Source organism: Synergistes jonesii (genome assembly GCF_000712295.1).
Lineage (GTDB): Bacteria > Synergistota > Synergistia > Synergistales > Synergistaceae > Synergistes > Synergistes jonesii.
Window position 1 is genome coordinate 1 of sequence record NZ_JMKI01000037.1, and the last position, 53,583, is coordinate 53,583.

General features: G+C 55.2%; 72 protein-coding genes, 1 tRNA gene and 1 other RNA gene (1 of these 74 only partly in view). 10 read left to right on the forward strand and 64 right to left on the reverse strand.

Annotated features, from left to right (window positions below):
* From gpJ to EH55_RS13900, 26 genes are all read right to left on the reverse strand, one after another.
* Positions 1–6,120 carry a TipJ family phage tail tip protein gene (gene gpJ / locus EH55_RS08905; protein WP_037976939.1) on the reverse strand — a complete coding sequence of 2,040 codons (6,120 nt, stop codon included), beginning with the start codon at positions 6,118–6,120 and terminating at the stop codon, positions 1–3.
* Positions 6,121–6,714, reverse strand: coding sequence for a tail assembly protein (locus EH55_RS08910; RefSeq protein ID WP_070110147.1), 594 nt, complete (start codon positions 6,712–6,714; stop codon positions 6,121–6,123). It abuts the gene before it with no gap.
* Positions 6,707–7,414 (reverse strand): NlpC/P60 family protein, encoded by a 708-nt coding sequence (locus EH55_RS08915; RefSeq protein ID WP_037976940.1) that lies wholly within the window; start codon positions 7,412–7,414, stop codon positions 6,707–6,709. Before EH55_RS08915 ends, EH55_RS08910 begins: the two co-directional genes overlap by 8 nt.
* Before the next feature lies 1 nt (position 7,415).
* Entirely contained in the window at positions 7,416–8,150 is a 735-nt protein-coding gene (locus EH55_RS08920; protein ID WP_037976943.1) for a phage minor tail protein L, read from the reverse strand.
* On the reverse strand, positions 8,147–8,485 hold the full coding sequence (locus EH55_RS08925) for a phage tail protein (protein WP_037976946.1): 339 nt from the start codon (positions 8,483–8,485) through the stop codon (positions 8,147–8,149). The genes EH55_RS08920 and EH55_RS08925 overlap by 4 nt, the downstream gene beginning before the upstream one ends.
* Positions 8,486–8,487: 2 nt before the next feature.
* Positions 8,488–11,580, reverse strand: a complete 3,093-nt coding sequence (locus tag EH55_RS08930; protein WP_037976947.1) for a hypothetical protein — start codon at positions 11,578–11,580, stop codon at positions 8,488–8,490.
* Positions 11,581–11,636: 56 nt separating this feature from the next.
* Positions 11,637–11,867 carry a hypothetical protein gene (locus EH55_RS08935; protein ID WP_141730529.1) on the reverse strand — a complete coding sequence of 77 codons (231 nt, stop codon included), beginning with the start codon at positions 11,865–11,867 and terminating at the stop codon, positions 11,637–11,639.
* Between the two features lie 8 nt (positions 11,868–11,875).
* The gene (locus EH55_RS08940; protein ID WP_037976951.1) at positions 11,876–12,172 is read right to left on the reverse strand and encodes a hypothetical protein; all 297 of its coding nucleotides are present in this window, start codon (positions 12,170–12,172) and stop codon (positions 11,876–11,878) included.
* Between the two features lie 6 nt (positions 12,173–12,178).
* Positions 12,179–12,736 (reverse strand): hypothetical protein, encoded by a 558-nt coding sequence (locus EH55_RS08945; protein ID WP_037976953.1) that lies wholly within the window; start codon positions 12,734–12,736, stop codon positions 12,179–12,181.
* Between the two features lie 2 nt (positions 12,737–12,738).
* Positions 12,739–13,110 (reverse strand): minor capsid protein, encoded by a 372-nt coding sequence (locus tag EH55_RS08950; protein WP_037976956.1) that lies wholly within the window; start codon positions 13,108–13,110, stop codon positions 12,739–12,741.
* Complete coding sequence (locus EH55_RS08955) at positions 13,107–13,676, reverse strand: hypothetical protein (protein WP_037976957.1); 570 nt, start codon at positions 13,674–13,676, stop codon at positions 13,107–13,109. Before EH55_RS08955 ends, EH55_RS08950 begins: the two co-directional genes overlap by 4 nt.
* Positions 13,669–14,019, reverse strand: coding sequence for a hypothetical protein (locus EH55_RS08960; RefSeq protein ID WP_037976959.1), 351 nt, complete (start codon positions 14,017–14,019; stop codon positions 13,669–13,671). The genes EH55_RS08955 and EH55_RS08960 overlap by 8 nt, the downstream gene beginning before the upstream one ends.
* Positions 14,007–14,372, reverse strand: coding sequence for a hypothetical protein (locus EH55_RS08965; protein ID WP_037976962.1), 366 nt, complete (start codon positions 14,370–14,372; stop codon positions 14,007–14,009). The genes EH55_RS08960 and EH55_RS08965 overlap by 13 nt, the downstream gene beginning before the upstream one ends.
* A gap of 192 nt (positions 14,373–14,564) precedes the next feature.
* Positions 14,565–15,614 carry a major capsid protein gene (locus tag EH55_RS08970; protein ID WP_037976964.1) on the reverse strand — a complete coding sequence of 350 codons (1,050 nt, stop codon included), beginning with the start codon at positions 15,612–15,614 and terminating at the stop codon, positions 14,565–14,567.
* A gap of 19 nt (positions 15,615–15,633) precedes the next feature.
* On the reverse strand, positions 15,634–16,035 hold the full coding sequence (locus EH55_RS08975; protein WP_037976966.1) for a hypothetical protein: 402 nt from the start codon (positions 16,033–16,035) through the stop codon (positions 15,634–15,636).
* A gap of 24 nt (positions 16,036–16,059) precedes the next feature.
* A complete protein-coding gene (locus EH55_RS13520) occupies positions 16,060–16,662 on the reverse strand; it encodes a capsid assembly scaffolding protein Gp46 family protein (protein WP_051682785.1) in 603 nt (200 codons plus the stop codon).
* A gap of 66 nt (positions 16,663–16,728) precedes the next feature.
* Positions 16,729–16,956 (reverse strand): hypothetical protein, encoded by a 228-nt coding sequence (locus tag EH55_RS08985; RefSeq protein WP_037976968.1) that lies wholly within the window; start codon positions 16,954–16,956, stop codon positions 16,729–16,731.
* A complete protein-coding gene (locus EH55_RS08990) occupies positions 16,953–17,345 on the reverse strand; it encodes a hypothetical protein (protein WP_141730530.1) in 393 nt (130 codons plus the stop codon). Before EH55_RS08990 ends, EH55_RS08985 begins: the two co-directional genes overlap by 4 nt.
* A 127-nt stretch (positions 17,346–17,472) precedes the next feature.
* Entirely contained in the window at positions 17,473–17,676 is a 204-nt protein-coding gene (locus EH55_RS08995) for a hypothetical protein (protein WP_037976973.1), read from the reverse strand.
* A 12-nt stretch (positions 17,677–17,688) separates the two neighbouring features.
* On the reverse strand, positions 17,689–19,125 hold the full coding sequence (locus EH55_RS14230) for a phage minor capsid protein (protein WP_051682786.1): 1,437 nt from the start codon (positions 19,123–19,125) through the stop codon (positions 17,689–17,691).
* Positions 19,126–19,127: 2 nt separating this feature from the next.
* Positions 19,128–20,534: a phage portal protein gene (locus EH55_RS09005; RefSeq protein WP_051682787.1), complete on the reverse strand. Its 1,407-nt coding sequence runs from the start codon at positions 20,532–20,534 to the stop codon at positions 19,128–19,130.
* Positions 20,535–20,551: 17 nt separating this feature from the next.
* Complete coding sequence (locus EH55_RS13530; protein WP_051682788.1) at positions 20,552–22,291, reverse strand: PBSX family phage terminase large subunit; 1,740 nt, start codon at positions 22,289–22,291, stop codon at positions 20,552–20,554.
* Between the two features lie 4 nt (positions 22,292–22,295).
* Positions 22,296–22,781, reverse strand: coding sequence for a hypothetical protein (locus EH55_RS09015; protein WP_037976975.1), 486 nt, complete (start codon positions 22,779–22,781; stop codon positions 22,296–22,298).
* A 16-nt stretch (positions 22,782–22,797) separates the two neighbouring features.
* A complete protein-coding gene (locus EH55_RS09020; RefSeq protein WP_141730531.1) occupies positions 22,798–23,673 on the reverse strand; it encodes a ParB N-terminal domain-containing protein in 876 nt (291 codons plus the stop codon).
* Positions 23,674–23,881: 208 nt separating this feature from the next.
* Positions 23,882–25,255, reverse strand: coding sequence for an SPL family radical SAM protein (locus EH55_RS09025; RefSeq protein ID WP_037976979.1), 1,374 nt, complete (start codon positions 25,253–25,255; stop codon positions 23,882–23,884).
* Between the two features lie 201 nt (positions 25,256–25,456).
* An RNA gene (locus EH55_RS13900) (hammerhead ribozyme type II) lies at positions 25,457–25,515 on the reverse strand.
* A gap of 477 nt (positions 25,516–25,992) precedes the next feature.
* Between EH55_RS13900 and EH55_RS09035 the strand changes: the two genes are divergently transcribed.
* Positions 25,993–26,427, forward strand: coding sequence for a hypothetical protein (locus EH55_RS09035; protein ID WP_037976984.1), 435 nt, complete (start codon positions 25,993–25,995; stop codon positions 26,425–26,427).
* Positions 26,428–26,432: 5 nt separating this feature from the next.
* On the opposite strand, the gene EH55_RS09040 is transcribed toward EH55_RS09035, so the two are convergent.
* The 25 genes from EH55_RS09040 to EH55_RS09155 form a co-directional block, all read right to left on the reverse strand.
* Positions 26,433–26,912, reverse strand: coding sequence for a hypothetical protein (locus EH55_RS09040; protein ID WP_141730611.1), 480 nt, complete (start codon positions 26,910–26,912; stop codon positions 26,433–26,435).
* A gap of 75 nt (positions 26,913–26,987) precedes the next feature.
* Entirely contained in the window at positions 26,988–27,365 is a 378-nt protein-coding gene (locus EH55_RS09045; protein ID WP_081839523.1) for a VRR-NUC domain-containing protein, read from the reverse strand.
* Positions 27,340–27,615 carry a hypothetical protein gene (locus EH55_RS09050; RefSeq protein WP_037976991.1) on the reverse strand — a complete coding sequence of 92 codons (276 nt, stop codon included), beginning with the start codon at positions 27,613–27,615 and terminating at the stop codon, positions 27,340–27,342. The genes EH55_RS09045 and EH55_RS09050 overlap by 26 nt, the downstream gene beginning before the upstream one ends.
* Positions 27,602–27,949, reverse strand: a complete 348-nt coding sequence (locus EH55_RS09055) for a DUF3850 domain-containing protein (RefSeq protein WP_037976994.1) — start codon at positions 27,947–27,949, stop codon at positions 27,602–27,604. Before EH55_RS09055 ends, EH55_RS09050 begins: the two co-directional genes overlap by 14 nt.
* Positions 27,924–28,100, reverse strand: coding sequence for a hypothetical protein (locus tag EH55_RS14445; protein ID WP_160170740.1), 177 nt, complete (start codon positions 28,098–28,100; stop codon positions 27,924–27,926). The genes EH55_RS09055 and EH55_RS14445 overlap by 26 nt, the downstream gene beginning before the upstream one ends.
* A complete protein-coding gene (locus EH55_RS09060) occupies positions 28,097–28,330 on the reverse strand; it encodes a hypothetical protein (protein WP_037976997.1) in 234 nt (77 codons plus the stop codon). The genes EH55_RS14445 and EH55_RS09060 overlap by 4 nt, the downstream gene beginning before the upstream one ends.
* Positions 28,327–28,794: a class I SAM-dependent methyltransferase gene (locus tag EH55_RS09065; protein WP_037977000.1), complete on the reverse strand. Its 468-nt coding sequence runs from the start codon at positions 28,792–28,794 to the stop codon at positions 28,327–28,329. Before EH55_RS09065 ends, EH55_RS09060 begins: the two co-directional genes overlap by 4 nt.
* A complete protein-coding gene (locus EH55_RS13535) occupies positions 28,787–29,902 on the reverse strand; it encodes a DNA cytosine methyltransferase (protein WP_051682789.1) in 1,116 nt (371 codons plus the stop codon). The genes EH55_RS09065 and EH55_RS13535 overlap by 8 nt, the downstream gene beginning before the upstream one ends.
* Positions 29,899–30,273 carry a hypothetical protein gene (locus EH55_RS09075; RefSeq protein ID WP_037977002.1) on the reverse strand — a complete coding sequence of 125 codons (375 nt, stop codon included), beginning with the start codon at positions 30,271–30,273 and terminating at the stop codon, positions 29,899–29,901. The genes EH55_RS13535 and EH55_RS09075 overlap by 4 nt, the downstream gene beginning before the upstream one ends.
* The gene (locus EH55_RS09080) at positions 30,270–30,488 is read right to left on the reverse strand and encodes a hypothetical protein (protein ID WP_037977004.1); all 219 of its coding nucleotides are present in this window, start codon (positions 30,486–30,488) and stop codon (positions 30,270–30,272) included. Before EH55_RS09080 ends, EH55_RS09075 begins: the two co-directional genes overlap by 4 nt.
* A 156-nt stretch (positions 30,489–30,644) precedes the next feature.
* Positions 30,645–31,046, reverse strand: a complete 402-nt coding sequence (locus EH55_RS09085; protein WP_037977006.1) for a DUF2188 domain-containing protein — start codon at positions 31,044–31,046, stop codon at positions 30,645–30,647.
* A 236-nt stretch (positions 31,047–31,282) separates the two neighbouring features.
* The gene (locus EH55_RS13540) at positions 31,283–31,726 is read right to left on the reverse strand and encodes a hypothetical protein (protein WP_051682790.1); all 444 of its coding nucleotides are present in this window, start codon (positions 31,724–31,726) and stop codon (positions 31,283–31,285) included.
* On the reverse strand, positions 31,723–32,157 hold the full coding sequence (locus EH55_RS13545) for a YopX family protein (protein ID WP_051682791.1): 435 nt from the start codon (positions 32,155–32,157) through the stop codon (positions 31,723–31,725). The genes EH55_RS13540 and EH55_RS13545 overlap by 4 nt, the downstream gene beginning before the upstream one ends.
* Before the next feature lie 61 nt (positions 32,158–32,218).
* A complete protein-coding gene (locus EH55_RS09105; RefSeq protein WP_037977013.1) occupies positions 32,219–32,491 on the reverse strand; it encodes a hypothetical protein in 273 nt (90 codons plus the stop codon).
* Between the two features lie 22 nt (positions 32,492–32,513).
* Complete coding sequence (locus EH55_RS09110) at positions 32,514–33,029, reverse strand: single-stranded DNA-binding protein (RefSeq protein ID WP_037977016.1); 516 nt, start codon at positions 33,027–33,029, stop codon at positions 32,514–32,516.
* Entirely contained in the window at positions 33,029–33,373 is a 345-nt protein-coding gene (locus EH55_RS09115; protein ID WP_037977017.1) for a hypothetical protein, read from the reverse strand. The genes EH55_RS09110 and EH55_RS09115 overlap by 1 nt, the downstream gene beginning before the upstream one ends.
* Complete coding sequence (locus EH55_RS13550) at positions 33,373–34,035, reverse strand: hypothetical protein (RefSeq protein ID WP_051682792.1); 663 nt, start codon at positions 34,033–34,035, stop codon at positions 33,373–33,375. The genes EH55_RS09115 and EH55_RS13550 overlap by 1 nt, the downstream gene beginning before the upstream one ends.
* The gene (locus tag EH55_RS13555) at positions 34,032–35,030 is read right to left on the reverse strand and encodes a hypothetical protein (RefSeq protein WP_141730532.1); all 999 of its coding nucleotides are present in this window, start codon (positions 35,028–35,030) and stop codon (positions 34,032–34,034) included. The genes EH55_RS13550 and EH55_RS13555 overlap by 4 nt, the downstream gene beginning before the upstream one ends.
* A 143-nt stretch (positions 35,031–35,173) precedes the next feature.
* Positions 35,174–36,091 carry a phage recombination protein Bet gene (gene bet / locus EH55_RS09130; RefSeq protein ID WP_051682794.1) on the reverse strand — a complete coding sequence of 306 codons (918 nt, stop codon included), beginning with the start codon at positions 36,089–36,091 and terminating at the stop codon, positions 35,174–35,176.
* Between the two features lies 1 nt (position 36,092).
* Positions 36,093–37,025, reverse strand: coding sequence for a YqaJ viral recombinase family nuclease (locus tag EH55_RS09135; RefSeq protein ID WP_051682795.1), 933 nt, complete (start codon positions 37,023–37,025; stop codon positions 36,093–36,095).
* Positions 37,022–37,303 (reverse strand): hypothetical protein, encoded by a 282-nt coding sequence (locus tag EH55_RS09140; RefSeq protein WP_037977020.1) that lies wholly within the window; start codon positions 37,301–37,303, stop codon positions 37,022–37,024. The genes EH55_RS09135 and EH55_RS09140 overlap by 4 nt, the downstream gene beginning before the upstream one ends.
* Positions 37,300–37,467, reverse strand: a complete 168-nt coding sequence (locus tag EH55_RS14450; RefSeq protein WP_160170741.1) for a hypothetical protein — start codon at positions 37,465–37,467, stop codon at positions 37,300–37,302. The genes EH55_RS09140 and EH55_RS14450 overlap by 4 nt, the downstream gene beginning before the upstream one ends.
* On the reverse strand, positions 37,464–37,691 hold the full coding sequence (locus EH55_RS09145; protein ID WP_037977023.1) for a hypothetical protein: 228 nt from the start codon (positions 37,689–37,691) through the stop codon (positions 37,464–37,466). Before EH55_RS09145 ends, EH55_RS14450 begins: the two co-directional genes overlap by 4 nt.
* Positions 37,688–37,891, reverse strand: a complete 204-nt coding sequence (locus EH55_RS09150; RefSeq protein WP_037977024.1) for a hypothetical protein — start codon at positions 37,889–37,891, stop codon at positions 37,688–37,690. The genes EH55_RS09145 and EH55_RS09150 overlap by 4 nt, the downstream gene beginning before the upstream one ends.
* 16 nt (positions 37,892–37,907) lie before the next feature.
* The gene (locus EH55_RS09155; protein WP_037977028.1) at positions 37,908–38,132 is read right to left on the reverse strand and encodes a helix-turn-helix domain-containing protein; all 225 of its coding nucleotides are present in this window, start codon (positions 38,130–38,132) and stop codon (positions 37,908–37,910) included.
* 92 nt (positions 38,133–38,224) lie between these two features.
* Between EH55_RS09155 and EH55_RS13905 the strand changes: the two genes are divergently transcribed.
* Positions 38,225–38,446, forward strand: coding sequence for a helix-turn-helix domain-containing protein (locus EH55_RS13905; RefSeq protein WP_037977029.1), 222 nt, complete (start codon positions 38,225–38,227; stop codon positions 38,444–38,446).
* Here the strand turns inward: EH55_RS13905 and EH55_RS13565 are convergent.
* The 5 genes from EH55_RS13565 to EH55_RS09185 all read right to left on the reverse strand — a co-directional run bounded on the left by EH55_RS13565 (position 38,443) and on the right by EH55_RS09185 (position 40,957).
* The gene (locus tag EH55_RS13565) at positions 38,443–38,985 is read right to left on the reverse strand and encodes a DUF7768 domain-containing protein (protein ID WP_051682797.1); all 543 of its coding nucleotides are present in this window, start codon (positions 38,983–38,985) and stop codon (positions 38,443–38,445) included. The genes EH55_RS13905 and EH55_RS13565 overlap by 4 nt on opposite strands.
* Positions 38,982–39,785, reverse strand: a complete 804-nt coding sequence (locus tag EH55_RS09170) for a hypothetical protein (protein ID WP_037977032.1) — start codon at positions 39,783–39,785, stop codon at positions 38,982–38,984. The genes EH55_RS13565 and EH55_RS09170 overlap by 4 nt, the downstream gene beginning before the upstream one ends.
* Positions 39,785–40,048: a hypothetical protein gene (locus EH55_RS09175; protein ID WP_037977034.1), complete on the reverse strand. Its 264-nt coding sequence runs from the start codon at positions 40,046–40,048 to the stop codon at positions 39,785–39,787. Before EH55_RS09175 ends, EH55_RS09170 begins: the two co-directional genes overlap by 1 nt.
* 234 nt (positions 40,049–40,282) lie before the next feature.
* Positions 40,283–40,492, reverse strand: a complete 210-nt coding sequence (locus EH55_RS09180) for a hypothetical protein (RefSeq protein WP_037977036.1) — start codon at positions 40,490–40,492, stop codon at positions 40,283–40,285.
* 222 nt (positions 40,493–40,714) lie between these two features.
* Complete coding sequence (locus tag EH55_RS09185) at positions 40,715–40,957, reverse strand: helix-turn-helix domain-containing protein (RefSeq protein ID WP_037977039.1); 243 nt, start codon at positions 40,955–40,957, stop codon at positions 40,715–40,717.
* Positions 40,958–41,135: 178 nt separating this feature from the next.
* Between EH55_RS09185 and EH55_RS13570 the strand changes: the two genes are divergently transcribed.
* From EH55_RS13570 to EH55_RS09215, 6 genes are all read left to right on the forward strand, one after another.
* Complete coding sequence (locus tag EH55_RS13570) at positions 41,136–41,894, forward strand: helix-turn-helix domain-containing protein (protein ID WP_051682798.1); 759 nt, start codon at positions 41,136–41,138, stop codon at positions 41,892–41,894.
* A gap of 31 nt (positions 41,895–41,925) precedes the next feature.
* A complete protein-coding gene (locus EH55_RS09195; protein WP_037977041.1) occupies positions 41,926–42,843 on the forward strand; it encodes a hypothetical protein in 918 nt (305 codons plus the stop codon).
* Between the two features lie 101 nt (positions 42,844–42,944).
* Entirely contained in the window at positions 42,945–43,808 is an 864-nt protein-coding gene (locus EH55_RS14235) for a zinc-ribbon domain-containing protein (protein WP_141730533.1), read from the forward strand.
* Positions 43,809–43,820: 12 nt separating this feature from the next.
* Positions 43,821–44,444: a zinc-ribbon domain-containing protein gene (locus EH55_RS14605; protein WP_037977047.1), complete on the forward strand. Its 624-nt coding sequence runs from the start codon at positions 43,821–43,823 to the stop codon at positions 44,442–44,444.
* A gap of 38 nt (positions 44,445–44,482) precedes the next feature.
* A complete protein-coding gene (locus EH55_RS09210; protein ID WP_141730534.1) occupies positions 44,483–44,695 on the forward strand; it encodes a hypothetical protein in 213 nt (70 codons plus the stop codon).
* Positions 44,688–45,389 (forward strand): double zinc ribbon domain-containing protein, encoded by a 702-nt coding sequence (locus EH55_RS09215; protein ID WP_037977052.1) that lies wholly within the window; start codon positions 44,688–44,690, stop codon positions 45,387–45,389. Before EH55_RS09210 ends, EH55_RS09215 begins: the two co-directional genes overlap by 8 nt.
* A gap of 339 nt (positions 45,390–45,728) precedes the next feature.
* Here EH55_RS09215 and EH55_RS09220 read toward each other — a convergent pair whose 3' ends face one another.
* Complete coding sequence (locus EH55_RS09220; RefSeq protein ID WP_051682799.1) at positions 45,729–46,925, reverse strand: tyrosine-type recombinase/integrase; 1,197 nt, start codon at positions 46,923–46,925, stop codon at positions 45,729–45,731.
* A 197-nt stretch (positions 46,926–47,122) separates the two neighbouring features.
* A tRNA-Leu gene (locus EH55_RS09225) sits at positions 47,123–47,208 on the reverse strand.
* Positions 47,209–47,347: 139 nt separating this feature from the next.
* Between EH55_RS09225 and EH55_RS09230 the strand changes: the two genes are divergently transcribed.
* Both EH55_RS09230 and EH55_RS09235 read left to right on the forward strand, forming a co-directional pair.
* The gene (locus EH55_RS09230) at positions 47,348–47,863 is read left to right on the forward strand and encodes a DUF2703 domain-containing protein (RefSeq protein WP_037977055.1); all 516 of its coding nucleotides are present in this window, start codon (positions 47,348–47,350) and stop codon (positions 47,861–47,863) included.
* 11 nt (positions 47,864–47,874) lie between these two features.
* Positions 47,875–48,381, forward strand: a complete 507-nt coding sequence (locus EH55_RS09235; protein ID WP_037977057.1) for a cob(I)yrinic acid a,c-diamide adenosyltransferase — start codon at positions 47,875–47,877, stop codon at positions 48,379–48,381.
* A gap of 79 nt (positions 48,382–48,460) precedes the next feature.
* On the opposite strand, the gene EH55_RS09240 is transcribed toward EH55_RS09235, so the two are convergent.
* The 6 genes from EH55_RS09240 to EH55_RS09265 form a co-directional block, all read right to left on the reverse strand.
* Positions 48,461–49,759 (reverse strand): replication-associated recombination protein A, encoded by a 1,299-nt coding sequence (locus EH55_RS09240; protein ID WP_037977375.1) that lies wholly within the window; start codon positions 49,757–49,759, stop codon positions 48,461–48,463.
* A 31-nt stretch (positions 49,760–49,790) separates the two neighbouring features.
* Positions 49,791–50,774, reverse strand: a complete 984-nt coding sequence (locus EH55_RS09245; protein ID WP_037977064.1) for an HAD family hydrolase — start codon at positions 50,772–50,774, stop codon at positions 49,791–49,793.
* Positions 50,775–51,167: 393 nt separating this feature from the next.
* Complete coding sequence (locus tag EH55_RS09250) at positions 51,168–52,316, reverse strand: NAD(P)/FAD-dependent oxidoreductase (RefSeq protein ID WP_037977066.1); 1,149 nt, start codon at positions 52,314–52,316, stop codon at positions 51,168–51,170.
* 13 nt (positions 52,317–52,329) lie between these two features.
* Complete coding sequence (locus EH55_RS09255) at positions 52,330–52,596, reverse strand: (2Fe-2S)-binding protein (RefSeq protein ID WP_037977070.1); 267 nt, start codon at positions 52,594–52,596, stop codon at positions 52,330–52,332.
* 15 nt (positions 52,597–52,611) lie between these two features.
* Entirely contained in the window at positions 52,612–53,118 is a 507-nt protein-coding gene (locus EH55_RS09260) for a 4Fe-4S dicluster domain-containing protein (protein ID WP_037977072.1), read from the reverse strand.
* Positions 53,119–53,120: 2 nt separating this feature from the next.
* Positions 53,121–53,583, reverse strand: the final stretch of a protein-coding gene (locus EH55_RS09265; RefSeq protein WP_037976515.1) for an NAD(P)/FAD-dependent oxidoreductase. It continues 638 nt past the right edge of the window; the window shows 463 of its 1,101 coding nt (coding positions 639–1,101); its start codon lies beyond the right edge, outside the window — the gene reads right to left on this strand; the stop codon is at positions 53,121–53,123.

Sequence of the window (53,583 nt, forward strand, 5' to 3'; positions counted from 1 at the left end):
TCATCTGCGCGTCTCCGAGTCGATGAAGACCGCTCCGTTGCCCATCTGGAATTTGGCTCCGCCGCCGGCGATGAACTCGCCGCCCGCGCCTAACTGTATCTTGCTGTGCGCGGCTATTTTGTCGCCGATTATCCAGCCGGTGGCATCGGCGTAGCCGCCGTTTTTCAGCGCCTGCACGAAAAAGTTGCCCTCGATGACTACTTTCGGGTCGTTCGGGTCGCTGGCGTCCACCGCGAAGGGCTGCACGAGCTCGCCGTTTTTGTCTTTCACGAGGTAGAATCTGTCGGCCAATATGACGAATTCCGAGCCGTTGCCGGCGGTAGCCAAAAGCCCGAGCCCCGCGACGACTTTTCTGCCGCCGCTCGATACCTGCGTTTTAAGCCACGTGGCGGCCGCCGCCTGCGCCTTGAAGTCTGTCAGCTCTTTGTCGGTGCACTTGACCCATGCGGCGCCGTTCCAGCGGCTTATCTCGTTGTTGGGGTTTATCCATAAGTCGCCCAATTTCAGCGGCTTGTCCACCGTGCCCGCCGGCGCGGTCGCCTGATTGTAGATGTCGGGCTTGCCGGCAGTGACTTCGGAGAGCGTCTGTATCGCGGCTTCGTTGCCGCCGGATTTGGCCTCTACGGTGCTCACTCGGCTCGCGAGTGCGTTGTCCGCGTTTACGCGCGCGGTGCGCTCGTCCTGTATCGCCGCCTTGCGTTCGGTCTCTTCCGTCGTCACCTTGGCCTGCACGGTGGTGATGGTGCTTGCCAGCGCGCCGTCCCTATCGGCCCGCACTATTTTCTCGGTCTCTATCGCCGCCTGCGCCGCCGCCAGTTTGGCCGCCATAAGTTCGCGCGCCTGCGCCTCCGAAAGCAGCCCCTGCTTGATGCGCGTGTCCAGCGTGTTGTAGTAGACCGCGAATTGTTCGGTCAGCTTCCGGCCGATGTCGTGGGCCAGCATCGCCGCGTAGAGCGCCGCTTCGCCCGCATCTTCGTCGCTCGCGGCTATCATCGCCGTGCCCAGCCGTCCGTACGCTTCGTCTTTGTCGGCCCGCGTCTGCGCCTCTTCGGTTATCGCGGACATCGCGCCGCCTACGTCTGAGACGAGCGTGTTTATGCGGCTCGACAATGCGTTGTCGCCGCTTACGCGCGCCTCCCGTTCTTCGCGGACGGCGGCTATACGCGCCGCGGCTTCGTTGTCTATCGCCTGTTGGCGGGCCGTGGCTTCCGTCTGTATGGCTGCGATGCGCGCGTTCTCTTCGGCCGTGAGGGCCGTACCGCGCGCGGCGGCCTCCGCCTCTATCGCCGCTATGCGCGCGTCAGCCTCGGACTGTATCGCGGCGGCAGCCTCGCTTTTATTGCTCCCGACGGTCGCGGTGAGCGTGTCCACTCTGCTCGCGGCGGCCGCGTCCGCGGAGGCCCGCGCTTCTTGTTCGGCGATTATCGCGGCATTGGCGTCGCCCACTTCGGCGAATAGAGTCTGTATGTCTTTGGCAAGCGCCTCGTTTTTGTCCGCCAGCACGTACTGTTCGCGCTTTATCGCCGCGATGTTGCCGTCCATCATCACTATCAGGGCTTCACGGTCTTCCGCTTGGGCGACCCCCAGCTCGTTCACGCGCGAGTCGAGGTATTCATAATGCGCGGCGAGGCGCCTCTTCTGCTCTTTGAGCGCGTTTTCGTTGCTGAGCAGCGCTTCCATCAGCGCTTCGCCGGCCGCCTCTTGGCTGTCGGCGATCTGGAAGGAGAGCAGCGTGCCGTAGCTTTCGAGCCCCTTGCTGTTGGCTTCGCGCACTTCCATTACGTCGGCCGTGCGCTGACGCCTTTCTTCGCCTACCGCTTCGTCTATCGCGGCAGACCTGTCGGCCGCCTCCTGCTGTATGGCTGCGATGCGCGCGTTCTCTTCGGCCGTGAGGGCCGTACCGCGCGCGGCGGCTTCCGCCTCTATAGCCGCGATGCGCGCCTGCGACTCGGCCGCTATCGCGTCGAGCAATTCCTGCTTGTCGATGGAGGAGCCGGCGCTTATGCCGCTGATCTGCGTGGCGAGCGCGCCGTATTGGTCGGCGCGGGCCTGCGCCTCTTCGGTTATAGCGGCTTTGGCGTCGCCTACTTCGACGAAGGCGTTGTCTATGCGCAGGGCGAGCGCTTCGTTTTCCGCCGCGCGGACGAGTTGTTCGGTTTCTATCAGCGCTTTGTTTTCGTTCATCTGGGCGACGAGGGCTTCGCGTTTCGTCGCTTCGGCGATTTCGTTTTCTTTTACGCGCGTATCAAGGTCGCTGTAAAATCCGGCCATCTGCCGGCGTATGGACTGCTCGCCCCTGAATCCGGATATGAGGGCGGCTAAATCCGCGTCGCCGGCCGAGTCGTCTACGCTCGCTATCATGGCGTTGTGCATTTTTCCATAGGCTTCGTCTCTGTCGGCCCGCAGCTCGGCTTCTTCGATTATCGCCGCGCGGTTTGAATCGACGTCGACTATCACGCGGTCTACGAGCGTGGCGATGGCTTCGTCCTCCCGCGCGCGCAGTTCTTTTTCGGAGATGAGCGAGGCGGCGGCGTTTTTTATCTGCGCTTCGAGTATGAGCCTCGACGCCGCTTCGGCTTCGAGTCGCCCGTCGACTATGTTGAGCCGCCCGATGAGTTCCTGTTTGGCGTAGGCGATGGCTTGTCTGGTCGCTTTGTCGTTCTCAAATTGGTTGGAGGCGTTCTGTATGACGCCTTCCGCGAGCGCGTCGAAGTCGTCCGCGTACTGCCCGACGAAGCCGCTTATGGTGCCGTTCTGCGCGTCTATTTTCACTTCGGCCGCCTCTATGCGCGCCACGGCCAGGTCGAGTTCGACGAGGGAGGCTTTGAGCGCTATGGCCGCGTCGAGCCCCTGCAGGTCGGCTTCCGCCTGCGCGATGCGCGCGGTGTGTTCCTGTACGATAACGCTCGACGCTTTGCTTTTGAGCTCGACTTTTTGTGCGTCCAGTTCCTGCGATACGTCGTCTATGCGCGCGTTGACGCCTTCGAGCAGCAGTTGTCCGACGTTGTCGAACGCCATGCCGGCGATGCGCTCGTCTACCTGCGCGAGTGTGACTTTCTGCGAGATTTTCGCGGCTTGCGCGTCGAGCATTATTTCGGCGTTGGAGATGCGCAGGTCTGTTTCTCGCCGCAGCACGTCGAGCCCGTAGATGCGCACTTCTCCGTTGTCCGGGTCTACGTATACGCCGGCGTCGGATAGACGGTCGCCCACGTCTTTGACCATGCTTAATGTGCCTATCACGGCTTCGGACAGCGCGTCGAGCTGTTCCATCATTTCGTCTGTGAGGTTCCTGGACTCGCCGCGCAGCAGCGCCTTCGCCGCTTCGACGTTCGCGGCCGCCTGTTGCGCCGCCGCGCTGATGTCGCCAGACAGACGGGATACGGCAGTATCCGTTGCGTCGGATAGGTCGCTCAGCTCCTGCGCCGTGGCGTCGGTTTTCTGCTCTACGAGCGCGATGTCGCCCTGCAAGCCCTCTTTTATCGTGTTTACGTCGCTTCTTATCCGCGCCTCGCGCGCAGCCACGTCGTCTACTATCTCCGATATGTCTACCTCGATGTCGGGGATTTTCGCTATCTCCGTCTGCAACGCCGACGCAAGATGCGACTCCTGTATCGTGCCGTCGGGAAGGTCGGAGGCTTGCAGCGCGTTCGTCGTGGCCGATACGGGACCTACTGTGTCGCTGTATATCCCGTTGTCCGCGTAGGATACGGAACGTACCCAAAACCAGCGTGTATCGAGCACGCCGAGCCCGTAGACGTCGAAGCTCGCGCCGTATATCTTGCCTACGACGGCGGCATCAGCGACGTCTTCGCTCGATGCCATCAGCACCTCGAAGTAGCCGATGAGCGGGTCGTCGGGCATGTCCCATGCGACCGTCGCGCAACGGAAGCCGCCCGTCGCCCTGAGATTTACCGGAGCCTTCGGGATAAGCGCTATCCCGCCGAGCGTATAGCTTTTTTCGGCCCACTCCGAATAGCGCCCGTCCAACGAACAGGCGCGCACGCGGAAAAGCCATTCTCCGGGCACGGCGGCCGGAATGTCTACCGACGACGTCCGCTGCGCCGCAAAATTGTTCCACGAGCCGGACGGGGTCTTGTAACACGCTTCGTACAGCGCGGCGTCCGAATCGCCGGAAGCCGACCATGAGAAAGTTAGCCGCTGCCTCGGCGTGCCGTTGTCGAAATAGGTGTTGGCATATACTTCCAGCCCCGTAGGAGCCGCAATATAGCCGTGCGGGCTCTTTATGCGCACCGGCGGGCGCTTGAGTACTATCCCGCTTTCAAGCTGGAGATACTTGCCGGAATTGACCTCGCGCAGCGAGACCTCGACGCGTCCGTCCTGCTTTTCCTTGAGCGAGCGCACCGCGAATTCACGCGGGGCCGCGTCCGTGCCGCTGATGCTCCACGCCGGATTGTCGGAGAACGTCTTCGAAAAGGGCGCGGAAACGTTGACGACGTTGGAAGTCCCGCGGCTCGTTATCTCCCGCGACTCCTCCGTGCCGTCGTCGGCCACGATGTACAGCGTGTACGTTTCGCCGACTGTAAGGCTCACCGGCGCGTCGAGCGTAACGGAATCCACTCCGATGTTCACGGCCCGACCGGAGTAGCGGATACCCATTATGTTCGGGTCGGCGATTTTTATCACCGTGCCCGGCATCAGGTCATAGCCTTCGAGCCCCTGCTCAAGCGTGCACTGCCACTGTTCGTCTTCCGTCAGCAGCGTCCACAGCCCGTGGCGGTACGCCTGCCCGCGGCTGTAGCAGCCGTAGGCGGTGACCTTGACCTCGCTCTTGCCGTAACGCTGGTATTTGTCCCAATCGACGACGGTCTCAATAGTCGCTTCGCCGTAGTTGTCGGGGTCGTACCACGTGACCAACGCGACGCTGTGTATCTCCCGCGCGCTGCCGGTGGAATAGGACAACGTACCGTCGTTTATCGTGCTCTGGTTGAGCGTCCGCAGCGGGTCGGTAGGATAGTCGCACGTCGCGTACATCAGCGCGCTCCCCCAATAGGTCATACCGTGGAATACGGAGGCGATAGACTGCACGACCTCGCGCGCCTCGCCGGCGCCCATTATCTGTCCGTTGAAAGTGTAACGCGGCTCCGTGCCCCCGAAGCCGTCGTCGACGCTCTCGTCGCAGATTTTGGCTATCTCGTAGAGCGTCCACTTGTCCATCAGCGGGTTTATCCAGCGCGGCGGGAAAAACTTCTTGAGCCCGTATCTGTCGCTCTCGATCAGGTCGCGCAAAATCCACGCGGGGTTGTCCGTCCATGCGTTTTGGAATGTACCGTCCCAGATGCCGCTATATGTCCGCGTCGCAGGGTCGTAGTTGCCCGGCACCTCGACGATGAGGCCCTTCACGCGGTACGCCCTCGACGGTATCGAGCTGCCGAAAGTCTCGGCGTTGCCTCGCACCATCATCAGCGCCGTGTGCGGGTATATCATCTTCCGGTTGATGATTTCCGTATAGCTGCTCCAATAGAGGTCGTTCTTAATGTTCGACTTCTCATTGTCGTCGTGAAGCTTCGTCACCGTCACCGTCCACGGAGCGCCGCCCGAGAGGGCATATTTTATCGACCACTGGGCCTGCGACATAGTCTTGTCGGTGCGGCTCTGGTCATCGCGCACGACGACGTTGTTGTCCTTGTCCTTGACGGTGACGCGATAGCTCACCGTTTCGCCTTCTGTGTCGCCGCTGCGGTCTTCGTCGTCCAATATCTGCCGATAAAGCCCCTGCACGCCGAGCGTGACGCGGACGTGCGTCACGTTTGGGTTCGTGATGGTACGGGTCACGGCGCCCGAGCCGCTGCCCGACGCGCGCGGGAAGTATTTCGTGACTTCTACGCCGACGCCGGTTTCTGATTCGGTGCCGGCGACGTCCGCGAACGGCTCCTGGTCTGGCAGCCCGAGCCGAATATCCCAGCTCACATTCTGATATGTGAACGCGCCTTCCGGCGTCTTGAGCGGGTTTTTATTCAGCGCGATGCTCTTTTCGTCGCCGGTGTACAGTCCTACGATGGGGCCCTCGGATATAGCCTCGACGATAGTGACCTCCTGCATCGACTGTAGCGTGTTCGGCGCTTCGACCGGCGCGCGGTAACCCGAAGAAGAACTGCCCATTTAGTTCACCTCCTGCGTGTCGAAGCCGCAGGAAGCGACCAGCGAGCCGGCCCACGGCGCGCCGTACACCAGCGGAATGACGTTGCCCTCTTCTTCAAGGTTTTGTGCTCCGGAGAAGAGATAACTCGGCCTTGAATCCGGGCTCTCGTTGCTGTCTATCGTAGGAGTCGGCGAAAGCAGCTGCCCCAGCCCGTTTAGGAGCATGCCCGCGCCCATCGCGAGCATGTGCCCGGCCGTGACGCTTCCGAATACGACGTTGCTCATTCCCGCCATGCTCCAGCCGGCGACTGCGAAACTGACGCCTATCAGCACGACGCCGAGCACCACTTTCAGCACGCCGTTGTTTTTGCTGCCGTTCGCGACCGGCACGATGTGCAGTTCGCTGGCACCGCCCATCGTCATAAGCAGCTCGACCTCTTCAAGTTTCTCCTTATCGCGCAGCACGAAAAATTCGCCGCCGCGCACGGAAGAGGCGAAGCCCTTCAACTGCACGGACAGCGCCCGCACCGCTTCGGCCGGAGTCTGCACATCCAGTTCGAAAACTTCGCCGAACTTCTCGGCCAAATAGCCGTGGAGGCAAACCTTCCTAAGCATCGCGCCTCACCCACATTCGTATCATTTTCGCCCACATCGGCGCAGGGTCGCGGCGCGAGAGCCGGCGCGCCAAATGCTGCAAGAACATTCCGCCGCCGATGTATACCGCCGCGTGGTTCATCTCGTTGCAGTTGATGGCCATGAAGGCCACGTCTCCAATCTCTCGCTCTTGTCCGGTTACCGCGTGAAAGCCCGCGGCCGCGAAATTCTCAGCGTATAGATGCCCGCCGCTCTTCCACCATTCATCGGAGCGCGGGAACTCGGGCAGTTCTATGTCTCGTTCCAACTTGTACCAGTCTTTTATCAGCGCGTAGCAGTCGCCCTTGCCGTCCGTCCCCGAAGGCCCGTGGCGGAACTCGCGCCTTACCAGCGGCGGAATATAACCGCCGCCCCACATATAGGGCTCGCTTGCGCCCTCTTCGCCGGCGGAGCAGAGTATCCACGGTACAGCCGTGTCTATCTGGCTTTTCATATCCGATTCGGTAGGCGCGTCCGGCGCGTCGGGGTGTGAGTGGAAAACCGCCTGCACTTCGTAATCTAAAAAAGTTCGCGCGGGCAGCGTGAAATCGTTACGGCAGTCGCAAGCCGTATTGGCGAGCGGCACATACACGCCGCCCGCAACGATGCCGCACGCCTCGAATGGATACACTTCCGCCGCGTGCGCCTTCATATGAATCTTAAGTTCTGCCGTAAGCTCCATGTCAGATATTCCCCCGTTTCAGCCCAGGAAAGCCGCCGTAAGGCAGCGGCTCGCTGCCGTAGCGCAGCACGCAGTCGGATAAGCGGCGGCCGCATACGTCGTTCGCCGCGACCACGGTAACTTCCCCGTTCTTTGTGAAATAGGCTTCCCCCGTATAAGGGCAGCCCTGCGAGCCGGCGGGGACGTATTCGAATTGCCCGCTGTCGGCGTTCCAGTGCCGGTATATCCACGGGCACGAATCGCGCAGCGCCTGACGGCTCGGCAGGCTGCAATGCGGCAGATCCAGCGGGGATATTAGCTCCCACTGGATAGAGCTTTTCGTCAGCGCCAAAATGCGGTCTACGATGAACAAATCGCGCGGGAACTCTATCCCTGTGCCCGCGTCCTCGTGTCCGTCCAAAAAGCGCGCGAATGTGCGTATACGGTAGAGCAGTGCGCCCTGACCTCCGCGAAAGCCTATGGCCAAATCAAGGAAGCGGCTTGGGAGCCCCCCGTCGCTTGCTATACTCGCCGTGATTTTCGGGCGCGGCGGGGTGTCTCCGTCCCAGGCAAAGCCCTCGACCGCGAAGTTGAGCGGGGGGTATTCGACACCCTCATATCTGATGTTGCCTCCGTCTGCTTCTGCGCTGCTCGCCCAACGCAAGATGCCCCCGCCGATAACGGAGGCGTCGAGGATATAAAGCGATATGAACGGGCTCGGCGCAGGCGACTGCGCTTCCTGAACGATAGTCGTCATATGAATACCTCACGGAGAGTGACCTGCACTTTGAACAGCCCTTTTTCCGCAGAGCTGCTCGGGTCTCCGACGACGCGCCATTTTCTGACCGGTTGAAACGGCATATAGCGCCACTCGAAAGAGGCTTCCATATGCGCGCGGAAGAACGTCAGCAGCGCCGCGCCCTCGGACGGGTTCATTGTCTCCCATGTCAGCGACAATTCGGAATACTTATCATTCAACCCGAGCCTGATATTCTGCTCGTACCCGTCGCCGAACTCGTTTTCTTGGTAGCGCGACTTTATCGTCTCCTCCGACGTCGTAGGACGACGCGCCGGGGTAAAAACATCGCTCATGATTACCACCTCGACCGGTATGCGCCTGAGCGCTGGAACTGATACATGTTTTCCATGAAACGGGCGTCGACCATGTCCCTGACACCCTCTCCCAACTGCTGCGCCTGTTTGTCACTCATTTCGCCGCCGCCGCTGTTATTGTTTGTCACATGCACAATTATGCTTGGCGCGAACACCGTGTTGCCGAACGACACGTCGCCTGCCCGCGATGCAGAAACACCGCTCAACGCTGCGAGGTCGGCGCGCAGAGGAGTTGCAATCCCGCCCACCACGCCGCCGGCGTGGTACTTGGGCAGCCCCTCCGGAAAGACAAGCTTCGCAAACGCCGCTTTCAGCCTGTCGGCAACGGAATCGCCCTTCACTTCGCCTTCCGGGCCCAGCACGCCGCCGGCCCGTAGCCTATCGGCGTCTGCTTCCGTCAGCACCACTTCATTCTTGCGCAGCAGCGCGACCTCTTCGTCAGGTTTGATGCGCCAATTTCCACCCACCACGCCGCCGGCGTGGTACTTGGGCAAAATCGTCACCGGTGTGCCGCCGCTGCCGACCACTCCGCCGGAATGGAATCCGAAGCCTTGCCCGCGTATGGCTCCTATCCACATGCCGCTATTCGGATACAAAGAGGCAGTGCTGCCGCTGCCGCCACCAACGCCAAACCAGCTGCTTATCTGTTGCAGCAGGAGCATTTTCGTGACGGTGTAGACGATGTCCTGCCCCAGCTTTTTCAGCGCGTCGCCGAGGTTTTCGCTATAGGCTATCGCGCGCGCGAAGCTGTCGACCACACCGCCTATGACGGCGGACGCCAGCCCTTCAAAAGACTTTTGCGCGTCGGTGAGCATTGCGCGGATTGAATCTCTAAAACTCAGCGTCGACGATTCAGCCGCTTTGATTTGCTCGGCTATCTGCTTTGCCAGCAGCGGCGTCGCCCCATACTGGACTAACAGCGCGTTTAGAGCCTCGCGGTACTCGCCGAACGTCAGCACCCCTTCCTGGAAGCGCTTGTTCAGCATTTCAATAGCCGGCTGCGCTTCGCTCGCGATGCCATGATGAAGGGCGCTGTAAGCGTCTTTCAGTTCCTGCGGCCAAAGCTGATAATTCTCTATCGCCGCGCCTGTGGATATATACTCTTCTTTCAGGCGTTCAAAATTCTCGCGCAGTTTCTCCACGTGCTCGGCATCTGAGATAAGCCCCATATCATGCTGCCACGAAAAAGTATCATAGAAAGCCTGCTTGAGCCGTTCAGATTCTTCGCGCAGCGATGCCATGCGTTCCTTTGTTTCTTTCAGACGTTCGAGCACCTTATCGGGCGCGAACGGGTTATTAGCCTCCGCCGCGTCCGTTATTTCGTTGTATAAATCCTTCAGCGCCTTCCAGTCGTCGGAAAGCACCTTCGTTTTCGACAGCCATGCGTCTAAAACAGGCAGGAACGATTCGCCGTCCGCGTTGAGATATTTGATTTGGTCGCGAATGCTTTCAACGAGCTTTTCGGCGGCGGATTTGCCTTTGCCAGATTTGGATTTATCGGTATTAGCGGCAGGAATCTTGTTCCCATTGCCGCCGCCTTCAACCGATACCGCCGCCTCGTAGAGCCTTTGTAACTCCGCTTCCTCCGCCTTGAGCTTCGTCAGCAGGTCATTATTTTCTCTAAGCCCACTCTTAGTAATCGCACTGACCGCACCGCCCACGCCGCCGAGAACGCCTTCTTTGAACATGAATTTCACAGTAGAGAGTTTTAGCATTTCTTCCTGCGTCTTGATTGCGGCCTGCGATACTAAAATCAGTTCCTTGCGGACATATTCAAGTTGACGTTTTATTGTGCTTGCGTCCGCCGTGGCAAATGTTTTGTTTACCTTAGCGACGGCATCGTCTGCTATTTTTGCGAGTCGCGCCGTCTCTTTCATTTCATTGCGCAGATTAAACCAGTATCCGGCAGCCACTGCGAGCGTAGCCCAGCCTACGGGGCCTATCGTTGCCAAAAACGTTTTGAACGCCGCCGTCGCGCCTAATATCGCTGCTTTGAAAACTCCCATCGTTGTGCCGGCCGTAGCGATTTTAATCGACGCCATCGTATAAGCCGCGCCCATTTTAGAAACTAATGACGTGGCTCCTGGAATAAGCGCCATTCCTAAGGTAAGCTGTGCGTTAAATTTAGATAACATAGACGCGACCGCAAGCCCCCCCTGGTAGGTGGCGAAGGCAATTACAGCCGTCTTCAGCTCAGCCGCATGGTCTTTAGCAAACCTAAACGCTTCTCCGAGCTTTTTCACTCCATCGACGGCAAGTTCTATTCCGTAGACTATTCCCGACTGGATATTCTCAATCAGCTCTTTATAGCTGTCGGATTTTGTGAATTTCTCCCATTCGGAATTGATAGCGTTGATTTGGTCCTTTATCTTCTGGAACGGGCCCGAATCCTTGCCCTCTCCCATAATGTCCGTTTTGAAATTCGCCCACATGCCGCCCATCGTCGCGAGCGCGCCGCTCCATGTGGTCTTTGCTTTGTCCATCGCGCCGCCCATCGATTTCGTCATCAACTCGATGATGCCAGCGCGGATAGAATTAATATCTTTGCTGACCTCTAAACGAATGCCGTTCGACGACAGCACCGCCTTTTTCCCCGTGCGGTCAAGCATGATGCCCAGATTGCGCAGCGGCTCGACCTCCGTAGTTACGACGGCGGCCGCCACTTCGCGCATATCCCTGTGCATCGCGGTAGCGACGTCAGCGATCGCGCGCAGCGCTTCCTCTGAATTTTGTACGGCGGCCGTCCTGAGCCTTACGAAGGCTCCTATCGCCTCATCGGTATTTATCGGGTTTACCGCCGCCCAGTTTTTCACGCGCTGGAATGTGGCATCGGCTTCCTCTATGCTTGAAGAGACGGCGCGGATAGAAGTTCGATAATCTTCAGCCCGTGCCGCTGCGACAACGAAACTCTTCGCCACCGACTTCAGCGCGATGCCGCCGACGATGCCCGCAAGCAGAGTGCGGACGCCGCCGAGCGTGTTTTTCAGGGCTCTTATCCCTTTTTCTGTTTCGCCGAGGCCTCTCGTTTCAAATTCTGTATAGACCTGGGCTACTCTCAGGCTGTCCCCTGCCATTAGACCACCTCCGCCGCATTACAAAAGCGGCCCCAAAAGGAGCCGCTTCACAAAAATTACTTTCCGTTGCAGTCCGCCAACAGTTCGTCGACGCTGAAATCTTTCACCGTTTCTTTAGAGCCCTCTTGTTCTGACAACGCGCCGGGCTCGTTGAAGGCAAGCGCCGTATAAACGGCCCTGCGGCGCTCGTTCGCGTCGATGCGCCGCGCAAGCATCAAGAAATGTCTGTATTTCATCGCAAGAATCTCTTCGGGCAGATACCCGTAGACGAAACACATCTGCGCCACTATATCGGCTATGTCGGCATCTCCGCCTCCTTCGCCTCCGCCGGCGCGTTTTTTTCGTCGTTGCCTATGAGGTAATTGAAAATCGACGCATAGGCGCGGACGGGGACCTTTGTTATGTCGAAGCCCGGTATCATCATATTTATGGCTTTGCCCATAACTTCAAGCTGCTCAGTCTCGCCCTTCGCTTCGCCGATCATCTTGTCGATGAGCAGGATAGTTTCGAGCGTCGGATCATTGACTATGTACTCCGTGCCGCCAAAGACTATCTTTTTGCTTTCGCCGAGCAGTTCGTCGATATTAAGCATCTCCGATTAACCTCCGATAGTCGCCGTGGGGTCGCCGTAGATGATAGTCTGCCCCTCCGTTGCGGTCTCTTCGCTCGGATATGCTTTGAACTCTATCGGCAGCGTGCGAAGCCCGTTTTTCGTATACGAAATTTCAATATCCGTAGAAAGCGGCGCGGCGCACGGGAAGAAGAAGTCTTTGCTCTTGTCCGAAGCAGCTTTGTCGATGGGGTGCACGCGGAGTTCTCCCTCGTTGTCCCTTACGCTGCTGCCGGCGACACTGCTGATAACTAACTTCTGTTTATTGGGGTCGCCGGCGTCCGTCACAAGAGTGGCTCCAGGGAAGGCCAGCTGCATATTCGCCATGGAAAAATCCGTGAGAGGCGCGCTTATCGTTATAACGCGCTTGGTCACTATTTCGTCCACGGGCTCAATGATCTGATCCACTTCGATTTCCTGCGTCTCGACCGTGACTTTTATTGAGACGCCGTTCGACGTATAGCCGAGGTCGACCTCCGACCCCACGCCGGAGCGCTTGAAAAAAATGCGGCATGCGCCGATTTCATAACTTTTTGTTCTCGCCATCTTTAATTTTCTCCCTTCCACACCGCGCTTATCGCGGCGTTAAACTCGTGAATGTATCGCCCATAATCGTCTTTGTCCAGATAAAACGGCTCCTGTATGGCGCGCGCCAGACCTACCACTTCGCGGTCGCATTCAGGCACCGCCCCGTCTTCTATCGCGCGAAAAGCCTGCCATGCCAGCGCTTCGGAGGCAGGGTAAGTCGCAGCCGCGCAATAGACCTGAAAACGCTGCTCTCCGACGGGCACGCCGTCATAGGGGATCGACTCATACGGAGTGATCAGCACAGCCGCGCCCGTTTCGGGGCAGTCGATGATATAGACGTGCTGCAAGCCAGCGTCTATCAACATCTGTCGCACTGCTTCAACAAGAGTCATAATCCCACCTTCTTTTTCGCGCGGCGCAGATAAACGCCGCTCCGCATACGTTCGCCGATTTTCGGGATAGCGCGTTCAAGCCACTTATTGCGCCCGACCGCGGGTTTGGGAATCTTCTCAAGGTAGAGAACTTCATCATTATCGTCCAGCTTCACAGAGCGCGACAAAGCGTCCTTGCGCTTAGACCTCTTCCATGAGCTATACTTCCAATTGCGCGGAGTCCAAAGCGTTTCATGCAACTTGATGGCATACGGCGTGTTATAGCTCACGACCACGCACGGACGCTTCGCGTTCTTTGCGGCCGGTGCGGGCGACTCCTTGTCCTTCGCGCTCTTGCTTTTGTTCCCCTTGCCCTTCTGGGCCTCGGCGAAAACCGTTGCCGCCTGCGGAGGCGAATCGACGGTCACGACGCCGGAACGCCGCAGCGTGCCGGTATCGAGCGGGACCTCGTTCGTCGCCTGCGTCACCATGTCCTGTCCGGCCAGCCACAACACTTCGAGGGCGACGCGCTCTATCTTCCCTAACGCCGCGTCGCCTTCCCATTTCATCTTGCAGCCCTTAGACATAACAGATGCGCCCCTGCTCGCGCCCTACGACGTCGACGATGCTTGTCACGCTCTGTACTTCGCCGCCGATTTGCCGGTCCGTCTTCGGGTCGGTGAACAATAGCGTATCCCCTTCAGAAACAGGGCTGTCAAGCATCACGCGGTTGTTATATGTTTTGCCTGCGCCCGCTCCCATCAGCCCGCCGACAAATCCGGATTCCATCTCCCAGCGACAACGTATCGTCACCGCTGCGGAGGGCGTCGGCTGCCCGAACGCGTCATAGCCGCTTGCGCCGGTTCCCGGCGCAGAAGGACGCCGCGTCCATTGGCATTTCTGCTTTAAAAATCCGCTTACGAGAGCCATGCCGTTTTCCCCCTCTTACCCCTGCCGTCTACGCCGTTCTTGATAATGCGCCACGCGGCGGGAGCAACGGCGGCGGGACGTCCCTTCAGGTCGAACGAATGGCTCAGACCAGAAAGGCTGTGCGAGGCGACGCCGCTCGCCTGCAAGTTGGCGAACGAGCCGAGCAGCCATAACGCCTGTTCGTATATCGCCGCGTCGGACGCCTCCTGCACCATGTCGGACAGGTAGGGTGAAAGCGCGTCACGCGCGCTGTTTAGGGCTTGTTCTTGGCGGGCCGCCGTTTCTTCGGTGAAGAGTTCTCCGTCGAGTCTTGCTCCAAGGTAGGCGATTGCTCCGTCGACTGTTGCGGACATGGCGCATCATCTCCTTTTACGCACGCGGCGTCTTGCTCCTGCACATCTCCAATAAAAGAAGCGGCGCCCGCTTCAATAAGGAACGCCGCTTCATCGGGGAGGAGGGTTGTTGTAGAGCCAGGCTTCAAGAGCCCAGCCGAGCAGTTGATGCAGGTCTGGGCCCTTATTCTCGTTTTCATTTCGTCCGCCCGCTTATGCCACTGTGGCGATAAAGATACTGCCTATCGACGGAAGCGACGGCAACAATACGGCCGAAACTTTCGTGTTCACGTTAACGGGGTCGCTTTCACGCGTTACGGTGACGGCCGTCGCCGTGTTGATGAGCGACACCTGCGCATCCGTGGAGACTCCGCCCATCAGGTCGGCTTCTTCCGGCGTCGTACCGTAGAAGGTGTTGCCGAGGTCTCCGTCTGGAATAAGCGTAAACTTGTTGTCGGGGTAATACTTATAGACGCTCCCGCCTACTTCCAGCGCATACGTCTTGTCGTAAACCTCTACCGTCACCTTTGTCGCGTCGTATATATACTGCCTCACGTCGTCCGGCTTGACCTTTATGTTCGCATAGCCGACGGGGTTCATCGCCTTGCGGATACTCAGGTTATTGCGGAGATGCTTCCAAACCGTATTGTTACAGACCGCGCGGTTGGGGGCGCTGCCGCCGTCGGCGATTATAACGTCGCGCCAGCGTTCTATGTCCGCTATCGGGTCGGCCGTCTCCGTGGCGCTCCATTTGTTAGCCGCCGCGCTGATCGTCTCCTTGTGCGCGACGGGGAACTGGTAGTCATACTCATAGTCCGCGCCGTCGCGGGTAACGCTTATCTGTCCGTCGGCGAGCAGCTGCATACGCATACGTTCAGCCGCCACGTCTACGCCTTTCACGAGATTGCCTATGTCGTCGAAGATGCGGGCGATGATGGGCTGGGCGTATGCTTCGTTTACGCGAAGCAAATCCTGCCGGTCTTTTTCACCTATCCTCATGGCCTCCTTGAAGAACGCCATTTCCGTATCGATTTTAGCGATGCCGACGCGGTTGCGGAGTTCGGCCTTGACGTCGAAAGACGAAGCCTTGAGCTGCACCGCTACGCCCGTATGCTGCTTGAGCCACGAAAGGTCGAGCCCCGCGTTCTTCCTGTTGGGGAAGAGCGCCGCTCCGAGATAAGGGTCGTCTATCGTCGGGGCTTGCTCTTCGATGTAGCCTACGATGTTGGGCGCCGTGAACATGTCGAATATAGTGTTGGGCATATTTTAGAATCCTCCTTGATTAGTGTTCGATGAAGCTTATCTGCACATCGGGGGCAAACGCCGCCTTCTGCGCCGCCGTAGGGGCTGCGGGCAGCGCGTCCGTCTTCACGAAACCGTGAATAAGCAGCGCGCATGTCTTAGGTCCGTAGGTAACGTCTACGTCCTCCAGCAGCAGCCCGTCGATTACCGCGGGACCGCTGAGCGAGCCTCCCGAATCCGCGGAAACCCTAAGCTTCTGGCTGCGGTCGGCGAATACAGACGCGCTTGCGCCGCCTACCAGCGTTCCCTTGGGCACTATTTTTTTGCCGTTCGCGCCCGCCGTTATCCCCGTGTCGTCCATCACCGCGCTTAGAGATACGTAATGGTCCTTGAACATGAGGATTTCCGCACCGTTGCCGTATTCAGTCTGAATGAATTTCATATTTTATCTCCTTTTCTTCTTCTGCTATAGCTTAAAAAAGCTCTCCGATGCCTTCTTTGCGCCTTCCGACCTGTCGAACATACTCTTGGCGAGGTTGCGCCCGTAGTCTCCGGCGGACGAATCAGGCTTATCCATCGGAGGCGTACCGCCGCCGCCGACAGCTTTCGCCGCTGACTTGACAAGGGGCTTGAGCGTCTCAATATCCGCCTTTATCGCCTCTTCGTCATCGCCATTGACGCGGTCCGCCAGCGCCGCCGGCAGGCCCGCTTCGGCTACAAGCTTCGCCTTAAGCGCGGACAGTTCCAGCGCTTTGACCTTCTCGTCCGCCGCCTTTGCTGCCGCCTGCGCCTTTTCCAAATCCGCCTTCGTCCTGTCCAGCTCGCTCAACTGCCCTGCTTTCAGCGCGTCGAGCTCTTCTTTCGCCTTCTTCAGGTCGTCATAATCCGAGTACTTCTTCCGCTCACGCTCGAGTCTGTCTTTGACTGCTTTATCGACGTCGTCCTGCGTGAAGGTCTTGCCCGCGTCCTTCGGCGTCTTGTTGGAATCCTTCGACGAGTCGGGGGCCCCTCCGCCGTCTCCGTCCGCCATGAAAAAACGCGTTGGTATTGCCTTGTCGAACTTGAACATTTTGTTGCTCCCTTCCCCCGCTTACCGTTGCGGGTAACGTATTTGTTGTATCGCCTGAAACGCTTGTTAAGCCATTATGAGCGCGTCGCCCTCGCCCTCCGCGTCGCTTGCCATGATATAGACCTCGGACACGAAATAATCGTCCACGTCGTGTAGGTCGTTGTAATACGCAACGGTCTTTTTCGTAGCTGCGTCAAACGATTCCCCAACCACGGTCGCAGTTCTGCGAAGCCGCCACGGGTCTTCTTGGTTTTGCTCCTCAGGGCGCGTGACGGTCACACGAAAAACCTTCATTGTTTTTCACCGCCTTTGCCATCGCCGCACGGGCAGTTCTTCAGCTTCACCAGACATTTGGCGATTCTGTCTATTCCTATATCGAACAAACTGTCTTTTATGCCGTCGTCCTCGCCGTAGGTGAAGTGGGAAAAAACGAGATGGAGCAGTTCGTGAACGACAATAGCTTCCACGTCGTGCCGCTCGCTCCTGTCGAGCTGCTTGTAATCTCCCTCTCTTTTTACCCGTATCACCGCCTTTTCGGCGCAAGGCTTGAATTTTACGTCGGATTCAGCCCACGGCGTCATTTCTTCAAGGTCCTTTTCATCCGCCCAGCGGACGGCTATCTCCCAATGGGCAAGCCCCAACCTCGGCGCCCATTCTTCGCATATTTCTTTAAGGCTTTGCACTCGCTCGCCTCCTTTCGGCATGAAAAAAGCCGCCCCTTTAGGGACGGCTTGTAAAAATATGAGTTACTATTTGTCGTTTTCTTTTGTTTCCGGCTCAAAGCCGTTGGCAAAATAGAACTTGTTAACCTCAGTACATCATGGCAAGGCAGTAGCCAGCGGCGTAAGGGTCGCTGCCATTATCAAACCTACGCTTGATAAGGGACGTGGCCTCTTCTGTCGCAAAGTAGGCGTTGACTTCATCATCGCTCAGCTTAGGCCACATAGCCTTAAAAGAATCTATAGTCTCTGCCGTATATTTTTCAAGTGTGGGAAATTCCCTCGTTCCGGGCATCCTTCACACCTCCTATTCTATCGACTTGTCCCTTTCGGCTTTTGCCGCGTCATAATCTTTAGCGGCGGGCACTGCGTTTTCAAAGTCTCCTGGTTCGAGATATTTGCTCTTTTTACCTGTATACTTATAGAAAATAATATTTTCTTTCTTCACGTGTAATTCTGCGTTGCTCTTTTGCCTCCAACTGTTGTCTCCGTCTTTAATGTTATTTGCCCTTTTCCAGTCGTCCGATGCGTAATCGTCACTCCATCTGCACCAGCTTACCGGCTCAAAGCCATTGTTGATATAAAACTCGTGGTTTCCGCTGTAACTGTCCAGCTTCACACCGCCGTTGTCAACCGCCAGTTTCAAAAGGTCGCTGCCACGCACTCTGTCAGACGGGTTTTTGCATACGCTTATTATATCCCCATCCGCAGTAATGGCAACAGTACTGCCGCCCTCTGTAACGTGCAGCGCGGCGCCCGGATAATCGCCTTCGAATTCTTCCTTAGTGTGGGCCGCTACTCGCCATGCAATTTCAGGTTTGAGCGCTTCTACGTTGCCTTTTGCTGTCTTCAGCGACTCCGCGAACTCTGCACTCGTGCTGTTGTTGAACTCTGGCTGCTGGTTGTTGCCCGCGCCGTCGTCTGGGATATACAGCCCGTAGGTGTGCCGGCAGTTCGGGTGAAACAGCCCCGCCGCCTTCGCCTCTTCCATCGTCGGGTATCCCGGGGTTTCGCCGGTGAGCGACAGAACCTTGCCGTTCCACGGCGCGCACTTATCGCAGGTGGGGTAATGGCTCGACACGATGACAAGGTCTTCACCGTGCGCGAGATACTCGTTCGTTTTAGCCTGATGGAATATCTGCATCGAGGACGTACGGCAGAGCATGTCGGTGTAACTCGCCATATTCCACGAGCGCCCGCGCTTGTCGATAAACGCCGTGATACCGGCGTCTTCCGATACCTTCTGCATGTTCCGGCGCACGTTGCCGATTGCGTCGTACCCGCCGATTGCGCCCGTGAGCGCAGTATTCATCTTCAACGCCTGATAAATATCGGACGTTGTCCTGTTCGCCTGCTGCACTACGTCCGCCATGCGGTTATAGACCTGTTCGGAATAGACTTTCATTGTCCTTGTGTTGATGCCGCCCATTTCAAGCACTATGTCGGTCATACCGGCGCCCTTGAGCTCTTTGCGTGCTACGGCGAGCCCTCCGTTGAAGGTGTTGTTCACTATTTCGTTTACCGGTTTTTTCGTCTTGGCAAGCAGCTGTTTTAAAATCTTCTTTATCGCTTTATGCTGCTGCTCGAGCGCGCGGATAGTGAGCTTGTTTTTGTCGCCGTCAGTGGCGGCCATAGTCCGCGTTATACGCGCGGCAATATCCCGTTCCGCCTTTTCGTACAACGCTACAAGACGCGCGGCCGCTTTGTCAGCGTCTGAAAGCCCTTTCCTTTTCTTTGCGCACATGGCTATTCATCGCCGTTATCATCGCCGCCGTCGTCAAGGGGCGCGTCGGGCGAGTCGAGCATCTCCGCCTTAGACTCCGCCTCTATCTGCCTCATTTCTTCGTCGGTCTGTTCATCGTCAAGCCCAAACGCGCGTTTCATCGCACTGCGCTTAGACGATATACCGGCCGATACAGCAGTAGACGCCATGTTGACCTGCTCCGCTTCGTCGTCGGGCAGCCCGTCCTTCCAGCCTATAACAGGGACGATAGAATTTTCGTCTTTGCCGTCAAGTATGGCTGCGATCGTAAGCACCTCGCGCAGCGCGGGGTCGAAATTCATACGCACGCGGTTGACTTTGGCGAGCGGCGCCATGAAAAGGCGCTTGAGAGCCGAACCCGATTCCGCAAGCCCGCTTTCGATTTTGCCAAAAACCGCCGGCGACGTCTCCGATAACATATAGAACTGTTCCATAAGCCCCTTTATTTGTGTGAACGAATGTTCAAGCTGGGCGTTCCAGACGATATATCCAGGGGGCGACTCTTCATCGTCGACCGGCCAATAGTCGCCGACGTCCGCCTTAAGCTTGCCCGTCATTTCGTCCTTCACCAACACGCTCGACGGGCCGTACATCTTGGGGTCTCCGTGTTTGTCGAGCACTTTCGCGACCTGCGCGAAGCGGACTTCAAGCTCCTGCATAACGCTCGTCAAATCGTCGTAGTCGTCCATGCCGTATACTGTATCGGACGTTTCGAGCCCCGGGCAGTGTACGATGAGCATGCGCCCCGCCGTGTTCTCCTCCATCGACTCGGCTATGGGCGCGCCGAGCGTGCCGCCGTGCGGGGGCAGCTTATATTCGCGGTACCCTATCGCTTCCGGCGTATGAACTTCAACATGCAGAGTGCCGTCTGTATTAAGCGGATTTTCATAGTCCTTCAGGCTCGGCCATGCTATAACATGGTGCGTTATTTCTTTCGCGTCTGTCGGAGAAACTATGGGGAACCAGAATTCAGGCGGGATAACGGATATTTTTACGTTGCCTTTATCGTCCCGGCGCACCTTGAACACAGAATCCCCGTAGCGCGACGTATCTATTGCGGCTATATATGCCGACTTCCATAAATTTATCTTGTCGGCAAGCCCTTCGAAATAGACGGAGCCGTTTTCTTTATCCTTGGAATCCGACAGCGACGGGCGCTCGCCTATCAGCAAGTCGGCCCAAAGTGTGCTTAGGCGTTTCGGCCAGTTAAGGACTATCTCGACCGAAAGCTGCCACTCGACGCGGAAAAGCCTCTGCCATATCTCTTTGAACACTTCGTGATGCTCGCCCTGGAACAGGAGCCGGTTATCTCGATAGCGCTGCAATCTTTTGCGTTCGCTCTTCGGCGGCCACAGACGCCCATTCCCTAAAAAATCTAAATTTGTTAGCATTTCTCAACGCCTCCTGCCTACCAACCGGCCGGCTTTTCTATACTTCCATAATGCTGATTTCTCTTTCTGATATAGCCGTCGAGGCTATAGCGGATTGCATCGACGCAATTATGGACAAGTATTCCGTTTGCAAAAAATTCGTGGCAATCCGCCACTGTAAGGTCATAAACCTTACTTGCACAGCCGCCACTTGTAATAGTTTGCACACGACCTACTGCAAAATCGGACATTGCTATATTTGTTTGTTGTAAATTCCTTTCCGCAAAACTCACAATTTTTGACAATATCGTCAATGTGATTATTCCGCCTCCATTGGCTTTTGCAGTTGTTACTGCAAAATCGGCTTTCGATATATTCGCTCTTGACCTCTGACATATAAGCACCTCGTCTTCGGGGCATAAGTCCGCTATTGCGCAGAACCCGCGTTTTGTCCATACCTTATGCTCTTTTGTTCCTACTATAAAATTGCCTTTATCCGTTGTTATTTTGTAAACTCGGCAATTATGGCCTGATGCGCCCGCCCAAAGCACGGGCTTATAGCCCCGACGTGTTAATACCTTATCGTTGGTAGTAATTTCTTCGATAGGCTTTTCGCCCTGTTCAGTCATGATAAGCGTTCCGGCAACAAGGCAATGATTATTCTTGTCTAACACGATAGGCAGGACATCGCCGGTTTGGCTGTCCACCTTGTACGAATAGTGGTTGAATTCATCGATCGTATGCTTACAGCGCGGGTGAATGACTACCTTTTCAAATCCCTTGATGTGGGCGATGCCGTCTTCGACGCAACCCTGCCATTTTTTTGCCCCAGAGATGTTGAATCCCTGCTTTTTCATATAACTTATAGTTTCCGGTCGCGCCGCGTCCGCTTTGATAGGCCAGCTTCGCGCCGTATCTATGCTGTCGAAAAGCTGCGCCGTTTCATCAAGTTCTACGCCGATACCGTATGCTTCTCTGTCGATGTAAAGCTTTTTACCGTCTACAAAACACCGCACCAACGTAGTAGGGTCTTGAGCGAAGCCCCAGTCGGCCCCATGGAAAAAACGGACGTTTCGCGGCGTGTCGAAAGGCTCGACGACATATTTACCGCGGAAAATGATGGCATCCGAGATTCGACGCACCTCGCCCTCCCAGATATGGAGATAGGCTTCATAATCGACTCTCTTGAGATATTCCATCTCCTGCCGCAACACGTCTGGAAACCACGGATTTTCTGACCAATTGACCTTATGGACCGCTGCGTTTGGCGGCGTATGTACGATAAAACGCTGATATGTCGGGTCGTCTTCGTCCAGTGGGTTAAAGGATAGCCATATCTCCGAGTCTTTTTCGCGCACCGTAGGAATCAACACGCTCCATGACTCTTCGGATACGGATTGAGCCTCCTCGACCCAGCACACATTTACACCTTCGGTCGATTTCACTTCCTGCACATTAAATCGCAGCCCCTTGAAAATGAACTCCGTTCCATTTATGCCCGAAATCGCATTTTTTGTTATCTTGTATCTGCTTTCCAATTTCAGCGCATATATTTGTTCAACGAGCAGCTTGTGCACGGAATCGGCAATGGAGTGCTGTATCTCACGGGCGCAAAGTACGCGGATTTTTCTATTTGCCCCCATGGCGACGAGGGCGCGCGCTATGGCCCAACTTTTCCCACCGCCGCGGCCTCCCCAGTAAACCTTATATCGGAAAGGGCGGAACAGGTCTTCATACACGGGGTGAAATTTGATTGTTACTCGGGGGCTCTTAGGCATCTCCTTAGTCGCCCTTATCGGTAAACGCTATGTTCAGCTCCACGGGCGACAACGAACTGCCGTCTGCGCCGGTGATTTCCTGACGTTCAATATAACCGCGTTTCTTGCCTTTGCATTTCAGGAGGAAGCAAATCGCTCCAAGGTCGTCCGCCAACACCAATTTGATTAAATGCTTTTCCGCGAGATCAAGGACAGACTCGTCAATGTCCTCTTTGTGTTTTTTCAGTGTCTCGCTCATCTGTATTCTTTTGCTGATCGCCTGTCTCGATATAGTCACCTTGTCTTTTTCGTTGTCAAACGGCTTGCCCAGAAGTTCATATTGCGCTTTCTTCTGTGCTGTCTTCAGCTCGCCCAACCATACGGCGGTCAAAGACTCAAAACCAGAATTCACGGTCAACCCCTGTTTTATCTCCTCAGTCGAAACTTTTTGACATTTATAATGTTCTTTTTGTTTTCTTTTTTTCGTTGCAACCTTCTCAGCGCTGGACATTCCGCCACCTCCCAATCTATGTGCCTATCTCATAATCAGCAATCATGTATTCAATAGCCCTGCTGACAGCAAAATCGCCCGTTAATCTCTCGTGCGCGATAAACTCTTGTACCTTTCTGAATACAACGTCCTTTTGCTCTCTCGAAATAAACGGGATTATCGTTTTCGTCAGCGCGCCCGACAGGTGCGCCGCGATTATAAGAAACAGCAGAATCAATTCTTCTTCGTCTTCCGGCAGCGCCGCATTCAATTCCGTCAGCACTTTTTGCAGCTTTACGGCGTTGTCTGCCTTGCCTTTGATTTTCTTCACCATCTGCTTGATAGCGTCTATCGCCGACTTCGGGCCGGTTATCAGCAATGAGTCCTGCTCTTCAACCGACAACGTATCGACATAAGCCGCTTCGTTTGTCGCAGCTTCGCCGGATAACAGGTCTTCAAGGTTGGGGATATTCGCCAGACTCGCCAGCATATCAATATCCTCGCCTGCCGCAACTAATTCGCGCAGTTGAGCCTCGACCATGTCTTCGTTGTATGCTTTGACGTTGCGGTCATACGTGATGACGAACTCTTTGATCTCTTCCCATGTTTTTATGTGCGATAAAACCTGCACGGGGACCTTGCCGTGCCCGCGCTTGGTCATTTCTTCGTAGCGGGTGTTGCCGTCAAGGATAATAAATTCACCCTCCAAATCAGGGTGGGGCGCGACAAGAATCGGTGAGCACATGCCGAACTTGTCAAGGTTTGTATTTAACCCCTTCTTGCGGTCTGCCGAGAGCGGCTTCTTCGGGTTGTCAGGGTTTATATGCACTTCCGAAATCGGAAGGATGCGGACGTCGGGTATTGTCTCCGCATGAGCTATAAGCTTTTTCTTGATTGTCGCCTTGGCCATCAAACTACCTCGCTATCCCCACAATAAATAAAACAAAGGCAGTCTATGAGAGCCCCGCCTTTGTTTTTCCTTTCGATTAATCGAAGTAACCGCCTACTCCCAGCGCTCGATTAACCTGCCTACGCCTATACGTTGCAGCGCCGCCGCCTCCGCCTCCGGGCATCGCGTTCGCCTCCTTTCAGCAACAGGGCCGGCAATTCAGCCGGCCCTGTCAAAGATGTACATAATCGCTTCGTTTTCTCATGTATGTACTCAAATCGTGCTCCCGTTCCCCGTGATGCCGAGTGGACGGGTCGTATACATAGATACGATCTCCTGAACTGTTCGTCGGATAAGTGTTCGTATCGAAATCCGTCAAAATCTGCCCCATTGCTGCATACCACAGGAAATTGGGACAATCTTCGGGGTGATTGAAGAAATACCGCAGTATCTCATATAGCGGCGCTTCATCACCCAGCCGCGCGCGGAACTCTCTATGGTCCGCAACCTGTTTCGCGTTGAACGGCACCCAGAACGGGGCCGTCTTTAATATTGGATTTTCAAGCCCAATTTCTTTAAAAAACTCTTCGACCGGGCGCCACGAAAACGCCACGGGGCGCGCGCCCTTCGTGACCTCGAAATCTGGCCCGTACACAGGCGCTCCGTTCAGACTGGACTCGTGTATCCGGCGGACAAAATCGAAATTTACCGTGAACAATTTCGCCGCCTCGCCAAACCATGCGGGGTCTGCGCATTCGGGGAACATCGCTCTGTCGCCGAAATACGAATCCCAATACGGCGACGGGAAAAAGTCCAGCCCGTTATATTCCGTTGCGGCGTACCACGCTTTGAGCCGTTTGACGTGGAACATCGGAAAGACGTTCGCCTTTTGGACGTATCCTCTGTATGCAGACGCAATCTCTTCCGCCTGTCTGCCGGAAAAGTGCAACTGCTCCAACCAGACGCCGCGCGCGCCGGCCGCCTTGACCGCCACGCAGTATGCATCCGCGTCTCCGGCCCAATCCTCGAGATACGGGTTGCAGGCGACGACTACGGGAATACCCCTATCCGACAGTTTGCGAACGAGCTCGAGGCGCGCCGTCGAAACGGGCGCGCCGGGCTCTATTTTGCGCGAGACATCGTCGTCCAGCGTAGTCAACGTGATGTAGACCGCGTCTTTTCCCGGGACGATAAGGTCGGCGTAGCGGTCGAATTCTTCCACGAGCACATTCCCCTTCGTCTGAATCCAAAGGGGAAGTCCGCGCTTCTTCGCGTACTTCAAAAACGCCTCCGTGCAGCGATATATTTTCTCTTCGCGCATGAACGGGTCCGTTGTGTTCGAAAAACAAACCGGATACTTATTGCGCAAGAAATACCCGACTGGGTTTTTCGCGTCGGACATCGCATTCTCCATTCCCGCGATAACCTTTTCGATTGGATTTTTCTCGTGCGGCTTACGCCCCGCCGCGGCCCTATTGAGGTTGGAGAAGCAATAAAAGCATTGATTGCTGCACACTCCATAGATACTGACCTCTACGGGGAACGGCGTTTGCGGCCATATGCCGTAGAGCTTCACGGGGTTGTCGTTGAAATCGAACGAAAACAATGCACAAATCACCTCCCATTTTTCAAATTTTTGTTTGGGGTTTTGGTTTTTGGGAAAATTGCGTAGCATAGTTATACCTCGAACACAAATGTTACGCAAGGGGCCAAAAAAAGGGCGAAAAAAAGGGCAAAAAAAAGTATAAAAATGTGCGCCTTTTTCTGCACCTTTTTGCGCACCTTTTTGTGCGCAAAAAACGCACCCCTCCATCGGTCTCATCAGTGCCGGCCCCACCGGCAGACGCCCCGAGGGGCGTTTCGACCTATCCCCCCCTGCTCAGCGATTTGCGTAGTAATCCTTACGTGATGTGGTATAAACGCCCCAATCCAACCGATATAACGGGATGTCTCCCGCGACTAAACGGGCGTCGGCCCGGTATGTGCCCCCGCACAGACAGTCGGACATGCCACATAATTTTTTGTCCGCCCGCGCAATGGCGGCGTCTGAGACGTAGACGCGGAGCCCGTCATCGTCTATTTCGCCGATAACCACGGCGGACATCGCCAAGTGGAACGTGCTGTTAAATTCTACCTTTACGTTTTTCTTTTTTTTCGCCGATCCTATCATCTCGTTTCCTCCTCTTTTTGTTAGGGCGTTTGCCCCTCTCATCTTGCCTATATTATATGTATCATCTATTGTTTTGTCAATAGATAATATAGGCCTATAGACCTATTTATCATCTGTTGTTTCCCCATGGCATATCATATATAATATTAACGACGCACACGGGAGGAGAAAAAATGCCGATCGAAATCAACGGGAAAAAATTCTTATACGCTAAAGACGTTGCTGCGATGAACGGGGTTGACCCGAATAACGTAACACTACGGTGTAGGAGCGGGGACGTCCCAGGAGTTATACGGGCCGGCAATACATGGCTTATACCGGAAGACGTCGCCCAAAAGCTTATTTTCTACCCAGAAAAAGCGGCTATAAAGCACAGGCTTGTTACAAGCGCGGAATGGGGCGCCATGGCCGCGCAAATCGACGCCGACGCCGCATATTCTGCGCGCTACATAGCCAAAGTCTTCAACGTGACGCAGCACAGCGTCGCCAAGCACATCAAAGAAGGCGGGCTCCCAGCTCAAAAGAGCGACGACGGCTACCATTGGCAGGTCAAAGGGGCTGACGCCATAACGTTTTTCAAGAAGCAATTTAACATTGCTGCCGATTGACGGCGCTATTTTTTGCTGCCGTTGCCGAGCCTTTTGTAATAAATATCGCGCGCTATCTGATGAAGCGCAGAAGTTTTTTTCTCCTGCATGTTGCGGGAGCTAATGTGATATTGGAATGAGACGGAGCCCACGCTCGGGAATCGGTTGCCGCCGACAGACGACAAGTCCCGCAGCAAATCGTAGCGGTTGACGCGCCCGGACGACTTAGCACAGGCTTCATTTTCCAGTTTCGCAAAAAAATTGAAGCTTTGCCGGAAGACCTCGATCCCCCCAAAATATTCTATCAGCCCCTCGACGGTCTCCGCTTTCTCCAACATGGTCTGCGCGTAAGGGGTTCTCTCGCCGCCGTCCACGCGCCCCGCGTCCTCATTCCCGCGCGTGGCATATGTAATCATCAGCGCTAAATCCTCACGGCAAGGAAGCGGCTCCTCCCCCATAAAACAAGCAAGGCCCAGGGCATAATACCCCATAAACAGATCAAACATCGCTATGACCTCTCTCATTTTCCGCGGCATCACCATCTGTTTTTTCTTGTTGGACAAAAGCTCGCCCTCCCGCCATTATTTCAAATAATTCCTGATCGCCTCGAACGCCTCATCGCAGCCCCTACATACGCAGGCGCGGTAGCCGGCCGCGTTCAGCGCCGCTATGTATTCTTTCTGTTCCCTCGAAACGACCCCGCCGCGCCTGCGCTTCATCTCTATGAACAGCCCGTGCCAGCCTCCGCGCGGCAGTGCCAGAAACATGTCCGGCACGCCGCGGCGGACGCCCTCTTTTTTCAGCTTCACGGCCACTAATACGTTCCTGTCTCCGCCGTTGGGTATGGCGAAGAGCATGGCCGCCTCGCGCGGGTAGGCCGCTTCCACCATGGCCACGAGCTGCACCTGTTCGAGATGCTCGGAGGGGCAGCCGTCAGACGACGGCATGCTCCTCGGCATCAGTCTTCCCACACATCTTCATGATTTTGCGGCGGGCTTCTTCTTTCGTCTCCAATAACACCGCGTGAAAATCGGCTGCCGCTTCGTAAAACACAACACGACACGCATCGCAGAGGTATAGGCGCGTTGTCCGGCTTTTACCCTCTGCGCCTTTAACGCCTTCAGTATAGGTTGTTACTACCGAGTCTCCTCCGCGGTTGACGCCGTGTACTATACACCCGCACTTATCGCAGAATTTAATTATTGCCATCGTTATGCTCCTTTAACAGCTTTATCCCCAAGACCACATACCCGGGCTCGATGCCGTGTTGCCCGCCGGTAAGTATGTAGGTGATTTCTGCGAACATCTTGTCTGATTCGTATTCTTCTTTTGTACGCGTTTCATAATCCCCGATAGTCTGAATATACCTGCCCTCATAATAGGAGGAGTGCCCGCCGTTGTCATCAGAACAGTCGTATTTGTGGAGGCATAGACGGTCGCCTTTCTGAAGCCCCCTGTCGTCTCTGCGTACCTCAAATGACTTCTCGCCGCTCTTGACCGCGTCCCAATAGTATTTATCAAGCTTCAGGTGATGTGTCTGCATCGTTATCCCTCCCTAAAATTCTCGTCCCGTTCGCTTCACATCTCCGCTTGTACTCGTCGAACGGATATAGGTCGTCCCAGCCGTGGCGCAGATAGTATGCGTACAGCTCAGACTCGGTGCACTCGACGATTTTGCCTTTTTGTGCTTTCATTCGGCGGCCGCCTCCTGTCCTTCGATGTCTTCCACGAGGAACTTCAGCTCGCGCAGCGGCTCGGCGAGAGCATCAGACAATATGTCGCGAAGGCTTTCTATCGGCTCGCCGCCTTCACACTGGATCAACTCGTTTTCTTCGTCTGCCTTTTCTCGCGGCGTTTCTTCCAGACTTTCCAGCAGCTTTTTCAGCTCGTCGAGCTGCTTTTCGGTCACGGTGTAATGTTTCATTTTTCTTCGTCTCCCTTCATAAACACAACCCAGTGTTTGCGACTTCTTCGTTCGCCGAAAAGCGCCTTATGTCCGGCAAGCGGCAATATCTCTTTCAGCGGGACCTGCGCTTCGCTCCACTTGAAGACGAGGACGCCGTCCGGTCGAAGTACACGGAAACATTCAGCGAAGCCCTTGCGCAAATCTTCGCGCCAGTCGTTCCCGAGCACTCCGTATTTCAGCGCCAGCCATGACTTGGCGCCGGCTTTGACAAGGTGCGGCGGATCGAATACCACTAAGCTGAACGTCCCGTCTGGGAACGGCATCCGCCGGAAGTCGCCTACGACGTCGGGTTCGATTATCAGCGTGCGCCCGTCGCAGAGCGTCGTTTCGAGCCGGCGCTCGTCCATGTAGACGACGTCGGGGTTTTCGCGGTCGAACCAGAACATTTTCGCTCCGCAACAAGCGTCGAGGATTTTAGGCATTTACGCTGCTCCTTTCTAACCCGTCCATTTCCGCTATCGCCCGAAATATCGGGTACGCCTGCTGCGGGACTACTGCGTTGCCTAAGGCTTTCAGGCGTTCGACCCGGCGTTTGCTGCCTTTCACCGTGCGCGGGAATTCGTAGGGGTATTGGCCGGCTTGGGCGCGAGGCGCGCCATATGGCTCCATTCCCGCGCAATATACCTGCGTTTCGAGGTGCGTGCTTTTCTCGATCGGGCGCCCCGACGTCTTCGCCGTCATGCCGCAGGGAGCCGCGTTCGGGGTGCCCCACATTCCCATGCCCATCGGCGCGGGCCAGCCCCGCCTCGGACGCGGCTCGTCGACGTCGAGGTCCGTCCAGCCTTCGGGAAAACCCATGAGCTGCTCTACCCAGGCGGGGTTGAGGACCCCGCCCGAGGCTTCTTCCCGCTTTATCTGCGTCGCGAGCCCGTCTCCGCTGTGGGGGCCCGCTCCGGCTCGGTTGTTGTTTCCACAGGACGTCGGCGTGGCCCACATTGCGCCGAGACCGCGTCCCGCAAACTGTTCGACAGTGGGTTCTTTCGGCGCTTCTCCATAGATTCCAGGCTCGCAGCCCCGTTGTTGTCGCTCTTCACAGGCGTCGGCCATACTTTCCCGTATCCCGACGAAGAATACGCGCATCCTCCTGTGCGGCGCTCCGACAGCCGCAGCTTCATAACACCATATCCCGACGGAGTAGCCGCGGCGCTCCAAGTCCGCACAAACGTCTCCGGCGACGTCGTCCGTGAATATTCCAGGTACGTTTTCAGCAACGACCCAAAGAGGCTCAAGCTCTCCGACCAGGCGCGAAAATTCCGGCCATAAATATCGCTCGTCGTCCCGTCCTCGCTGCCGTCCAGCCACGGAGAACGGCTGGCACGGGAACCCCCCGTGAATAACGTCGATTGTATCGGCAATGTCTTCACCTCTCAGCGTAAATACGTCGTCATGGATCGGTATGTCCGGCCAGCGCTCGGCGAGCACCCGCCGGCAGAACGGGTCTTTTTCGCAGAAGGCGGCCGTTTCTATCCCCGCCGCTTCGGCCGCCAAATCGAGCCCGCCGATTCCAGAGAAGAGCGACAGCGCTTTCATTTCGTCTCCCTTTTGAGCTTGGCGAGGAAGTCCTCGCAGCCCCTCTGAAATATATTGATCAGCGGCGCGTCAACTTCTTCGCCGTTGCATTTTATAGAGGCTGTCAGCTTATAATCTTTACAGAGCACGACGAAGCTTTTTATGAGGTCCTCCGCCTCCGGCATGAGGTTGGCGCAGGCGACCGCGTATCTGATGGCTTCATACCGAGCGGGGTATCCATTGCTGCTCCATATCGGATACGTGCCGTTTTCGACAGACCGCCGAGCCGCTTCTGTCTCCATCTTATAAGCGCATGGGGCCACCCATGTCCCGTATTCGTTATGCCCGACAGTCCACGGCAGCGGGAATTGCCTCTCAAAATCGCGGGTCATCTGTCATCCGCCTCCTGATGCCAACAAATCCAGCAATGGATAGATTTAGGGCAGGTATGATTCATCTGCATAGGCCCGCCGATAATAAAATCGCCTGGGCAAAAGTTGGCGGCTACGGCAAGCTGAAATTTTTCTTTCAATTGGTCCGCCAGCTCCTCCGTCAGCAGTTCCTTGTCAAGCTTGATTCTCTGCATTACTTTTTCAAGATATGTCATTTTTCTCATCCTTTTCTTTTTCAACGTAAGATTTGAGGGCTTTCAGCTTCATTTTGCCCTCTATCATTTCGCAGCAAAGACAGAAGAAAAGCACGCAAAAGTAGCAGAAACAAATGACTAACGGGGCTAAGAAAATAATGTTTCTCGGGCTCATTTTTATTCACCCTCGCCAAGCGGTATTTGCTCTACCTCGCAGCAGATAAACATCTTGGATTGGTAATTTATCTTCTTTCGCCATTCCACCACCGTGGCGTCCAGCATTTCCTGCAACAAAGAGAGCTCCGTATCCGTGATGCTTGACAAAAAAGATTCTCCGAGTTCTATACAGTAGCCGTATCTGTCATTAAGTTCACAGGCGGCATTGTTGAGTATTTCGTGGGCGTCGATGTTTATTTCGGGCGCTACAGCTTTCATACGAGCTACAAACAAATCGGTCCAGCCATGCTCTTTAGCCGCCTCCCTGCCCGCGGCTATTGCTTCTTCACGCGTGTCATACTCTTCATCGCATTTGTTCCAAACGCCGCTTTCGTCGTCGTTGTATATCCATTTCCCGTCCATCGTTTCATTTCCTCCCCAATTGTTAGATTGCTAATACGTCCCCCACAAATACAAAAACAGTCTGAAGAACGGATAAATAAGGAAAACAGCAAACAGTATGATTTCACACAGCGCAACGTGCGCTTTCCACGCGTCGTCGGTGTTCGATGCTAATGAAATCGACAGCAACAGCGTGTACATAAGCACGGAGCCTATGACACAAAAGCATTTATCTACCGCCGCCATCATGCTCATCGTCATTGTTTTCCTTCCTCCGGCAAATCCAACGGACGCCAGCATATATCCGCGTAGCAGGGCTCCCCGTCTGGGTCGAGCATATCTTCCATGCACGCGATGCGCATCTTTATTTCGTCGTAATCCTGATAGCGGATAATCACCTTCGCGCCCGTCGGCGCCGGCTCTTCGCTCTGCTTGCGCCAGCGGAGTTTGTCTTTCAGCTCCGAAAGCTCCATCGATGCATCGTCGAGCTCTACCCCCTGCCGTTTCAGGAGTGCGTCCTGCTCTTTTATCGTTTCTTTCAGCTCTGCAATATCCGCCGCCGAGTAGTCGAGCGTCTCTTCCAGTTCGGTGACTTCGTTCGTGCGGCGCACCACCGCGCGGGCTAAGAATTTCTCACGGTCCGTCCCCTCGCCCGTCTGCAATATTTTTGCTGCGAAATCAAACGCATCGCCCTTGCTCATTTCGCTTCTCCTTTCAGCATTTCTGCGTTTTCGAACATGTTCCCGATGACTTTCAGCCCGTCCCTCGGCAGCAGGCTCAGCATCGGGCTTATGGAGCCGCGCCGATGCAGAGGGTCTTCTATCTCCCACGCGCCGGAGACGGTGTTGAATATTACGCGCGCTATGTTTTTCACCGGCACGAAGTCACCGAATTCGTCAGTCACCCAGTCTGGGAAGCTGATTATGTCGCCTTCGAATATTTCATTGCCCTGCGCGTCGTTAAATCCTGTGTATTGTCCGACGCTGTCGGGGTCTACAACCGTTGCCGTCTTAAAACGTAACGGAAGTTGCTCTTCTGTGTTGGTTATAGCCGTTTTTCCGTCTGTCGTATAAGCGAACTCGCCAAACCGCCAGCTTTCTGTGTCATGCCCCCTGAACAGTATTTCCCGCATCTTCCTACCCCTTTCAGTCCATTCCGTATAAACCTGAACTCTTTGTAAGGTGATCAATGGCTCAGGCATGGGCTCGCTCCGTTCTCTCCGCTTCCGGCAGGCTGTACGCCGCGGCGAACTGGTCAAGCGCGTACTGCGCGTTTTCTTCCGACTGGTAGCCGAGCGTTATTGCGGGCTCTTTGTGCGACATGTACATGCGCTCAAAGCCTTTCTTGTCCACAAAATAAACGCCCCACGCCGTGCTGTTGACCGTCTCGTATTCGCGGACGAAGAGCGTGCGTCCCTTGTAGACGTATCTTTTGCCCGTGCCTGTGCGTGTGTTTATCCTTCCCATCTTTCTCCTCCTTTGCTGGCGGTTAGAACGGTATTTCCGGGTCGCCCGCGCCAGACTCTATGTCGGAGAAATCAAGCGGGAAGTCGTCGTCGAAGTAGCTGCCGCCGGCCGCATCTGCTGCATCGCTTTTTACGTTCCCGCCGTCGCCCTGCGGCGCGCTGGAATATCCGCCACCGCCGCCCGCGCTTACGCCCTGCTGCCCGCCGCTGAGCAGGACGATGCTGTCGGCCACGACTTCGAACACCCACTTGTGCTGTCCAGTCTTGGCGTCGTCGTAGTCGCGCGTTGCGATATGCCCCTCGACAAGTATCTGACTGCCCTTCTTCGTGTATTTTTCAAGTATTTCCGCCGTACCGCTCCACGCGGTCACGGTGATGAAATCCGTGTGGCTCTGCATTTCGCCCGTGACTTTGTTCTTCCACTGCTTGCCGCAGCAGAGTGTTATGCGCGCCGTTTTCTGTTTGTTCGGCGTGAAGCGGACGTCTGGGTCGCGCGCCAATCGGCCGAGTAATATGGCTTTGTTGAAATCTCTTGACATCACTGTCTCCTCCCCTGTTTTTTGTTTAGTCCCATGCTCTCCATGTAGCTCACGCAGGCGTCGCAGGTATGGGCGCGAGTGTAAAAAGTCCTGAAGCCGTCGCGCGTGCCCTCCTCGCGTATCGTAAGCACCGAGCGGGAATGCCGGCATTTGCTTATGTCCGTGCAGTAGCAACAGTCGCGCTCCCATTCCTGTATCACGGCTATATCACGCGCGACCTGGTCGCTTATTTCTTCGTCGCGGACGTTCTGAAAACGCCTGTTCAGCCAGTCGAGCGCTTCGCCCCGCAGTCGCGCGAGCCTCGCCGCCGCGTCTTTGTAGTCCTGCGCCGTGAGCTCGAACATTACAGCCGCTTGGCTCCTGCAAGCGCCGCTATGTTGTCCGCGAGACGCCTTCTCTGCTGAGTCCGGTCGCCGCCTGACGAAAGCGCCGGTACTTTATCGCGCGTCACGAGCTCGCCGCTGCCTATCATGCGCACCTTCTTGGCGGTCGGGCGTTCCGAGCCTTCGTCCTCCCATATGCCGACGAGATAGGGCGGTACCGACTCCCAGCCGCGAGCCGCTTTTTCGCCGAGCACGTAGAACTGCTTGAACTCTTTGGCGAGGAAGGCGACGTCGCGCTTGCTGCCGTCGTCGTATTTGTCGCTCAGGGTTATCCAACCGCCGAGCTTCTCGATCGCGAAATGATACGCCGGCAACGGAAAACGCACGCTTTCATACGCGCCGTTGTACGAGCTCAGCGCTTTTTCCACGAGCGCCCAAGCGAGCGCCGCGCGGTCTTCGGGTTTTCCCTCGATCTGCTCGACGATATGTGACGGGGTCGGCCAAAAACGCCCCTCGGGGCCTTGAAAATGTGCCCTGTATGCGCCCTGTACCTGCTCAAGCGAGTACTTTTTCAGCGCGTCGAAGATAAACATTATCGCGTTCTTCGTCGGCGCCGTGCGTCCCACTGCGTCAGCGGCAGCCGTCACCAGCTGCGCAAATGCCTCAAAATCGCCGTTCGTCATGTCCATTCCTCCTCAGCCGATATTTCTATCGCGTCCAATTTCGCTTTTTCTTCCGCGTGCAGCCCGAACGGGTCGGGATAGTCTCTCAGTGCCTCTTCGTAGCTCATCTGCGTTATGTCGCGCCGCTTCCTGTCGCCGTTGGAATAACGCCCCTCCAACACGCGCGGCATGAATTTAGGCGACAACAGCCACTCGAAGTCTGCTACGAAGGGGCGGCGGTCCCCACTCGGCGGACATCGCCCCATGAGAAAATCCGACGCCCGCACGAGCAGGAAGTAGCCCTGCCACCAGTCCAGATTTTGGCGCGCAGGGTCTTCCCTCCATCGGGCGCGGAGGGAGGCTTGCCGCCTGTCGTTCCAGACTCGCGGCTGCGGAAGCTCAGGGAGCGTCTGCGCATAAAGGGCGAGTATTTCCTCCTGGGGGCAAGGGGGAGCTTTCTGCGGAGGCGCGGCGGGCAGAATACCCTCCTGTGCCTGCGCTTCAGCTTCGCCGGCATCGCCATGAACAGGCGGAGAAGACGGAGGGACGGGCGCAGGAGAGGCAGAGCCGACAGGCTCGCAATGGCGATGTTCGCCATTATCTTTTTCTCTCCTTTCTCCTTTCTCCGTTTCAAGTTCTCCTTTCTCCGTTTCAAGTTCTCCTTTCTCCAGGGCGCCTTGGTATGTCTTAGGGCATACCAAGGTATGCCCTTGGTCAGAAGTGTTCGGTTTTTGGTTGGTATCACTCGGTTCTTGTCCTGCCGTTGGCACGTCTTTTTCTTGAGCCTGCGCCGGAATAGGCGTGTATCCTTCCGGAACAGGGGGGATAATGCTCGCCGATTCATTCCTGTGTGGCTTTTGGTGCGTTAGAAATGTCGGAATTGCGATATATTTAGCTCCGCCGACCTCGTATCTGACGATAAGCCCACGTGTCGCGAGTTCTTTTAGCAGTTCGTCTGTATCGAATTGATCATAAGGGAATACCTGCGCGCCGATACGACGCGGCTTGTCTTCCAACCGTCCCTCTCTGTCGGCCAAACACCAGAGCCCGGTGAATAGGAGACGTGCCGCTAAAGAGCATTCGGCGAGTTGTTCGTTAATGTAAAATCCCGGCTTTATATATCTTGAACGCATTTTCGTCTCCTATTCCCGTTTTCCTGTTATGCGACCTTTTTGCTGATTGCGTCTTTGGCTGTTTTCATACAACGCGCGATTTCGACGTCCGTCAGCGATTCCATGCCTGTTATATCGTCGCGGGCAACAGTGCGCTTGATCCAATCCGCCGCCTCCGCCGCTTTTAGCCCGAGCCCCGCTTCGTCTATGAGCATCGCGGTCAGTGCTTTGATTGCACGAGCGCGGCGCTCTACATTCACACGCGTATCAGCCCCAATCGGCTGCTGCGGAGACGTCTCTTGCACATTTGCCGTTTCCAGGCTCTTCGTCTTGGGAGCCGTGTCAGGGGAAACATTCAACTTGCCCGCATTCGCCGTTTCTGGGTTATCTGCCTGCGACATCTCTTCCGTCGAATACAGCCCCGAAAGCTCCATGGGGAATGCCTTGCGCAGCGCCAAGGCTTCCGCGCACTTTGCAATCATCACGTCGGGAAACTTCCCCCACATCTGATTCGGCTTCCCGTCAAACTTAGTTTGCACATAGGATTGAAAACGCGCCGCCGCCCACAACACTTCTTTGAAATCGTGCCGCATCACGCCGACCTTCGCCGCTACAGGATACTCCCTGTCCGACAGCCAAACGTCCTTCCACGAGCCGTCCTTGCCGCACCAGAAAGGCCCCACCTGCCCCGCGTAATGTCCAGAGCGCTCGGCTACCAGACGCATTCCGTCGATTGAGACCTGTATCTGCATCACATCGCAGTTTGCTTTACGGTCAGGGCGGAACACCGGATAAATCTGCCGCATAAAAGGATCGAGCCCCGTCTTGTTGCAAGTCTCCACAAAGAGTTCGAAGTCGTCCGCCGTACACTTAGCGCACAACCCCTTGCGCAGCAGAGCCCTATCTTTATCGCTCAACTGACGGAAACGCGGCGTATCTGCCGCTTCATTAGCTTTGCTTGTCATATCACGCAACTCCCTTCTCTATCATGTCTTTGATTCGGAATGTCCTGAACGTCGTGTCTTTCGTCGTGTAACCTTTACGGAACGTCGTTTTGTAGCTGATCTCCATGCCGTCTAAATAGCCGGTCTCCGCGTCGCCCATCGCGGCGCATATCTGCTGTTTGTAGACGTCGCGCTGCTTCTCGACCTCTTTCGCCTGTCCGTTCAGTTCCGACTTCTGCGCGTCGAGTTTTCTGTACATGTAAAGCGCCTCGGCGAGCTCGGGCGGCAGGTTGACGACCTTGCCCTGCTCGGAGGCGGGATACATCATCTTCAAGACGTCCCATGCGTTTTGGCTGCCGTCCCACGCCGGCGGGGTCTTCGTCTCGACCATGAGCCAAAATTCCGCCTCTTTTTCGATAAGGAACTCGATAAGTTCTTCGTCGCGAGGCACGCGCCGCTGGACGTAGTTGTTGCCGCCGATGAGACAGGCCACGTCGAAAAACGGCAGTCCCGTAACGGCCATGTAATGCTGCACCTGGTAGACGTAGCCTATCGGCACGCCGTCGTCGTTCCACGGCGCGGAGTTGTGCGCGTCGGTAGTTTTGCCTTCGTAGCCGTAATGCCCTTCGGTATCTGAAAAAACTTCGCGGTCGATGTTGGCTATCATGAAGGGGCGCTCTTCGTCGATGAGGATATGGTTGTTCTTCCGCACCTTCACGCCGTTGACTTTGGCGTAGTGGCGCGCTACGACGTCTTCAAGCACCGTGCCCCAATAGGCTTTTTCGTTGTCCTCTTCGGGCTGTTTGGTTTCGCCGATTTTGTCGAGGTAGACGGCCATCGGCGAACGGTAGGGATTTTGCCCCAGAATGGCCGCTACGTCCGAGCCGCCTATCCCGGCGCGGCGCGCGTTCAGCCATTCGTCGCGGCTCATATCCAGTGTAGAGATTTTCTTCATCGTGCAGCCTCCATTTCAGCTACGAGCAATTCGGCGATTTCGTCGACGTGCTCTTTAATGGTCTCGTATATCTCTTTTTTGACGCAGCCGCGCTCCCCCAGCTCAAAATCGCAGGGACAGGCCAGCTCGTCGGGCTCGGCGCGCAGCCCGCTGATTGTGATACCGCGGTCGAGAGTGACGGCGGGGCAGTTTTCGCACAGGGCAAAACTTGTCCCGTCGCTGATTGCGTTCATGATTTCAAGCGCTATTTCTTCTTTTTTTGCTGTGGTTATTATCATCTTCCCGCCCTCATTTCAAACTTCGGCTTCGCGGCGTGCCAACGGGCAAGCCCTGTGAAAAAATCAGCCGTCGTGATATAATCGTTCTTGATTACTCGTTCCGTTTTGCCCCTGTCGCGGTTGGCTCCCGCGCGGGGCTTCTTTTTTGGTATCGAGCCCGTCATTTGCGCACCTCCATTTCCTGCGCCCAGCATTCATCACAGCCCCCATCCCAGTTGCGGGGCTCTTCTTTGTCAGGGTCGCCAGGCGCGCCCTTCCATATGTTTCCAGGGCAACGAAGAAGGATCAGCAATTCACGGATTATCCCCTTCAAGCGCTCCTGCTCTTCTGGAGCTAACAGCTTCTTGTCGATCCTGATCCCGCGCATGACGGCGTCGATATAAGTCATCCTCTTACCTCCATTTTCGGCCCCCAGCAGCCGCGCCCGAGCTTTCCGCAGCCGTAGCAGTCCATATCCCGCAACTGGGCCCCTTTCGCCGTATAACGCGCCATGCCGTCCGCATTGCCGATGCGTTTTTCTTTCGCCCCGCAGGCGCAGGACAGAAACACGCCTTTCTTCGAAAATAAATCCCTGATAGCTTTCAACATTTTTGTTTACCTCCTGTCACTTCGTTTTTGTTTCAGCCTTTGTTACACTTTTTACGTCTTCCCGCAGTACGTCCTGCGGGGTGTCGAGTAGTGTCGCAAGCTTGACCCAGAGTTCGTATTTTCCTGTTCTGGCGCCGGCTTCGATTTTGCGGTAGTAGACCTCCGAGATTCCAAGTATTTCGGACATTTCTCGTTGTGTCTTGCCGAATGACTTACGGGCGTTGTATAGTTTGACTCTCACTATCACCGTCCTCCTTTAATATTCCGATACTTGTTGTATCGGTTTGGTTTAATTATATAGATACTTTTTGTATCTGTCAAGGGGTGGTTATTTTGCCAACTTTCTCAGTGCGAGCCCGTGAACTTCGCCGCTCTAAAAACCTTACCCAAAAACAAATTGCTTCGATTTTTGGGGTTTCGGAGATTCTTTGGCGGAAATACGAGGCGGGAGACCGTGTCCCAACTCTCGATGGGCTCATCGCCATCGCCGACTACTTCGGAGTCTCTATCGACTACCTCGTCGGACGGACGGACAACCCTGACACGCTGCATTAAAGTCTCCTCGTCAAAACGCCGCTGTCTGGATCTATCATCATGCTTGCAAATTTGCGCCACTCTTTCACTTGCGCGCCGTGTATCTCTTTCTGCATCAATTTGCAAAAACCGGCGATGTGCTCAACCGTCGCCGTCTGTTTTATGCGGATGCCGCTCGCTGCGTCGTTATACTCAAAGAAACGGACAAGGGGCGAAAGGCTGTCGTCCGATGCCTTATAACGTTTGCGGGTTGTAAGCCATGTCGTGATCTCCTTCATCACACCCTCGGATGTCGTCCAGTCGCCGAAGACCCACAACTCTTCACAGGCGTTGAGCAGGGATAGGCAGTAGGACATTGTCCTTTCGACATATTTCGGCTCCTTGTTTTCCGGGTCCAAGAAGGAAAAGGCTTCTATCGGCGATACGGGTACTACGTCGTCGTAGCGTGCGTCTTCCACTATTGCGCGGCAGATTTCCTTGTTCTCCTTGATGTTGGACTCTATCTCCGCCTTGCGTCCCGACACGCCCCTCAGCGGGTGCGCGATGTATACTTTTTTCATTGTTTTATTGCTGCTCCTTCCCTGTTTTTGTTTTCCCACGAACGAAATTCGATGAGCATCTGCACGCGGTTCAGCCCGCACGCGTGCTCGTGGTGCGTCAGGCGGTTCTTTATGCTCTTTACGGTCTTCCCAGTCGCCCGCGCGATTTCTTTGTCGTCGGCTCCGCGTATCGCCATATGGAACATATGCAGCGTGTCCCCGCGGATACGCGAGAAGTGTGCGTCCAGTTTGGCCCGGGCTATCTCCGCGTCGTCGGGCGCCTTCCCGCCCTGCTTGAGCCACGTTCTGTATTCCCGCATCATCTCGGTGATGCCGAGCCCGCACCGGACGGAGTAATACTTTATGGCGGAGCTTGCCTGCACCGCCGTTTTGCCGACGAGCCTACCGCACGTGGCCATTGAAGCGCCTTTTGCGCGCGCGCCCATCATTTTTCGCGCCGTTTCGTCCATCGATGCGAAGAGAATCGCGGCCGGTATCGTCATGCGCTTGGTTTTGGGTTTGGGCGCCGTTTTTCCTTCGTCGATTTCTCCTTCGTCGATTTTCACGACATCGGCGAGCCATTCGCGGTGCTCGTCGATAGCCTTCTGCGCTTTCTCCGCCGACGAGAAGAGGACTCCCTGTACGTCGCCGCTAAGTTTGAACAACTGCGGCTTCGAAACCGTGCCGTTGCAGAACGCGGGGCAGTACAGCGGCGGCTCGGGCCCATATAGGCGCTGCGGGAACATTTCGAGTCTCACCGTCAGCTTTTTCGGCGCGTCGGCGAGCGTCAGCCAGCCGTGGCAGTAGATGGGCGTCGGCATTATCCGCGCGCCTCCGCAAGCCGCATGTAGCCGCTCCATACCTCTTCCGCATTCCAAAAGAGCGGCGATGTTTTCCCGAAACACCCCGCAACAGCAGGCTGTTCGTTCAGCGGACGTGGGATAAAATCCCCGAAGCGCGTCAGCGCCGTCCTGTATGCGCAGCCGTAAAGCATCTCAATATCCGGCTTTTTCAAGATGCCGGTCTTCGGCACTTTGTCGGGCTGGCAGAGCCTCTGTACTCTGCGCCGTCGTTTTATCTCCATTACCATTCCTCCCTTGTACCGCTTTTGTTATAATCAAGGGCGCAGCAGCCGAACACGGGGGTGTTGATGTGTCGTCAGTCCCATTTGCTCAGTTCGATAGCAGAATTTTTGACAAAATACTCGGTGAACTTAGTCAAGCCCTTGAAACATTAAGTAACCAAGAACAGCGGATTTCTGCCCTCGAAACAGAAGTCCGCAGACTTAAGGGACAGCTGAAAAACTGAAATAACCAACTTATTCCGGCTGCTGCACTTTTCCCCGCATTTGTTCAATGTTGTATTCCAGCAGGTCAAGGTATGCCCTTAGGCTTTGCGTCTCACACTTCAACGCTGCAACCTCTGCGTTTATCCTCTGCCACTCCGCTTCTTTCAGCACGGAAATTTTCGCTTGCTCTTCCCGCAGTACCTCAATCCCTGGCACAAGATTCGATGCTTTTTTCTCCACGCCCTCACCTTCTTTCATAAAACATAAGTTTTTGTTTCGCCCTGTATTCAGTTGTCATGGTGCGTTTCTGTTACGTCAGCGCGGCGCTTAGTGCGTTCATCAACCGATTAGCCGCGTTTCTGGTTTCCGGTTCGTCGATGCGGCCGTCTGCTCCAAGGTCGAGCGCTTCTTCGATGCCGAAATAAAATCCCGCATACGCCTCAGAAAGCTCCCGCGCCTCGGCTATGCCGTCTCCGATTCCCCCTGCCGCTGCTCGGACAGGGGCGCAGTAGGGTTTGCGTCGTCGCGCAGAAGCTCGTCTACAGAGCAGTTAAGGACTTCCGCCATCTTCGACAATTCTGTCGCGCGAGGGTTACGGACTCCATTTTCATAACGAGACAATGAGACCGTCGAGATGTTTATCCTTTCGGCAAGCTCAGATTGCGTCATCTTGCGAATCTCTCTGATTTTTTTGATTGATGTCACTTAATCACCTCCCTGCCTATCCTTTTGTTAATCTTATCTGTATTATACTCATCTATTCGGATATGTCAACAAGAAATATTAATGTTTGTTAATATTAACACATAAACAAATTGGGCCTTGATATATTTAACCGTTTGTTAATAATATAAATACAATCATAAGGTGGGGGGCGATATGCTTGATAGGCGATAATATTCGGATGTTTCGTGAAAAAAAAGGAATGAAGCAGACTGAACTTGCAAAAGCTATCGGCATTAGTACCGTTACCCTTTCGCGATATGAAAATAATACTCGTGCGCCGAGAGCAGAAGACTTAATCCGATTAGCAGATGCACTTGATACCAGCGTAGCTGCCCTCATAGAGACTGGAGGCGCTACCAATTCGCAGGCGACCAGGGTAGGAACGCCATGGCATGTTGATGTCGGCGATGCGGACATTGAAATACCGGCCGCCCGCATAGACTTCGCCAAAAGCGCGGGGAAATCAATCCCCGTCCCCGTGTATGGGCATGAGCTTTCAGCCTGCTGCGGAGATGGGTTTCCAGACGCTGATCAGATATTCGCCGAGGCGGAAGAGTTCATAGCAATGCCATCAAGTTTTATTGGTCCGTATGACCCTGAACGCCCGCCGTTCATAATCTACGCTGATGGCGACAGCATGGTTGATGCAGGCATCAGCGACGGCTCACAAGTAATAATAAATCCGGCAGACCCCGTTCTCGACGGCGATGCCGCACTCGTGGAGTTCGCGGTAAACCCCGTAGTGCGTAGCATCGCCGTGAAGCGCGTATATTGGCTCGATAACCATGGCGTGGAAATACGCAGCGCCTGCGGCGACGGTTGGCGCCGAAGGTTTACCAGCGCTGACGGCGACGAAAAAAGCATCCGTATCATCGGTAAGGTAGAGTGGGCCGGGCACAAACCGAGAAGAGGATAAGCGCAAAATTGCGGCATAGGAGGTGTGAGTCATGTACACACTAATTGGAGCTGCGCTGTTCATAGGGGCTATTTTGTATGTCTTCGAAAGCTTAATGCCGATTATTGTAATTTCAGTTATAGGCGCTGTTGTGATTGCAATATGTAATTCTGCTCCCAAAGAAAATAATAGTAACAAGCGAGCTTTAAATTTAAAAGTAAACACAACAGGCACCCCTGATTTACGCATTAAAAGCGTCAGTGTCAACAACACAAAACAATTGACCTATATTCCGGATAAAAAAGAACCTGTTGCCCTTACGTTTGAAATGCAAAACGCAAACAAAAAGATAGATGAATTGATAAAAGATGAGTCTGTTTCTGTAAGACCACAAGAATGGAATATAAGTATTTCTTTTAGCCGCTCTCGTAGTTCAAATTTTGAGAGAGCGATGTATTTAGCCAAACACGCTCCTATATACAACGAATCTTCTGATGGTAAAAACGAGATTTTTCAGGCAACTTACTCATCTTCTGCATCAGATTATCTTGATTTTATCAAACTATATGAGCTTTCATCAAATTGGAAATCCACACACGTCGCTATTTGCGGAGAATTAGTCGATAGGAAAATAGTCGGGCAACTAAACTTTTGCTACGGCGACAAATGCAGATCAGGAAACCCCGAATTTTGTAACGGGGCCAGTATAATGACCGTAAATCCTTTTGGGTGCCATAGGCTTCAGATTAGCGCCAGCAGCAATCCTTGGGTAAGTTTTTTTGTCCCGTTGGACGACGGAAGATATTACCTCGACAAGAAGTGCATGAAACAACGCATAGATTCTTACGCATCTGTTTATAGGCTTTGCCCGTCATTTGACTATATTAAAATTCTAAAGATATTGTCGGAATTGCCTAATATAGTAACAAAAAAGGAATATTTGAACTTTCTGACGGTAGAATTTAACTAAGAAGATTTTCTATCCCACGGTCGCGTGCTGAAGATAAATTAGGCATACACGGGTAGATAGTCTATAATCAATAATAATTCAATATAAGGGGAGGTTTTATCGTGGCTCTTATCAAATGCTCAGAATGTGGCAAAGAGATTTCGGACAAAGCGTCCGCTTGTCCGCACTGCGGCTGCCCAATGGGCGAGATAAAAGTAACAGAGGGGGAGCGCCCCGCGCAGGAAGCACCGTCCGTGCAGGTAGAAGCTCACCCCCCGACGGTAGAACCTCCGCACAAGAAGTCCTCCATTATGATTTTCGTGGCTTTTTTAGTCCTCATAACCGTGGTTGTGATTCTATCCGCGCTCATCGACGATAGGGAAAAAGAGACAAAGCAAAGCGGCGAAGAAATAATGGCAACAACCACCACAAGCGCCGATATTACTTATCCCGCCCCTTGGCCAGCTAAAACACAGGCTCAAATGGAAGCGGAAGAGCGCCAGCTTAAATACGATGCGAACGAAGCGCGCAAAAAGCTGAGAGCGCAGACCGATCACGTTGAGAATATTGTGTGGCGACACTCAAAATTAACACCTAAGTATATTTCCGGCAATAGCGTGTTTTGTTATACAGGAGAGTCAGAGTGGCAAATATGGTTACGTGTTGTTTTTGGCTTCTCTAAAGACGACTGGATATTTATGGAGAAAATAGTGCTAAACATAGACGGCTCTATAGAAACAATTTACGTTCCTTATGATGAGAGAAAGACCGAAGTTATCTATGGCGGCTCTATAAAGGAATGGGTAGATTTCCTTGGCGAGGGAGATATATACAGCTATATATCTCGAATAGCCAATAGCAAAACAACGTTGGTCAAATTTAGGGGGGAGAAATATAGCCGCTCATTTACCGTCACGGAGAATCAAAAAAACGCAATAAAGCAAGTACTGAAGTATTACGAGGCAAAAAAATTATTATTAAAATAAGGAGGCTTGAAAATGGCGTTGATCAAATGTCCTGAATGCGGCAGGGAGGTATCCGACAAGGCGGCAACGTGCCCTAATTGTGGTGTAACTATTGCAAAAAGTTCAAACCAAAACGCAATGGTGCCACAAAGCGGCAATCCAGACACCCCCGCTTCTTCTGCATGGGGGATTGCAGCTATCATATGCGGCGGCGCCTCTCTCCTGCTCCCATATTTTGTATCTGCCTTCCTAATCCCCGCCGCACTAATATGCGGGGTGGTCGCATATAAAAAAGGGCAAAAAGGATTAGGAAAGCTTGGAATTATCTTTGCTATTTGTGGAATAATATGGATTGCTTATGTATCAATGCAAATGGCCGCAATTGTAGAAGACCCATTTGGAAACCACAGCATTTTGCCATGGGGGAATCAAGAAAAGCCTATCATTACGTTAGATGAATTTGAACGCATAAAAGAAGGAATGTCTCTCCAAACCGTAGAGGCAATAATAGGAGAAAAGGGCGAATTGATCAGTAAAACAAATACTGACGGGTATAGCGTTGCTATGTATCAATGGGTAAACAAAAACGGTTCAAATATGAACGCGCTCTTCTCCAATGGGCGCTTAGACACAAAAGCTCAATTTGGGCTAAGGTAATAGGCATTATAATAGGATACCAGGAGGAGGGGATGAGCGTGTCTCCAACGAGGACGATGGAAAGAGAGAAAGCGGCAAACATATTCCTGTCGCTCGACGAAGAGAATTTCGACCGCGCCGCAAGCTACATCGCATATCTGGCGGAGATGGAGCGCCTTGAAGATGAGGAGGACATCGCTTATATTGAAGCCCATAAAGACGAGCCTTCCGTCCCGCTGTCCGATGTGTTAAAGGAGCTGGGCCTTGGGTAAGTACTCCGTGAGGTTGAAAAAAAGTGAAGAGAAAGCGCTCGCCTCTTTTGATGCCTCAACCCAAAGGGCCATAGCGGCGAAGCTGCTTTCTCTCGCGAAAGACCCATACCCGCCGGGGTGCAAGAAAATTCATGGGTTAAAAAACACATGGCGTATACGCAGATGTGAACACTGCGGGGCGTTTTTAGGCGTTAGAAAATGCCCCTCCTGCGGTAAAATAAACGATATTGAACGTAGCTTCTGCCCAAGTTGCGGTTATTTATTCAAGCACACGCCGATAAAAGCAGACGCAGATAGAGACGATACGGCTGGGAAAACTATATACCTTGCCACCATCGTCTTTTTCTTGATTATCTTTGTCGGTGCTTGTTGGTTGCTATTCGGCAACTCGCCAACAAAGAGCCTCCAAACAAGCCCACCGCCAGTAGAAACTGTTTCCAGTCCGCAGCCTGGAGTCCCATATGAATTCGCTAAAAATTTTGTTCGCGATAGGCTGTTATCGCCAAGCACGGCGAGATTTATGCCAATCTCCGAAGTTCGTTACGTCTATTACCCTGGCCAAAAGACATGGAGGTTTACTTCGTTTGTTGACAGTCAGAACGCTTTCGGGGCGATGGTGAGAACAAAGTGGTCGGTTAAGCTGATCGAGACTAAGGATACATGGAAGTTGCTGGACATAAAGTTTGAACAATAAAGTTCCTTATCCTCAATGCAACAGGGACAAACAAAAAGGCTCCGATCCAGAAAGAATCAGAGCCTTTTCTGCGGGTTTCCCGCGGCCTTAAAAGGAAGATTAACAGCACATTAAGCGCTGCCTGTTGAAACATAGCTGTTTCCATTCCTAAGCCGATTACATAATATATCATATCGCATTTTTAATCAACACTTTTTCAAAAGCTTAAAATAAAACCCGCCCTGTGTCAGGGGCGGGTCCAGAGAAGGAACGTGAGAAGACTGCCAAAACCGATGAGAGAGGTATTATCTGCACGCTTCAATTATAACATTTCCCCTGAAGGGGCGGCGTTTTTTCAGGCTATCCGCGCTGGGGGAACGGCGGCGGTGCGGTGTCGTCGCGCAGCGAGTCAAGGTAATCGGCATACCACTGGCACATTACTCGCCGCCGCTGCATGAACTCCGCCTCGTTATAACTTGCACGCACGCTGTTGCTGTCCGCGTGCGCAAGCTGTATCTCTATCACCTGTGAGTTGAATCCCGCTTCGTATAAAAACGTAGACGCCATGCCGCGAAACCCATGCCCGACCATAACATCATGCGCATAGCCGCGCCTGCGCAGCGCTTTATTTTCGGCGTTATCAGAAATATGCCGCGAGCCGTCCCAGCAGCCCCATGCATGGAACAAGTAGCGCCCGTGTCCAGTCAATTTATAAAGCTCACTTACAAGCTCAATGGACTGCCGCGCAAGCGGGACGATGTGAACGCGGCGCATCTTCATCTTCTCGGCCGGTATCTTCCAGACTCCCGCCGCGAGGTCGAATTCCCCCCACTCCGCTTCCCGTATCTCCTTCGGGCGCACAAAAGTATAGGCGTGCAGCTGTAAGAATATGCGCATCGTCGGGGAATGCCCCTTGTCGCGTATATCGCGCATCAGCCGCCCCGCAAGTTCAGGGTCCGTTATCCGCGGCATATGCTTGACCTTCCGCACCTGCAACAGCCCCGTAAGCATATATGTCGGGTCGGCCGTCACGAGCCCCGCGGCCGCTGCGAAGCGAAAGACCTGCCCAGCCGTCTGCTTTATCTTGTGGGCAGTACTATACACGCCGTCAGACTCCGCCGCTTCGATGACTCTTAGAACGTCGGATGACGTTATCTCATTTATCGGCATATCGCCGAGCATGGAAATAAAGCGCTTCATGTATATGCGCATATTTTGCAGGTATTTCTCGGTACAGACGCCTTCTACACGGCGCTTGATCAATGTTTCGAAAACTTCTCCAAAGGTCACCGCCTTCTTCTTCTCTTCATATTCTCCGGACGCAATATCGCCGCGCAGTTTGTCGCGGGCAATCCGCGCTTCCCTGAGCGACATGCCCGGGTATTCGCCTAATTTGACCTTCAGCTCTTTACCGCGCCTATCTGTAAAACGGTATCGCCAGACCATCTTGCGGCTTTTCAAAACGTCAAGGATAAAGCCCTCGTCGATTAAGATTCCCTTGCGCACGCCCTCAGGGACGGCACGTATCTCGCGCTGCATTTCCTTCTCTGTCAGCATGTTTATCCCCTCTCGCCGGAACCGTGGAGGCTTAAAACCGTATTTTTCGGCGCCGGTTCCGTCTGTGTTCCGTCTTTTCTCTTGACAGAGTTTAACATACTTTGCACGAGTTTGATATGTTTAGCAAGGCAAAAGCAGGCTGTCGGTGATTTGGTTGCGCAAGTTTACAAGACTTTGGTAGAGTTTAAACAAAGAACTGGTGCCGGAGGGGAGGGTCGAACTCCCACGGGTGTTATCCCGGCGGATTTTGAGTCCGCTGCGTCTGCCATTCCGCCACTCCGGCAACTGAGAGTTAATTTTATAACATCAGCTCAAGTCGGGCAATACTTTTTTTGCCGTTCGGCGCATTGCGGCAAAATTTTCTCACACGCCGCAGCAATCTATAATATAATAATCAAAACGAATCACGCAGGAGGCCTCGAATGAAGACTATCACGCTTACCCATTATACAGTGAAAGACATAAATCCGACGCCGTGGACGAAGACTTGGGACAACATGATGAAGTTCGGGGAGCGCATGGCGCCGAAGCTCGCGCCGCTCGGCTTCAAGCTCAGGTTCCGCAAGATGATCATGGACGACGTGACGCAGGACAATTTGATGGCGGCGAACATGGTGACGATAGAATGCGCCGAGGCGGAGCTTCCCGAGACGCCGATCGAAAATATGTTGATGCTTGAGCTTGATTACACCGAATGCCCCGAATGCAGGACGCCGGAAGGGCAGGAATTCCCCTGCCGTACCTTTACCGATTTCAACGGCGAGGCCTGTCAGGCGCTGCCGGAGGAATTTTTCATGGAGGCGGTCCTGCGCACGGCATTCAAATCGCAGCAAGGGCGCGAGTGCCACTGCGGCGAGAGCTGCGACTCCTGCGCGAGCGGCTGCGGCGACGAAGAGATAGGCAGGCGCGCGGACGCGCGCGGGCATAAACATTTTTAGGAGGCGGAGAGATGGCGCACTTCAACATAACGACGAAGGGCGGAGACAAGGGGACGACCTCTCTTGCAAACGGCGAGCGCGTCGCGAAGGACGATCGGGTGGTCGAGCTTTACGGCACGCTCGACGAATGTCAGGCCGCTCTTGGAATGGCGCACGCTTTCTGCGAGAACGAAGGCATCGCTAAGGATATTTATTTTGTCGAGGATTACATGTTCGGGGCTATGGCCTATTACGCCAAGTGCGACTACCCGGCGCCGGACCCGGCGATAATGGAAAATATCGCGGGCCGAGTGACGGAGGCCCTGCCCGACGCAGGAATGCACTTCGTGCGTCCCGGCGACACGAAGTGCGGCGCGGCGCTCCATCTCGCGCGCACGATAGCGAGGCGCGCCGAGCGCGTCGCTACGCCCCTTTACCGCGACGGCCGGCTCGAAGACAAGGCCTATCAGTTCTTAAACAGGCTTTCCGACGTAATTTATCTGCTGTCGCTCGCGGTAGACGCCGAGAAAGAGAAATAGCTTATATTCCGTAAGATAAAGGGGTGGTCCCGACAAAGGAGCCGCCCCGTTTTTTGTTTGAATTCTCTTTGTCGCGGCTTTAATCCCGCCGCGGATCCGACGCCTCTTTCTCGCCGCTCTGCTCCGCTTCCTCTGAAAATCTTTTCCACAGCTTTTTAAGGCGCTCTCCGATTCGCGATTCCGCGCCCAGCTTTCCCGGGAAGTAGAATCTTCTCACCTCCGGCATGTACGCCTGCGGCACCCAGTGACTCGGGTTGTCGTGCGGGTAGACGTAGCCGCTGCCGTCGTTGCGCAGGTGGCTCGGCACCTCCATGATATTTCCTTCGAGCACGTTTCGGCGCGCGGATTTTATCGCAAGGTAAGCGCTATTGCTCTTGGGCGCGGACGCGAGATAGATCACGGCCTCGCCGAGTATCAGGTCGGCCTCCGGCATACCGACGCGGTCGACGGCGGCGGAGGCGTTTTGCGCAAGGACGAGCGCCATCGGGTCGGCGAGTCCCACGTCTTCAGCGGCGAATATGCAGAGCCGGCGGCAGATGAACCTGACGTCGTCCCCCCCTTCTAGCATCCTCGCGAGCCAGTAGAGCGCCGCGTCCGGATCGGAGCCGCGCATGCTTTTTATAAGCGCGGATATGACGGCGTAGTGATCGTTCGCGTTCCTGTCGTAACGCTGCGTCGCGGCGCCGCTGCTCTGCGCGACGATTTCTTCGGTCAGCGCGGAGCCGCCCCCCATCGCCGCCGCCGAGGCCGCGGCTTCGAGGCGCGTCAGAGCCTGCCTCGCGTCGCCGCCGGCAAGCTCGGCGATACGGCGCAGCACCGCGTCGTCCGCGCTCACGCCGAGGCGCGCGACGCCGCGCTCCCCGTCGGCCATAGCCCTCTTCAAAAGCGCGCAGAGGTCGTCGGCGCTTAGAGGCTCGAGCGTGTAGACGACCATTCGTGAAAGCAGCGTCTTGTTTATTTCGAACCACGGGTTTTCCGTGGTAGTGCCGACGAGTATGAGGTCGCCGGTCTCTACCGCGGGCAGCAGGACGTTCTGCTGTCTGCTGTTGAAGTGGTAAATTTCATCGACGAAGGCGATCGCAGCGCGGCCGGATAGGCCTTTATCGCGGCGGGCGCGCTCGACGAGGTCGCGCAGAGTCTCCACCTTTGCGCTCACGGCGTTTATTTCGAGCAGCGTCCTCTTCGTGACGCGCGCCATCAGGCGCACGAGAGTGGTCTTGCCTACGCCGGGCGGGCCGTAGAGTATGCAGCTCGGCACTCGGCCGCCCTCAAGCAGATTTCTGAGCGCCATGCCTTTGCCGAGCAGATGCCCCTGCCCGGCGTACTCGTCGAGGGTACGCGGCCTCATGCGTTCGGCAAGCGGCGCTTCGAAATTCATTTCTTCGCCGCTTAAGGAAAAAATGCTCTCCTCACCCATCGCCGCGCACTTTGCCTTCCATAAAGCCCTTAAGCTCCGACGCCTCTGCCGGCGCGCTGAGAGCTCCGCCGCGCTCGACAGAGATTCTCGCGAGCGGGAAGCGCGGCGAGAGGAAGCGGCTCGCCGCGTCACGCCATGAAAGCCCCATCAGAGCCGTGTCGAACGACGGATTCCTCTTCCAGTCGTCCGGCGTTAATATCTTTTGCGGGTCGACGTAAAATGAGCCGACGCCGAGAGCGGCCGCGCGCGCAAGCCACGCGCAGGCGTCGGGCAGGGGCCTTTCAGGCAGAGCGAGAGCGCAGGAAAACGCGCCCTTGAGCCACAGCGCGCCCTTTTCGGCAAAAATTTCCCTGTACTCCCACGGCACGAGCTCTTCTTTATTTTTAACGGCATTTACGAAATCCGTCATCTTCGGATAAACTGCGTCGGCCCAGCACGCCCACGCGGCATTTTCGCGCTGCACGAGGACCGCGCGCATTCCTGCGCGCCTCGCGCCCTGCAGGTCGTAGAGGAAATCTCCAATATAGAGGCAGCTGCGGGGAGCCGCGCCTATTTTTTCCGCGGCCGAAAGCAGCGCGCGCGGGTCCGGCTTCACGAATTCCATGTTGTCGCGCCCCCAGACGTATTCCGGAAGCGTAAGCCCTATGACCTCGGCGCCGCGCTCTATCACCTCCATGCAGTTGCGGGAAAGCACGCAATAGGGCGTGCCGCTCTCCGTCAGCCAGGAGATCAGCTCAAAGGCGCCGGGCACAGGCGCCGCCTTCTCCGCACCGGACATTTCGAGCTCCCTCAAATCGCGGTAAAGCGCTTTTCTCGTCTCAGGGGGCAGCGTATGCGCCTCTTCGAGCAACATGGCCCGGCGTCCGCCGTAGTACTTCTCGCGCACGCCGGAAAAATCCAGCTTCGTATCAGCTATCACGCCGTCCCAGTCGAGCAGAAAGCCTCCTACCGAAGACGGACTCCAATACGGTCCCATCGACCAACCATCCTCTCAAAAACGGCGGAAGCCGCTTCGTATGAATATAATTATATCCCAGCCGCACGGATTTTTTATTTCCGGAAGATAAAAAAGGACCCCGCCTGGCCGTGTATGGGAGGTCTTGACCCGATCCTTAAGCAGGATATAAGAGCCCTTCCGATTAACTTGGTCGATAGCGAGTATCTCCGCCGCCGCCGGAAAAAAGCTCTTTGCGGGCAAAGTTGTTGGCTCAAGACTCAACCCATCTCACACGCACCCAGCAGGGTGTTGTGTATAGCGATTGACTGACTAAATTATAGCCCAGCGCAGAAAAAAAACAAGTAGCGGAAGGCATTTTGTTTAAAAGAAACGCCCGCCGCGAGGGCGGGCGCTTCCAGTTGGGAGATGTTTTTATATGAACGCAGGTTCAAAGAACAGATCGTTTTCCGCGAACCTTGAGAGGCGGAATCTATGCAGGTCGACGAAGGGTTTCTCGCCCATGAGAAGCTCTTTGCAGACGCGCCCGCCGGAAGGGCCGAACTGGAATCCGTGGCCGCTCCAGCCGCAGTCAAGAAGGAGCCCTCCCACCGGCGCCCAGTCGATGATCGCGTTGTGGTCGGGGGTGTTGTCGTAAGCGCCCGACCACTGGTGGACGACGCGGACGCCCTTCAGCGCCGGTATCCTCTTAAGGACGCTCGTAGTCACCCCTTCGAGGAACTTCGCACTGTTCCCGGCCTCTACCGTATGCGGCTCATCCTGGTCGTCGCGGCCGAGAAGGAACGTCCCGTTCGGGCACTGCTTGAAGTAGGCGCCGTCGTCGAGGCAGAGGACCATCGGACACTCAAAGACTTCGACGGGCTCTGTGATGAGGCAGTTATGGCGCTCCGGATAGACCGGCAGATCCACTCCTACAGTCTTTGCGAGCGGGGTCGACCACGCCCCGGCGCAGAGGAGCACCTTCGGCGCGTGCCACTCCTCGCCGCTCTCCGTAACTATGCCTTTGATTCTGCCGTTCTCGGCAAGAAGCTTCGCTACCGGCGTATAGGTCTTGATCGTCGCGCCGAGCCTGCGCGCCGCATAGCCGTAGGCCAGAGTCATCGTCTGCGGGTTGATATGTCCGTCCTCTCCGCAGAAAGCCGCCCCTACTATCCCCTCAAGGTTGAGATAAGGCCAGCGTTTGTGAATCTCGGCCGGTGTCAGCATCTCCGACGGAATATCGAGACTCTTCTGCAGGTCGACGTTTTTCTGCAGCTGTGCCAATACCGAATCGGCGTAGGCGACCCACATATATCCCCACTGCGTGAACTCCAGTTTCATACCCGTGTCGAGCTCTTCTTCGAGCGTCGGGAGGACCTGAAGGTTGTACTTCGCCATGCGCAGGTTGGTCTCAGTCCCGAAATGCTGGCGCAGACCCGCGGCGCAGCGGCCTGAGCCGCCGAAGCCGAGGTACATCTGCTCGAAGAGCGCCGTTTTAACTCCGGCTTTCGCCAGTTCATAGGCGGTAGACGCTCCATGCACGCCGCCGCCAACAATGATCACATCAGCAGTTTTGATTGTCATGGCTCGCTACCTCCTAATCTTCTTCGGCCAGAAGCATAGTCTTTATCGGCTTCACAGGCGGGCGGATCGTGCTGATCCTGAGTTCGGCGACGGGTTTGCCGGTCGCCTTAGCTATCTCGCGCAGTATGATGTCGCGGCAGCCGCGTCCCTGACAGGGGCCCATGCTGACGCGAAGGATGCGTTTCAGCTCTTCGAAATCCGTGCAGCCAGCGGCTATCCATTTACGGATCTCGTCTATCTCTATTTCTTCGCAGCGGCATATCACGTTTGCTTTCGCCATTTCAGCACACCACCTTTACTGGACCTTCACGGCGCGGATGTCGTCCGCTTTATCTTTGGGGATGAGCACGCTCAGAACGTAGGTCTTGTCTTTCGAAGGCTCCGTCACAGATGTGATTTCCCCCTCCGCCACTTCTTCGCCGACTCTGTTCAGGCATTTGACTTTCTGTCCTTTTGACGGCAGCGGCAGCATTTCGTACGGCAGTTTGATGAGAGCCTGCCCTTTTCCCACCGTAAGGTCTATCACGAAGCACGCAAGACCCGGGCAGCGCGATACGCAGATGCCGCAGCCGGTGCATTTGTCGTAGTCTATTTTCGGCGTGTCGTTTATGTCTTCGAAGGGCAGCACGGCCCCGGCGGGGCAGCTGGTGTGGCAGGGGTTGCAGGGGATGCGCTTGGGGCATTCTATCACCACGTAACCGCCTTTTTTGGCTTCCCATTTCTCTTGCGGCGGCAGCAGCGCTCCTTCCACGTGTTCTACCAGCACTCCGCTGTTGAAGAGTTTGTCTTTGTCGCAGCTCATTGTTACGCCTCCCATCCCTGTACGAGTACTTGGTTTATGCCGGCTGTGATTTTTTCTCCTACTTCGCCGGCGCGCAGGTGGTGGAGTCTCGTCCAGTATTCGTCGAATTTACCGTCGTCTACCGGAAGTCCCAGCGCTTTGGCCGCCGAGTGCCCCGCAACCCGGCCTTCTACCATCGCTGCGGAGGCTTCTTCTATGCCAGAGGCGTCTCCCGCCACCCAGATGTCGGGGTTGCTGGTGCGCATGTTTTTGTCTCTGTAGGGGACGTAGCCGCAGAGCTGCGGAACGTATTGCATTTTGCAGCCGGCCTGCCAGAAGAGTTCCGTGGTGGGCGTGAGTCCTACCGCCATGCAGATGATGTCGCACTCTATTTTCTCCGGCTCGCCTATGAGCTGGAATTTGTCGTCCAGTTCCTGGATCACGGCGCCTTCGAGTATTTTGTCTCCTATGGCCTCCACTACGGTG

Excerpts from the sequence above, each read along its gene's own strand:
- EH55_RS09005 (WP_051682787.1), bottom strand. The coding sequence starts at position 20,534 with ATGCTAACAAATTTAGATTTTTTAGGGAATGGGCGTCTGTGGCCGCCG.
- EH55_RS09175 (WP_037977034.1), bottom strand. The coding sequence starts at position 40,048 with ATGGAGATAAAACGACGGCGCAGAGTACAGAGGCTCTGCCAGCCCGAC.
- EH55_RS13530 (WP_051682788.1), bottom strand. The coding sequence starts at position 22,291 with ATGCCTAAGAGCCCCCGAGTAACAATCAAATTTCACCCCGTGTATGAA.
- EH55_RS08945 (WP_037976953.1), bottom strand. The coding sequence starts at position 12,736 with ATGGCGAGAACAAAAAGTTATGAAATCGGCGCATGCCGCATTTTTTTC.
- EH55_RS14605 (WP_037977047.1), top strand. The coding sequence starts at position 43,821 with ATGGCGTTGATCAAATGTCCTGAATGCGGCAGGGAGGTATCCGACAAG.
- EH55_RS09220 (WP_051682799.1), bottom strand. The coding sequence starts at position 46,925 with ATGCTGACAGAGAAGGAAATGCAGCGCGAGATACGTGCCGTCCCTGAG.
- EH55_RS09065 (WP_037977000.1), bottom strand. The coding sequence starts at position 28,794 with ATGCCTAAAATCCTCGACGCTTGTTGCGGAGCGAAAATGTTCTGGTTC.
- EH55_RS09195 (WP_037977041.1), top strand. The coding sequence starts at position 41,926 with ATGTACACACTAATTGGAGCTGCGCTGTTCATAGGGGCTATTTTGTAT.
- EH55_RS08950 (WP_037976956.1), bottom strand. The coding sequence starts at position 13,110 with ATGACTCTTGTTGAAGCAGTGCGACAGATGTTGATAGACGCTGGCTTG.
- EH55_RS09015 (WP_037976975.1), bottom strand. The coding sequence starts at position 22,781 with ATGTCCAGCGCTGAGAAGGTTGCAACGAAAAAAAGAAAACAAAAAGAA.
- EH55_RS14450 (WP_160170741.1), bottom strand. The coding sequence starts at position 37,467 with ATGACGGGCTCGATACCAAAAAAGAAGCCCCGCGCGGGAGCCAACCGC.
- EH55_RS09040 (WP_141730611.1), bottom strand. The coding sequence starts at position 26,912 with ATGTTTGATCTGTTTATGGGGTATTATGCCCTGGGCCTTGCTTGTTTT.
- EH55_RS08970 (WP_037976964.1), bottom strand. The coding sequence starts at position 15,614 with ATGCCCAACACTATATTCGACATGTTCACGGCGCCCAACATCGTAGGC.
- EH55_RS08965 (WP_037976962.1), bottom strand. The coding sequence starts at position 14,372 with ATGTCCGCAACAGTCGACGGAGCAATCGCCTACCTTGGAGCAAGACTC.
- EH55_RS08910 (WP_070110147.1), bottom strand. The coding sequence starts at position 6,714 with ATGCTTAGGAAGGTTTGCCTCCACGGCTATTTGGCCGAGAAGTTCGGC.
- EH55_RS09135 (WP_051682795.1), bottom strand. The coding sequence starts at position 37,025 with ATGAAGAAAATCTCTACACTGGATATGAGCCGCGACGAATGGCTGAAC.
- EH55_RS09110 (WP_037977016.1), bottom strand. The coding sequence starts at position 33,029 with ATGTCAAGAGATTTCAACAAAGCCATATTACTCGGCCGATTGGCGCGC.
- EH55_RS09250 (WP_037977066.1), bottom strand. The coding sequence starts at position 52,316 with ATGACAATCAAAACTGCTGATGTGATCATTGTTGGCGGCGGCGTGCAT.
- EH55_RS08915 (WP_037976940.1), bottom strand. The coding sequence starts at position 7,414 with ATGGAGCTTACGGCAGAACTTAAGATTCATATGAAGGCGCACGCGGCG.
- EH55_RS09145 (WP_037977023.1), bottom strand. The coding sequence starts at position 37,691 with ATGACTTATATCGACGCCGTCATGCGCGGGATCAGGATCGACAAGAAG.
- EH55_RS09075 (WP_037977002.1), bottom strand. The coding sequence starts at position 30,273 with ATGACCCGCGATTTTGAGAGGCAATTCCCGCTGCCGTGGACTGTCGGG.
- EH55_RS09105 (WP_037977013.1), bottom strand. The coding sequence starts at position 32,491 with ATGGGAAGGATAAACACACGCACAGGCACGGGCAAAAGATACGTCTAC.
- EH55_RS09245 (WP_037977064.1), bottom strand. The coding sequence starts at position 50,774 with ATGGGACCGTATTGGAGTCCGTCTTCGGTAGGAGGCTTTCTGCTCGAC.
- EH55_RS08960 (WP_037976959.1), bottom strand. The coding sequence starts at position 14,019 with ATGGCTCTCGTAAGCGGATTTTTAAAGCAGAAATGCCAATGGACGCGG.
- EH55_RS08985 (WP_037976968.1), bottom strand. The coding sequence starts at position 16,956 with ATGAAGGTTTTTCGTGTGACCGTCACGCGCCCTGAGGAGCAAAACCAA.
- EH55_RS09255 (WP_037977070.1), bottom strand. The coding sequence starts at position 52,596 with ATGGCGAAAGCAAACGTGATATGCCGCTGCGAAGAAATAGAGATAGAC.
- EH55_RS09060 (WP_037976997.1), bottom strand. The coding sequence starts at position 28,330 with ATGAAACATTACACCGTGACCGAAAAGCAGCTCGACGAGCTGAAAAAG.
- EH55_RS09115 (WP_037977017.1), bottom strand. The coding sequence starts at position 33,373 with ATGTTCGAGCTCACGGCGCAGGACTACAAAGACGCGGCGGCGAGGCTC.
- EH55_RS08975 (WP_037976966.1), bottom strand. The coding sequence starts at position 16,035 with ATGAAATTCATTCAGACTGAATACGGCAACGGTGCGGAAATCCTCATG.
- EH55_RS09035 (WP_037976984.1), top strand. The coding sequence starts at position 25,993 with ATGCCGATCGAAATCAACGGGAAAAAATTCTTATACGCTAAAGACGTT.
- EH55_RS09235 (WP_037977057.1), top strand. The coding sequence starts at position 47,875 with ATGGCGCACTTCAACATAACGACGAAGGGCGGAGACAAGGGGACGACC.
- EH55_RS08930 (WP_037976947.1), bottom strand. The coding sequence starts at position 11,580 with ATGGCAGGGGACAGCCTGAGAGTAGCCCAGGTCTATACAGAATTTGAA.
- gpJ (WP_037976939.1), bottom strand. The coding sequence starts at position 6,120 with ATGGGCAGTTCTTCTTCGGGTTACCGCGCGCCGGTCGAAGCGCCGAAC.
- EH55_RS09230 (WP_037977055.1), top strand. The coding sequence starts at position 47,348 with ATGAAGACTATCACGCTTACCCATTATACAGTGAAAGACATAAATCCG.
- EH55_RS09150 (WP_037977024.1), bottom strand. The coding sequence starts at position 37,891 with ATGTTGAAAGCTATCAGGGATTTATTTTCGAAGAAAGGCGTGTTTCTG.
- EH55_RS08940 (WP_037976951.1), bottom strand. The coding sequence starts at position 12,172 with ATGCTTAATATCGACGAACTGCTCGGCGAAAGCAAAAAGATAGTCTTT.
- EH55_RS08920 (WP_037976943.1), bottom strand. The coding sequence starts at position 8,150 with ATGACGACTATCGTTCAGGAAGCGCAGTCGCCTGCGCCGAGCCCGTTC.
- EH55_RS13565 (WP_051682797.1), bottom strand. The coding sequence starts at position 38,985 with ATGAAAAAAGTATACATCGCGCACCCGCTGAGGGGCGTGTCGGGACGC.
- EH55_RS09080 (WP_037977004.1), bottom strand. The coding sequence starts at position 30,488 with ATGACATATCTTGAAAAAGTAATGCAGAGAATCAAGCTTGACAAGGAA.
- EH55_RS08995 (WP_037976973.1), bottom strand. The coding sequence starts at position 17,676 with ATGCCCGGAACGAGGGAATTTCCCACACTTGAAAAATATACGGCAGAG.
- EH55_RS13520 (WP_051682785.1), bottom strand. The coding sequence starts at position 16,662 with ATGTTCAAGTTCGACAAGGCAATACCAACGCGTTTTTTCATGGCGGAC.
- EH55_RS09240 (WP_037977375.1), bottom strand. The coding sequence starts at position 49,759 with ATGAATTTCGAAGCGCCGCTTGCCGAACGCATGAGGCCGCGTACCCTC.
- EH55_RS09085 (WP_037977006.1), bottom strand. The coding sequence starts at position 31,046 with ATGGACGGGAAATGGATATACAACGACGACGAAAGCGGCGTTTGGAAC.
- EH55_RS13550 (WP_051682792.1), bottom strand. The coding sequence starts at position 34,035 with ATGACGAACGGCGATTTTGAGGCATTTGCGCAGCTGGTGACGGCTGCC.
- EH55_RS09045 (WP_081839523.1), bottom strand. The coding sequence starts at position 27,365 with ATGCCGAGGAGCATGCCGTCGTCTGACGGCTGCCCCTCCGAGCATCTC.
- EH55_RS13540 (WP_051682790.1), bottom strand. The coding sequence starts at position 31,726 with ATGAGCAAGGGCGATGCGTTTGATTTCGCAGCAAAAATATTGCAGACG.
- EH55_RS14230 (WP_051682786.1), bottom strand. The coding sequence starts at position 19,125 with ATGTGCGCAAAGAAAAGGAAAGGGCTTTCAGACGCTGACAAAGCGGCC.
- EH55_RS13545 (WP_051682791.1), bottom strand. The coding sequence starts at position 32,157 with ATGCGGGAAATACTGTTCAGGGGGCATGACACAGAAAGCTGGCGGTTT.
- EH55_RS08955 (WP_037976957.1), bottom strand. The coding sequence starts at position 13,676 with ATGTCTAAGGGCTGCAAGATGAAATGGGAAGGCGACGCGGCGTTAGGG.
- EH55_RS08925 (WP_037976946.1), bottom strand. The coding sequence starts at position 8,485 with ATGAGCGATGTTTTTACCCCGGCGCGTCGTCCTACGACGTCGGAGGAG.
- EH55_RS09260 (WP_037977072.1), bottom strand. The coding sequence starts at position 53,118 with ATGAGCTGCGACAAAGACAAACTCTTCAACAGCGGAGTGCTGGTAGAA.
- EH55_RS09055 (WP_037976994.1), bottom strand. The coding sequence starts at position 27,949 with ATGCAGACACATCACCTGAAGCTTGATAAATACTATTGGGACGCGGTC.
- EH55_RS09140 (WP_037977020.1), bottom strand. The coding sequence starts at position 37,303 with ATGATAATAACCACAGCAAAAAAAGAAGAAATAGCGCTTGAAATCATG.
- bet (WP_051682794.1), bottom strand. The coding sequence starts at position 36,091 with ATGACAAGCAAAGCTAATGAAGCGGCAGATACGCCGCGTTTCCGTCAG.
- EH55_RS14445 (WP_160170740.1), bottom strand. The coding sequence starts at position 28,100 with ATGAAAGCACAAAAAGGCAAAATCGTCGAGTGCACCGAGTCTGAGCTG.
- EH55_RS13535 (WP_051682789.1), bottom strand. The coding sequence starts at position 29,902 with ATGAAAGCGCTGTCGCTCTTCTCTGGAATCGGCGGGCTCGATTTGGCG.
- EH55_RS09050 (WP_037976991.1), bottom strand. The coding sequence starts at position 27,615 with ATGGCAATAATTAAATTCTGCGATAAGTGCGGGTGTATAGTACACGGC.
- EH55_RS09170 (WP_037977032.1), bottom strand. The coding sequence starts at position 39,785 with ATGCCGACGCCCATCTACTGCCACGGCTGGCTGACGCTCGCCGACGCG.